This is a genomic window from Mesorhizobium sp. LHD-90 (assembly GCF_030929505.1).
In the GTDB taxonomy this organism is placed as follows: domain Bacteria; phylum Pseudomonadota; class Alphaproteobacteria; order Rhizobiales; family Rhizobiaceae; genus Kumtagia.
Window position 1 is genome coordinate 287,047 of sequence record NZ_JAVFVV010000006.1, and the last position, 56,533, is coordinate 343,579.

The 56,533-nt window shown below is 64.5% G+C and carries 54 protein-coding genes and 1 tRNA gene (2 of these 55 running past the window's edge); 30 read left to right on the forward strand and 25 right to left on the reverse strand.

Annotated features, from left to right (window positions below):
- On the reverse strand, positions 1-1,613 hold the 5' portion of the coding sequence (gene recG / locus RB623_RS10780; protein ID WP_308056792.1) for an ATP-dependent DNA helicase RecG. Its footprint begins 496 nt before the window's first position; the window shows 1,613 of its 2,109 coding nt (coding positions 1-1,613); it begins with the start codon at positions 1,611-1,613; its stop codon lies beyond the left edge, outside the window.
- Between the two features lie 305 nt (positions 1,614-1,918).
- Between recG and RB623_RS10785 the strand changes: the two genes are divergently transcribed.
- Positions 1,919-2,206, forward strand: a complete 288-nt coding sequence (locus RB623_RS10785; RefSeq protein WP_308056869.1) for a succinate dehydrogenase assembly factor 2 — start codon at positions 1,919-1,921, stop codon at positions 2,204-2,206.
- Between the two features lie 8 nt (positions 2,207-2,214).
- Entirely contained in the window at positions 2,215-5,709 is a 3,495-nt protein-coding gene (gene mfd / locus RB623_RS10790; RefSeq protein WP_308056793.1) for a transcription-repair coupling factor, read from the forward strand.
- A gap of 105 nt (positions 5,710-5,814) precedes the next feature.
- Here mfd and RB623_RS10795 read toward each other — a convergent pair whose 3' ends face one another.
- From RB623_RS10795 to RB623_RS10810, 4 genes are all read right to left on the reverse strand, one after another.
- Positions 5,815-6,654, reverse strand: a complete 840-nt coding sequence (locus tag RB623_RS10795) for a hypothetical protein (protein WP_308056794.1) — start codon at positions 6,652-6,654, stop codon at positions 5,815-5,817.
- Positions 6,655-7,033: 379 nt separating this feature from the next.
- Positions 7,034-8,569, reverse strand: a complete 1,536-nt coding sequence (locus tag RB623_RS10800) for a calcium-binding protein (protein ID WP_308056795.1) — start codon at positions 8,567-8,569, stop codon at positions 7,034-7,036.
- A 306-nt stretch (positions 8,570-8,875) separates the two neighbouring features.
- Positions 8,876-9,556: a DsbA family oxidoreductase gene (locus RB623_RS10805; protein WP_308056796.1), complete on the reverse strand. Its 681-nt coding sequence runs from the start codon at positions 9,554-9,556 to the stop codon at positions 8,876-8,878.
- Between the two features lie 328 nt (positions 9,557-9,884).
- The gene (locus RB623_RS10810; RefSeq protein WP_308056797.1) at positions 9,885-11,705 is read right to left on the reverse strand and encodes an extracellular solute-binding protein; all 1,821 of its coding nucleotides are present in this window, start codon (positions 11,703-11,705) and stop codon (positions 9,885-9,887) included.
- A gap of 230 nt (positions 11,706-11,935) precedes the next feature.
- Here RB623_RS10810 and RB623_RS10815 point away from each other — a divergent pair, with 230 nt between their 5' ends.
- The 7 genes from RB623_RS10815 to RB623_RS10845 all read left to right on the forward strand — a co-directional run bounded on the left by RB623_RS10815 (position 11,936) and on the right by RB623_RS10845 (position 17,056).
- Positions 11,936-12,562, forward strand: a complete 627-nt coding sequence (locus tag RB623_RS10815; protein ID WP_308056798.1) for an invasion associated locus B family protein — start codon at positions 11,936-11,938, stop codon at positions 12,560-12,562.
- Between the two features lie 238 nt (positions 12,563-12,800).
- A complete protein-coding gene (gene glyA, locus RB623_RS10820) occupies positions 12,801-14,114 on the forward strand; it encodes a serine hydroxymethyltransferase (RefSeq protein ID WP_308056799.1) in 1,314 nt (437 codons plus the stop codon).
- A gap of 71 nt (positions 14,115-14,185) precedes the next feature.
- Positions 14,186-14,425, forward strand: a complete 240-nt coding sequence (locus RB623_RS10825) for an AbrB/MazE/SpoVT family DNA-binding domain-containing protein (RefSeq protein ID WP_308056800.1) — start codon at positions 14,186-14,188, stop codon at positions 14,423-14,425.
- Complete coding sequence (locus RB623_RS10830) at positions 14,422-14,829, forward strand: type II toxin-antitoxin system VapC family toxin (RefSeq protein WP_308056801.1); 408 nt, start codon at positions 14,422-14,424, stop codon at positions 14,827-14,829. The genes RB623_RS10825 and RB623_RS10830 overlap by 4 nt, the downstream gene beginning before the upstream one ends.
- An 8-nt stretch (positions 14,830-14,837) precedes the next feature.
- Positions 14,838-15,302 carry a transcriptional regulator NrdR gene (gene nrdR / locus RB623_RS10835; RefSeq protein WP_308056802.1) on the forward strand — a complete coding sequence of 155 codons (465 nt, stop codon included), beginning with the start codon at positions 14,838-14,840 and terminating at the stop codon, positions 15,300-15,302.
- A gap of 3 nt (positions 15,303-15,305) precedes the next feature.
- Entirely contained in the window at positions 15,306-16,439 is a 1,134-nt protein-coding gene (ribD, locus tag RB623_RS10840; protein ID WP_308056803.1) for a bifunctional diaminohydroxyphosphoribosylaminopyrimidine deaminase/5-amino-6-(5-phosphoribosylamino)uracil reductase RibD, read from the forward strand.
- Positions 16,439-17,056: a riboflavin synthase gene (locus tag RB623_RS10845; RefSeq protein WP_308056804.1), complete on the forward strand. Its 618-nt coding sequence runs from the start codon at positions 16,439-16,441 to the stop codon at positions 17,054-17,056. Before ribD ends, RB623_RS10845 begins: the two co-directional genes overlap by 1 nt.
- Before the next feature lie 49 nt (positions 17,057-17,105).
- Here RB623_RS10845 and RB623_RS10850 read toward each other — a convergent pair whose 3' ends face one another.
- On the reverse strand, positions 17,106-18,068 hold the full coding sequence (locus RB623_RS10850) for a hypothetical protein (protein ID WP_308056805.1): 963 nt from the start codon (positions 18,066-18,068) through the stop codon (positions 17,106-17,108).
- Positions 18,069-18,265: 197 nt separating this feature from the next.
- Here RB623_RS10850 and ribH point away from each other — a divergent pair, with 197 nt between their 5' ends.
- From ribH to RB623_RS10885, 7 genes are all read left to right on the forward strand, one after another.
- Positions 18,266-18,754, forward strand: coding sequence for a 6,7-dimethyl-8-ribityllumazine synthase (gene ribH / locus RB623_RS10855; RefSeq protein WP_308056806.1), 489 nt, complete (start codon positions 18,266-18,268; stop codon positions 18,752-18,754).
- 3 nt (positions 18,755-18,757) lie between these two features.
- Positions 18,758-19,258: a transcription antitermination factor NusB gene (gene nusB / locus RB623_RS10860; RefSeq protein WP_308056807.1), complete on the forward strand. Its 501-nt coding sequence runs from the start codon at positions 18,758-18,760 to the stop codon at positions 19,256-19,258.
- Between the two features lie 129 nt (positions 19,259-19,387).
- Entirely contained in the window at positions 19,388-20,149 is a 762-nt protein-coding gene (locus tag RB623_RS10865) for a hypothetical protein (protein WP_308056808.1), read from the forward strand.
- A gap of 110 nt (positions 20,150-20,259) precedes the next feature.
- Positions 20,260-21,468 carry an MFS transporter gene (locus tag RB623_RS10870; RefSeq protein ID WP_308056809.1) on the forward strand — a complete coding sequence of 403 codons (1,209 nt, stop codon included), beginning with the start codon at positions 20,260-20,262 and terminating at the stop codon, positions 21,466-21,468.
- A 173-nt stretch (positions 21,469-21,641) separates the two neighbouring features.
- Positions 21,642-22,004, forward strand: a complete 363-nt coding sequence (locus RB623_RS10875) for a hypothetical protein (protein WP_374121664.1) — start codon at positions 21,642-21,644, stop codon at positions 22,002-22,004.
- 122 nt (positions 22,005-22,126) lie between these two features.
- On the forward strand, positions 22,127-22,627 hold the full coding sequence (locus tag RB623_RS10880) for a DUF2165 domain-containing protein (RefSeq protein ID WP_308056811.1): 501 nt from the start codon (positions 22,127-22,129) through the stop codon (positions 22,625-22,627).
- 231 nt (positions 22,628-22,858) lie between these two features.
- Positions 22,859-25,015: a sodium-translocating pyrophosphatase gene (locus RB623_RS10885; RefSeq protein ID WP_308056812.1), complete on the forward strand. Its 2,157-nt coding sequence runs from the start codon at positions 22,859-22,861 to the stop codon at positions 25,013-25,015.
- A 104-nt stretch (positions 25,016-25,119) separates the two neighbouring features.
- On the opposite strand, the gene RB623_RS10890 is transcribed toward RB623_RS10885, so the two are convergent.
- Positions 25,120-25,587 carry an outer membrane protein assembly factor BamE gene (locus RB623_RS10890; RefSeq protein WP_308056813.1) on the reverse strand — a complete coding sequence of 156 codons (468 nt, stop codon included), beginning with the start codon at positions 25,585-25,587 and terminating at the stop codon, positions 25,120-25,122.
- A 169-nt stretch (positions 25,588-25,756) separates the two neighbouring features.
- On the opposite strand from RB623_RS10890, the gene RB623_RS10895 reads away from it, so the two are divergent.
- The 6 genes from RB623_RS10895 (at position 25,757) to RB623_RS10920 (ending at position 30,339) form a co-directional block, all read left to right on the forward strand.
- Positions 25,757-26,323 (forward strand): ubiquinol-cytochrome C chaperone family protein, encoded by a 567-nt coding sequence (locus RB623_RS10895; RefSeq protein WP_308056814.1) that lies wholly within the window; start codon positions 25,757-25,759, stop codon positions 26,321-26,323.
- Positions 26,320-26,874 carry a DUF177 domain-containing protein gene (locus RB623_RS10900; protein WP_308056815.1) on the forward strand — a complete coding sequence of 185 codons (555 nt, stop codon included), beginning with the start codon at positions 26,320-26,322 and terminating at the stop codon, positions 26,872-26,874. The genes RB623_RS10895 and RB623_RS10900 overlap by 4 nt, the downstream gene beginning before the upstream one ends.
- A 107-nt stretch (positions 26,875-26,981) precedes the next feature.
- Entirely contained in the window at positions 26,982-28,046 is a 1,065-nt protein-coding gene (gene plsX, locus RB623_RS10905; RefSeq protein ID WP_308056816.1) for a phosphate acyltransferase PlsX, read from the forward strand.
- 8 nt (positions 28,047-28,054) lie between these two features.
- Positions 28,055-29,026: a beta-ketoacyl-ACP synthase III gene (locus RB623_RS10910; RefSeq protein ID WP_308056817.1), complete on the forward strand. Its 972-nt coding sequence runs from the start codon at positions 28,055-28,057 to the stop codon at positions 29,024-29,026.
- 213 nt (positions 29,027-29,239) lie between these two features.
- A complete protein-coding gene (locus tag RB623_RS10915) occupies positions 29,240-29,569 on the forward strand; it encodes an integration host factor subunit alpha (RefSeq protein ID WP_308056818.1) in 330 nt (109 codons plus the stop codon).
- A gap of 230 nt (positions 29,570-29,799) precedes the next feature.
- Complete coding sequence (locus RB623_RS10920) at positions 29,800-30,339, forward strand: MerR family transcriptional regulator (protein ID WP_308056819.1); 540 nt, start codon at positions 29,800-29,802, stop codon at positions 30,337-30,339.
- 150 nt (positions 30,340-30,489) lie between these two features.
- Here the strand turns inward: RB623_RS10920 and RB623_RS10925 are convergent, their stop codons facing one another.
- Positions 30,490-30,744 (reverse strand): DUF982 domain-containing protein, encoded by a 255-nt coding sequence (locus RB623_RS10925; RefSeq protein WP_308056820.1) that lies wholly within the window; start codon positions 30,742-30,744, stop codon positions 30,490-30,492.
- Between the two features lie 268 nt (positions 30,745-31,012).
- Positions 31,013-31,258: a DUF2188 domain-containing protein gene (locus RB623_RS10930; RefSeq protein ID WP_308056821.1), complete on the reverse strand. Its 246-nt coding sequence runs from the start codon at positions 31,256-31,258 to the stop codon at positions 31,013-31,015.
- Positions 31,259-31,497: 239 nt separating this feature from the next.
- On the opposite strand from RB623_RS10930, the gene RB623_RS10935 reads away from it, so the two are divergent.
- Together RB623_RS10935 and RB623_RS10940 are read left to right on the forward strand one after the other, a co-directional pair.
- A tRNA-Pro gene (locus RB623_RS10935) sits at positions 31,498-31,574 on the forward strand.
- Positions 31,575-31,959: 385 nt separating this feature from the next.
- Positions 31,960-32,184: a helix-turn-helix domain-containing protein gene (locus RB623_RS10940; RefSeq protein ID WP_308056823.1), complete on the forward strand. Its 225-nt coding sequence runs from the start codon at positions 31,960-31,962 to the stop codon at positions 32,182-32,184.
- 110 nt (positions 32,185-32,294) lie between these two features.
- Here RB623_RS10940 and RB623_RS10945 read toward each other — a convergent pair whose 3' ends face one another.
- The gene (locus RB623_RS10945) at positions 32,295-33,578 is read right to left on the reverse strand and encodes a phage major capsid protein (protein WP_308056824.1); all 1,284 of its coding nucleotides are present in this window, start codon (positions 33,576-33,578) and stop codon (positions 32,295-32,297) included.
- Positions 33,579-33,826: 248 nt separating this feature from the next.
- Here RB623_RS10945 and RB623_RS10950 point away from each other — a divergent pair, with 248 nt between their 5' ends.
- Complete coding sequence (locus tag RB623_RS10950) at positions 33,827-34,066, forward strand: hypothetical protein (RefSeq protein ID WP_308056825.1); 240 nt, start codon at positions 33,827-33,829, stop codon at positions 34,064-34,066.
- Positions 34,067-34,389: 323 nt separating this feature from the next.
- Positions 34,390-34,620: a hypothetical protein gene (locus RB623_RS10955; protein ID WP_308056826.1), complete on the forward strand. Its 231-nt coding sequence runs from the start codon at positions 34,390-34,392 to the stop codon at positions 34,618-34,620.
- Here the strand turns inward: RB623_RS10955 and RB623_RS10960 are convergent.
- The 7 genes from RB623_RS10960 to RB623_RS10990 form a co-directional block, all read right to left on the reverse strand.
- Entirely contained in the window at positions 34,607-35,158 is a 552-nt protein-coding gene (locus RB623_RS10960) for a hypothetical protein (RefSeq protein ID WP_308056827.1), read from the reverse strand. The genes RB623_RS10955 and RB623_RS10960 overlap by 14 nt on opposite strands.
- 184 nt (positions 35,159-35,342) lie before the next feature.
- Positions 35,343-37,478, reverse strand: a complete 2,136-nt coding sequence (locus RB623_RS10965; RefSeq protein WP_308056828.1) for an AAA family ATPase — start codon at positions 37,476-37,478, stop codon at positions 35,343-35,345.
- A gap of 62 nt (positions 37,479-37,540) precedes the next feature.
- Positions 37,541-38,179, reverse strand: coding sequence for a hypothetical protein (locus RB623_RS10970; protein ID WP_308056829.1), 639 nt, complete (start codon positions 38,177-38,179; stop codon positions 37,541-37,543).
- Between the two features lie 58 nt (positions 38,180-38,237).
- Positions 38,238-38,414, reverse strand: coding sequence for a hypothetical protein (locus RB623_RS10975; RefSeq protein WP_308056830.1), 177 nt, complete (start codon positions 38,412-38,414; stop codon positions 38,238-38,240).
- 131 nt (positions 38,415-38,545) lie between these two features.
- Positions 38,546-38,830, reverse strand: coding sequence for an AlpA family phage regulatory protein (locus tag RB623_RS10980; RefSeq protein WP_308056831.1), 285 nt, complete (start codon positions 38,828-38,830; stop codon positions 38,546-38,548).
- Positions 38,831-38,923: 93 nt separating this feature from the next.
- Complete coding sequence (locus RB623_RS10985; RefSeq protein ID WP_308056832.1) at positions 38,924-39,337, reverse strand: hypothetical protein; 414 nt, start codon at positions 39,335-39,337, stop codon at positions 38,924-38,926.
- Positions 39,334-40,686 carry a tyrosine-type recombinase/integrase gene (locus RB623_RS10990; RefSeq protein ID WP_308056833.1) on the reverse strand — a complete coding sequence of 451 codons (1,353 nt, stop codon included), beginning with the start codon at positions 40,684-40,686 and terminating at the stop codon, positions 39,334-39,336. Before RB623_RS10990 ends, RB623_RS10985 begins: the two co-directional genes overlap by 4 nt.
- 1,154 nt (positions 40,687-41,840) lie before the next feature.
- Here RB623_RS10990 and RB623_RS10995 point away from each other — a divergent pair.
- On the forward strand, positions 41,841-44,159 hold the full coding sequence (locus tag RB623_RS10995) for a calcium-binding protein (RefSeq protein ID WP_308056834.1): 2,319 nt from the start codon (positions 41,841-41,843) through the stop codon (positions 44,157-44,159).
- Positions 44,160-44,257: 98 nt separating this feature from the next.
- On the opposite strand, the gene RB623_RS11000 is transcribed toward RB623_RS10995, so the two are convergent.
- From RB623_RS11000 to RB623_RS11015, 4 genes are all read right to left on the reverse strand, one after another.
- Positions 44,258-45,553 (reverse strand): O-antigen ligase family protein, encoded by a 1,296-nt coding sequence (locus RB623_RS11000; RefSeq protein ID WP_308056835.1) that lies wholly within the window; start codon positions 45,551-45,553, stop codon positions 44,258-44,260.
- A complete protein-coding gene (locus RB623_RS11005; protein ID WP_308056836.1) occupies positions 45,550-47,085 on the reverse strand; it encodes an undecaprenyl-phosphate glucose phosphotransferase in 1,536 nt (511 codons plus the stop codon). Before RB623_RS11005 ends, RB623_RS11000 begins: the two co-directional genes overlap by 4 nt.
- 119 nt (positions 47,086-47,204) lie before the next feature.
- Complete coding sequence (locus RB623_RS11010; protein ID WP_308056838.1) at positions 47,205-48,335, reverse strand: glycosyltransferase family 4 protein; 1,131 nt, start codon at positions 48,333-48,335, stop codon at positions 47,205-47,207.
- A 21-nt stretch (positions 48,336-48,356) separates the two neighbouring features.
- Positions 48,357-48,917 carry a polysaccharide biosynthesis/export family protein gene (locus tag RB623_RS11015; protein ID WP_308056870.1) on the reverse strand — a complete coding sequence of 187 codons (561 nt, stop codon included), beginning with the start codon at positions 48,915-48,917 and terminating at the stop codon, positions 48,357-48,359.
- A gap of 231 nt (positions 48,918-49,148) precedes the next feature.
- On the opposite strand from RB623_RS11015, the gene RB623_RS11020 reads away from it, so the two are divergent.
- Positions 49,149-51,242, forward strand: a complete 2,094-nt coding sequence (locus RB623_RS11020) for a Wzz/FepE/Etk N-terminal domain-containing protein (RefSeq protein WP_308056840.1) — start codon at positions 49,149-49,151, stop codon at positions 51,240-51,242.
- Between the two features lie 12 nt (positions 51,243-51,254).
- Here RB623_RS11020 and RB623_RS11025 read toward each other — a convergent pair whose 3' ends face one another.
- Together RB623_RS11025 and RB623_RS11030 are read right to left on the reverse strand one after the other, a co-directional pair.
- A complete protein-coding gene (locus RB623_RS11025; protein ID WP_308056842.1) occupies positions 51,255-52,478 on the reverse strand; it encodes a GNAT family N-acetyltransferase in 1,224 nt (407 codons plus the stop codon).
- A 438-nt stretch (positions 52,479-52,916) separates the two neighbouring features.
- A complete protein-coding gene (locus tag RB623_RS11030) occupies positions 52,917-53,135 on the reverse strand; it encodes a DUF2842 domain-containing protein (protein ID WP_308056843.1) in 219 nt (72 codons plus the stop codon).
- A 158-nt stretch (positions 53,136-53,293) separates the two neighbouring features.
- Here RB623_RS11030 and RB623_RS11035 point away from each other — a divergent pair, with 158 nt between their 5' ends.
- On the forward strand, positions 53,294-54,391 hold the full coding sequence (locus tag RB623_RS11035) for a COX15/CtaA family protein (protein ID WP_308056844.1): 1,098 nt from the start codon (positions 53,294-53,296) through the stop codon (positions 54,389-54,391).
- A 10-nt stretch (positions 54,392-54,401) separates the two neighbouring features.
- Here the strand turns inward: RB623_RS11035 and RB623_RS11040 are convergent, their stop codons facing one another.
- Complete coding sequence (locus RB623_RS11040; protein ID WP_308056845.1) at positions 54,402-54,788, reverse strand: hypothetical protein; 387 nt, start codon at positions 54,786-54,788, stop codon at positions 54,402-54,404.
- Positions 54,789-54,844: 56 nt separating this feature from the next.
- On the opposite strand from RB623_RS11040, the gene RB623_RS11045 reads away from it, so the two are divergent.
- The gene (locus RB623_RS11045) at positions 54,845-56,362 is read left to right on the forward strand and encodes a winged helix-turn-helix domain-containing protein (RefSeq protein ID WP_308056846.1); all 1,518 of its coding nucleotides are present in this window, start codon (positions 54,845-54,847) and stop codon (positions 56,360-56,362) included.
- A gap of 16 nt (positions 56,363-56,378) precedes the next feature.
- Here the strand turns inward: RB623_RS11045 and RB623_RS11050 are convergent, their stop codons facing one another.
- Positions 56,379-56,533: the end of an aminoglycoside phosphotransferase family protein gene (locus tag RB623_RS11050; protein WP_308056847.1), read on the reverse strand. 685 nt of this gene lie beyond the right edge of the window; 155 of the gene's 840 nt are visible here — the last part of the coding sequence; its start codon lies off the right edge, out of view; its stop codon occupies positions 56,379-56,381.

Sequence of the window (56,533 nt, forward strand, 5' to 3'; positions counted from 1 at the left end):
GCGCGCATCGCCTCGTCCTTATCGCGGCCGGACATGCGACCGTGCACCAGCCCGACCGCGGCATCCAGTTGCTGTTGCAGCGCGGCGTGCCGTTCCTCCGCCGAAGTCAGTTCCACCTCCTCCGATTCCTCGACCAGAGGGCAGATCCAGTAAATCTTTTGGCCTTCGGCGACAGCGTCCCTGATGCGTCCGACCAGATCGTCGTAGCGCTCGAAGGGCAGGGTGACCGTGCGGATCGGCTGCCGGCCGGCCGGCTTCTCAGTCAGCCGCGACACGTCCATGTCGCCGAAGGCGGTCAGCACCAGCGTGCGCGGGATGGGCGTCGCCGTCATCACCAGCATGTCCGGCGCCTCGCCCTTGGCGGTGATGGCGAGCCGCTGGTGCACGCCGAAGCGATGCTGCTCGTCGACCACGGCGAAGGCCAGATCGCGGAAGCGTACGGCTTCCTGGAACAGCGCATGGGTGCCGATGACGATGTCGATCGATCCGTTTTCCAACCCTTCAAGGATTCCGGCGCGCTCCCGGCCCTTTTCGCGGCCGGTCAGCACGGCGACAGCGAGCCCCGCCTTTTCCGCCAACGGGCCGATGGTGGAAAAATGCTGGCGAGCAAGGATTTCGGTCGGCGCCATCAGCGCCGCCTGTCCGCCGGCCTCCACCGCGCGCGCCATGGCGAGCAACGCCACCACCGTCTTGCCCGAGCCGACATCGCCCTGCAGCAATCTCAGCATGCGATCGGGTTTTGCCATGTCGGCGTCGATCTCGCCGAGCGCCTGCTCCTGCGAGGCGGTCAGCCGGTAGGGCAGGGCCGCGCGTAGCGCGGCGATGCGGACGCCGTCGCCGACGAGCGGCCGGCCGGCATGCTTGCGGACGTTGGCGCGCACCAGCGCCAGCGACACCTGGCCGGCAAGAATCTCGTCATAGGCGAGCCGCCGCCATGCCGCGGCCTCCGGCGACACGTCGATCGGGTCGGCAGGATTGTGGATGTGGCGCAATGCGTCGGCGAAGCTGGGAAAGGTCTGGCGGCGCATCAGTTCGGCGTCCTGCCATTCCGGCTGGATCGGCAAGCGGCTAAGCGCCTGGCCTATGGCGCGGCGCAGCACCTTTGCGTGCAGGCCGGCGGTGAGCGGATAGACCGGCTCGACCAGCGGCAGGCTTTCCGTCTGGCCGGCCGGAGCGATGTGGTCGGGGTGCACCATGGAGGGGCGGCCGTTGAACCAGTCCATGCGGCCGCTCACCACCACGTCCCCGCCGACCGGCAGGCTGCGTTCCAGCCAGGCGGCGTTGGCGTGGAAGAAGGTCAGCGCGATCTCGCCGGTGTCGTCGAAGGCATAGACGCGGTAGGGCATGGAGCGGTTGCCGTGCGGCGGCGGCTGGTGCCGGTCGACCCGCAGTTCGAGCGTGACGATCGCGTCCTGCGCGGCTAGCGCCACGCCCGGCCGGTTGCGGCGGTCGATGATGCTGTTGGGCAGCGTGAACAGCAGGTCGCCGGCGCGCGCGTCGCGCGCTGTGACGTCGGCCGGCACCACCTTTTCGATGAGGGCCGCGACCTTCGGCCCGACGCCGTCGAGCGAGGTGATGGGCACGAACAGCGGATCGAGCAGGGAAGGGCGCATCTTACCCTCCCCCTTGTGGGGAGGGTCGATCCGCGAAGCGGATCGGGGTGGGGGTGTGAGCAGCGGGTTCCTGTCGACCCCCACCCCGGACCTGCGGTCCGACCCTCCCCACAAGGGGGAGGGTAAAGGCGCGGCGCGGCCGCAGCCAATCTCCCGCCTTGAGGGGGAGATGTCCGGCAGGACAGAGAGGGATGGGAAGAAGAGCGATGTTCACCGCCGCGATGCTAGCCATCACTGCTGACAGCGCAAGGCTGACACCACCCTCTATCCACGCTATATGCGCCGCGCGGCGAGAGAGGCCTTTCATGACCGGAACGACACGATCGAGCGAGGGCCTGGATGCGCGGCGGCGAAAGCTGCTGTTCCGCTCGTGGCATCGTGGCATGCGCGAAATGGACCTGATCCTCGGTTCCTTCGCCGATGCCCGCATCGATGCCTTGACCGAGGCGGAACTCGACCAATATGAGATGCTTCTCGACACTCCCGATACCGTGCTTCTGCCGTGGATTACCGGAGAGCAGCCGGTGCCGGACACGCGCCAAAAAGAAATCCTGAAAAAGATTGTCGCCTTCCGTCTGGCGATGACATTCTGACCTAAGCCATGCCCCTGATCGAAAAACTCGGCCTGCGCAAAGACCGCACCGGCGCCGTCGTCGTCGACGGCGTCGCCGAAGGATTTGAAGCCTTCGCCCTCGCGACCCTGTCGGCGGAAGCCGCGCCGGACGGTCCAGTCGTCTTCGTCGCGCGCGACGGCCAGCGCCTGCCGATGATCGCCGAGGCGCTTGCCTTTGCCGCGCCGGGCCTGCCGGTGCTGGAATTCCCGGCCTGGGACTGTTTGCCCTACGACCGCGTCTCGCCCGGCGCCGATGCGGTCGCCCGCCGCGTCGAGGCGCTGGCGGCAATGGCCGCGCTGGCGAAAAGCCCGCACCGCGCCGTGGTCCTGACGACGGCGAACGCACTGGTGCAGCGGCTGCCGCCGCGCGCCGTGATGGGGGCGCAGACGTTCCGCGCCAAGACCGGCAACCAGGTCGACATGAAGGCGCTGATCGAGCGGCTGGAGACTTCCGGCTTCGACCGGGTTGCGACGGTGCGCGAGGTCGGCGAATACGCCGTGCGCGGCGGCATCCTCGACCTGTTCGCGCCGGGTGCGGCGGAAGCGCTGCGCCTCGACTTCTTCGGCGACACGCTGGATTCGATCCGCGCCTTCGACGTCGCCACCCAGCGCACCACCGGCCAGCGGACCGGAATCGTACTGCAGGCGATGAGCGAGGTGGCGCTGACGCCCGACACCATCAGCCGCTTCCGCCGCAGCTATATCGAGGCGTTCGGCGCGCCCAACCGCGACGACGCGCTCTATGCGGCGGTCAGCGAGGGCCGCCGCTTCGCCGGCATGGAGCACTGGCTGCCGTTCTTCTACGACGGGCTGGAAACGCTGTTCGACTATCTGCCGGACGCGCCTTTCGTCTTCGACCATTTGGCGCGCGAGGCGATCGGTGAGCGCCATACGCTGATCGAAGACTACTACCAGGCCCGCCACCAACAGGTAGCCGGGGCGCTGAAGGACGCCGTTCCCTACCGGCCGGTGCCGCCCGCAAAAATGTATCTGTCGCCGGACGATATCGCCGCCGCGCTTCCCGACCGGCTGTCGGCGGAGTTCACGCCCTTCGCCGCGCCGGACGCCGGCGGCCGCCAGGTGCTGCATGCCGGCTCGCGGCAGGGGCGCGGCTTCGAGCTGGAGCGCGCCGATCCCAACGCCAACGTCTTCCAGGCGGCTGTCGATCACATCGCCGCGCTGCGCGCCGACCGGCGCAAGGTGGTCGTCGCCGGCTGGACGGAAGGCTCGCGCGACCGGCTGGCGCAGATTCTGGGCGAGCACGGCCTCGGCAACCTGACGCCGGTGGCGACGCTGGGCGACGTCGAAAAGCTTTCGGCCGGGCAGGCGGGCCTGACGGTCCTGCCGCTCGAATCCGGTTTCGAGACCGACGCTTTCGCCGTCATCGCCGAGCAGGACATCTTGGGCGATCGCCTTGTCCGGCGGACCAAACGCAAGCGCGCCGCCGACTTCATCGCCGAGGCTTCGTCGCTGTCGGCGGGTGACATCGTCGTGCACGCCCAGCACGGCATCGGCCGCTTCGTCGGCCTGAAGACCATCGAAGCACTTGGCGCGCCGCACGACTGCCTCGAGCTGCACTACGCCGGCGACGACCGGCTGTTCCTGCCGGTCGAGAACATCGAACTGCTGTCGCGCTACGGTTCGGACTCGGCGGAGGCGGCTCTCGACAAGCTCGGTGGCGGCTCGTGGCAGGCGCGCAAGGCAAAACTCAAGCGCCGGCTGCTCGAGATGGCCGGTCAGCTCATCCGGCTGGCCGCGGAGCGGCAGATGCGCGGCGCGCCGGTGTTCAACCCGCCGGACGGCGTCTATGGCGAGTTCGCCGCGCGATTCCCCTACGAAGAAACCGACGACCAGCAGAGCGCGATCGATTCGGTCATGGACGATCTTTCCGCCGGCAAGCCGATGGACCGACTGATCTGCGGCGACGTCGGTTTCGGCAAGACGGAAGTGGCGCTGCGCGCCGCCTTCCTCGCCGCGATGGAGGGTTTCCAGGTGGCGGTCGTGGTGCCGACGACGCTGCTGTCGCGCCAGCACTACAAGACCTTCAGCCAGCGCTTCTCCGGCCTGCCGCTGGTGGTGCGCCAGGCCTCGCGCATGGTGCCGGCGAAGGAACTTGCCGAGACGAAAAAGGGCATCGCCGACGGCAGCGTCGACATCGTCGTCGGCACCCACGCCTTGCTCGGCTCGTCGATCTCGTTCAAGCGGCTCGGCCTGTTGATCATCGACGAGGAGCAGCATTTCGGTGTCAAGCACAAGGAGCGGCTGAAGGAACTGAAGTCCGACGTGCACGTGCTGACGCTGTCGGCGACGCCCATCCCGCGCACGCTGCAACTGGCGCTGACGGGCGTGCGCGAACTGTCGCTGATCGCCACGCCGCCGGTCGACCGGTTGGCGGTGCGCACCTTCATCTCGCCCTTCGACCCGCTGGTGGTGCGCGAGACGCTGCTGCGCGAACGCTACCGCGGTGGCCAGTCCTTCTACGTCGTGCCACGCATCGCCGATCTTCCGGAGATCCAGGAGTTTTTGCACGCCTCCGTACCGGAGCTGAAAGTGGCGACCGCCCACGGCCAGATGCCGCCGGGCGAGCTCGACGACATCATGAACGCTTTCTACGACGGGCAGTACGACGTGCTGCTGTCGACTACGATCGTCGAATCCGGACTGGACATCCCGACCGCCAACACGCTGATCGTGCACCGTGCCGACATGTTCGGGCTCTCCCAGCTCTACCAGTTGCGCGGCCGCGTCGGCCGTTCCAAGACGCGCGCCTACGCGCTGTTCACGCTGCCCGCCAACCGCAAGCTCACCGACACCGCCGACCGCCGGCTAAAGGTGCTGCAATCGCTGGACACGCTCGGCGCGGGGTTCCAGCTCGCCAGTCACGACCTCGACATACGCGGCGCCGGCAATTTGCTCGGCGAGGAGCAGTCCGGCCACATCAAGGAGGTCGGCTTCGAGCTCTACCAGCAGATGCTGGAGGAGGCGGTGGCCGAAATCCGCGGAACCGGTGAGGTGTCGGACGGCGACTGGTCGCCGCAGATCGCCATCGGCACGGCCGTCATGATCCCGGAAAGCTACGTGCCCGACCTGCAGCTCCGGCTGGCGCTCTACCGCCGGCTGGCCGATCTCGACACGCCGGAGGAGATCGACGGCTTCGCCGCCGAGCTGATCGACCGTTTCGGGCCGCTGCCGCAGGAGGTCGAGCATCTTCTAAAAATCGTCTTCATCAAGGGGCTTTGCCGGAAAGCCAATGTCGAAAAACTGGACGCCGGCCCCAAGGGCGTGGTCATCCACTTCCGCAAACGCGAATTCTCCGACCCGGCCGGGCTGGTGCGTTATATCGGCGAGCAGGGCTCCTTGGCGAAGATCCGGCCTGACCAGAGCGTCGTCTTCATCCGCGACTGGCCGAACCCGGAAAAGCGGCTTGCGGGATCGGCGGTGGTGATGACGCAACTGGCGCGGCTGGCGACGAAGGCGGCTTGATACGACTATCCGGTCGCCGAGGCGCGCGGAACCGTTGGCGGTCCCAATGCGATCGCCCTTCTCCTGTGGGGAGTGGTCAGCGGTGGGGTTGTGATGCAGCGCGCGTCATGACGTGTCGGGGCGCGGACATTCCAGCGCGTACACTGCGAGCGCATGGGCGTGCGCCAGAATTTCGTCGACCTCGCGGACGTTGCGGGGATGGACGGCGGTCGGGTCGTAGCGCGACAGCCGTCCGCCGGGCGGCCGGCCGAGCCGCAGCGGCGAGATGCGGCGGAACCGGACTGCGCCGGCAGCTTGGATTTGCGCGCCTGTGGCGCGGGCTTCCCTGTCTCGCGCGCGTGCCGCGTCGTTACGCGCCTTCCAGCGGGCGAACCGTTGTGCCTGGCCCGGCAGGTCGTCGAGGGCGCGGCCAAGTGCTTCCAGCCGCTGGCCGAGACGCGTTGCATCGACCGGGTCGTCTGGCGATGGCGGTGGCGGCAGGGGGCGGCACGATGAGTTGTCATCGAGCGACCTGATGCGCGGAGCAGAATGTGCGGGCACATAGCGGCGATGGACGCGGAACGGATTTTTCAGCGGATCGAGCAGCGACAGGTTTTGCGCGCGCGGGCGCGCGGTGCGCAGGGCGGCGGCTCTTTTCGCTGCGGCGCGCTTGAGATCGTCGTGCGGCAGCGTGACGGCGATGCCGAGGCGGCGCAGCACGGCCTCGTTAGTTTCGGGTTTGGGTTTTCGCGGGCGAAAAGGCGGCAGGGTCACCACTATCCCGCGCGCCGCCGCGATGATCAAACGCCGCGCCGCGGATTCGGCCGGACGCAGCAGCCGCAGGATGGCGCGGTGGAGCTGGCGCGGCAGGGTCGGTCCACCATCGGCGAACCCGGCCATGGACACGAGCATCAACAGGATACGCTTCAACGCCTCCCGGTTCTTCTCAATCCCGCTCCCTTCCATCGCCGTCTCCTGCAACCATAGAGCGGCGAGATTATTGCTCACGATTGTCGCTATGTAAATAGTCCTAGGAAATTAATCCTTGAAACGGTGGCAGCCCGGGGCGAGCCTTGGGCTGAGTTGGGGGGCAGGTCGGGACTAGGCCAACTCGGCGTGAGGTCTGCACCGTTGCGGGACGATCAGGCGCGGCAGGGTAGTGTTTCGGTTTGAGAGTCCGGTTCCGACCCCATCTAGGACATTGCTGCTGATCGGCTGCCTCTAGCAGCCGGCATCGGTAGACAACGATTTCGACACCCACGGCCAGGAATGGCCAGAGGTAGTCGCTTGCTTGACTGGGGCATTGGCGTTGCCGGGCAGTGAGAGCCACACCGGCACGTTCCCGTCAGATAATGAAGAAGTCGCCGCTGGTTAGGTTCAAGCCTTGGGCAAGGACTGCAAAGCGCACCGCACCCGATCCTCCAACTCCGTCAGGATCATAAGCGAGCCCGCCGGTGGCAGGATTATAGATGATCCGATCCGAAGTGTCCTGCGCTGCGGCCGCAGCCCGAAATGCATCGGGAGAAAGCGCGCCGCTGGCACCCAACTGCGTGAAGATGGCATTCTCTAGCCAGATCGTGTCCACCTCCACAAGGAAGTCGGTGATCCGGTCATAGTTCGCAGAGCTGTCCGGCACGGTGTTGAAAACGAAGTTGTCCGCGCTCCATCCACCCGTCAAGATGTCGAGACCTCTGCCGCCATAAAGCGTGTCATTTCCACCTTGCCCATCAAGCCGGTTCACCCCGGCATTGCCAAAGATCGTCTGATCCCATTGGTTGCCGGTTAGGTCGATTGCGGCGGAGCCGTTCGCGCTGGTGGTCGTCAACATCTCGATGCGGCTGTCGGTAAACGTTGCCATTGACCAACTCGTGCTGGCACATACCCGGTCAAAGCCCTCACCGGCATACTCGCTGACGTATTCTCCCGCCTGATCGACGTAGAACACATCGTCACCCTCGCCGCCCGTATAGCTATCGTGTCCTCCCTTTCCGTTCAGGACATCGTTGCTGGCGCCGCCGTGTAGCGATTGGTCGAAGCGATTGCCGATCAGCGTCCTTTCTTTGCCAGGCCCTGCCAACAAGCTCATCAGCTCAATCTCAGCCTCGGGATCTAGTGTGTAGGACTCAGTGCGGATGGCGATAAACTGCAGAGTGTCGAAGCTGCCTTGGCCAGCCGCTTCGACAACCCGCGTGAAGGCACCGGACACTGTATACTGGTCGTTGCCAGCCAAGCCGATCAGAACATCACCAGGCGTCGTCCACTGATTGTTTCCAGAGGCATCGGTGATACGGTTCACGCCCGCATTGCCGATGATGGTTTGACCCAGCTCGTTGCCCTGAAGGTTGGTCTGAGCGGTTGCTGTTGAGTTCGTAGTCGTCAGTAACTCAATTTCCGCTCCGGCAGGAAGAGTGTAGCCGCTTCCGGTGGCCACTAGAACCCGATCGGCCGAACCCTCTCCGGCGTGCTCGATCACTAGGTCCGAGGGTCTGCGGACGAAGTAGAGGTCGTTTCCGTTGCCGCCTGAGAGCCAGTCGGTCGTCCCTTGCGAAGAGGTTGTCCCCCCGCCCCTGCCATCGAGGCGGTCGTTCCCGTTGCCACCAAAGATATAGTCAATCCCAGAAGTGCCGTTGACCGTGAGATCGGCAGGCGAGGTGTTGAAGATGAAGTCCGCGGCGCTGAGCGCGTACGCCTCCACCGTGATTTGCTCGACCTGCCCCATCCATTTGAAGGTCAGCACCGAATTGCCTCCGCCGATCACCAGGTATCCAGACAGCGCTGCGAAATCCGCGATATTGAACGCCGACAGGTCTATTTTGTCGGAGGAGGAGAAACTGGAGATCGTAGTGGGCGCGAAGCCGCGCGGGAATGAATAGGTGGTCATGTCGCTGCAGTCCTCCCACTGCTGTCGCGCGGCAGAGCTACCATGCTGACTGACACGTAACAAGTAAGGTCAGAGCCTTGGCAGCAACTCATAGGCGAACTCGGCCGGCAAGCAGACGGTCTTGCGACGGTCGGGCGAGGCTGCCTAAATCCTCGTGATGATGAGGTGCATCGGCCCTGACAAGTGTCCACTTCCCACCCCATCTCGGACATCCGCCCAACCCTTGCCGGCCGCCCTGTCCGCGTCCGTGCGGAAATTCGCAGCGAGAAATCGCCTTACAGCACGAAAAACTGCGCCATCGGCGCGTCATGACGCGGTTCCCAGCCCGCCGTTCGCCTTCTCCGCCGCCACCTGGCGGATCGCATCGGCGAGCGTCTCGGTGTCCTGCGCGCCCATCACCGCATAGCGGTTTTCGAGCAGGAAACAGGGAACGCCGGTGATGCCCATGCGCGAGGCGGTCGCGACTTCGGTTTCCACGGCCTCGCGGTCGGCGTCGGTGGCCAGCATGGCCTCGGTCACGGCGGCGTTCATGCCGGCGTCGCGCGCCGCGGACGCCAGCACTGCCGGGTCGCCGATGTTTTGCCCCTCCTCGAAATAGAGCGCGAACAGGCGCTTCACCACGGCGTTCTGAACGTTCGGCTCGCTGCCGGCTGCCCAGCGGATGACGCGGTGCGCATCGAGCGTGTTGGGCGAGATTTTTATCGCGTCGAAGGCGAAATCTATGCCTTCGGCCTCGCCAAGCGGCTCGATGCGGGCATGGATCTGGCGGATACGCTCCTCGCTGCCGAACTTCGCCATCATGTATTGCTTGCGGTCGCGGCCGCCCGGCGGAATGGTCGGATCGAGCTGGAACGGCCGCCAGTTGATCTTGACGTCTATGTCCGGCAGGCCTGCGATCGCGCTTTCGAGACGTTTCTGGCCGACATAACACCAGGGGCAGACGACATCCGAAACCACGTCGACGCTGACCGTCCGCCGTTCGCTCATTGCGGTATTCCTTTCAAGCTCGACATTTTTTGTCGTGCGTCCTTCGAGGCTCGCCCTCTCGGAATTGCGCCATTCACTTCGCTCGCGTGCGGGCTTTCGGGGCGAGCCACGGGTCTCGCCCGTCCTTCGGACCCTCAGGATGCGGGAGGCAGGCGCCGCCATTCTTCATCCTGATTTGTGAGCCCTCTGCAACGCCGACTGCCTTGTGCCGACCTCGAGAGGCCCGCGACCTCCCTCATCCTGAGGTGCGAGCCCCCTCTGACGGCGAATGTCCTGCGCCAACCTTTTGCGGGCGAGCCCCGAAGGACGCACTGGTGCAACCATAGCCTTAGTTAGGCTTCCGCCACCACACCGGCAACTGGTAGCCGTAGAGCGAGGTCTCGGCCGGATGATCCAGATAGGTCCAGTAGGCGAGATATTGCTTCGGGTTGTATTGCATCGGCACCATGTAGGCGCCGGAGATCAGCAGCCGGTCGAGCGCCCTGACCGTCGCGACGAAGTCGTCCTTGTCACGGGCGTTCAGCATCGCCTCGATCACCGCGTCGATGGCCGGGCTGGCCACGCCGGCGAGATTGAACGAGCCCTCGCGGTCGGCCGATTCCGACCCCCATCGGCCGATCTGCTCGATGCCGGGCGACAGCGAGCCGGTGAAACCGGTCGCGCCGATCAGCATGTCGAAGTTGAAGCGCTGCTTGCGCATCTGGATCTGGTCGGCCTCCAGCGCGCGGATCGACACGGCGATGCCGATTCTCGCCAGCGTGCGCTGATAGACGGCGGCGAGCCGCTGCTCGCTGTCGGAGGAAGTGAGGATCTCGAAGGCGAGTGGCTGCCCGTCCGGACCGGCCAGCGTGTTGCCGTCGAGCGAATATCCAGCCGTCTTGAGCAGGTCGAGCGCCGCCTTCAGTACTTTGCGGTCGCGGCCCGAACCGTCGGTTTCGGCCGGCCGCCAGGTCCCGTCCATCACCTCGGGGGTGACCGCGTCGGGGAAGGGGGCGAGCAATGCCCTTTCCTTGTCGCCGGCCGGCCGTCCGAGCGCGGAGAGTTCGGAATTCTGCCAGTAGCTCGCCAGCCGGTCGTAGCGGCCGTCGAACATGTTCTTGTTCACCCATTCGAAGTCGTAGAGCATGCCCAGCGCGCGGCGCACGCGGGGGTCGGAAAATTTTGGCAGGCGCGTGTTGAACAGGAAACCGGTGACCACCGGCGGCACGCCCGTCTCGAACTCGCCGACCGTGACGCGGCCGTCCTTCAGGGCGGGGAACTCGAAGTCGCGTTTCAGCTTGACCGGATCGGCGACCGGGTAGACCGAGCAGATGCCCTTCTTGAAGGCCTCGAACAGCGAATTGTCGTTGAGGAAATATTCGATGCCGACGGTGTCGTAATTGTCGAAGCCGCGCTTGGAGGGCAGGTCACGCGCCCAATAGTCGGGGTTGCGCTTGTAGGTGATGCGTTCGCCCGGCACGACCTTGTCGATCAGGTACGGCCCGCTGCCGGTGACGGGCTTCAGCGTGGTCTGGTCGAACGTGTCCTTGCTGAAGGCATGTTTCGGCACGATCGGCGTCATCGCGATAATCAGCGGGAATTCACGGTCGGCGTTTTCGTTGAAGGTGAAGCGGACCGACAGCGGACCGGTTTTTTCCAGCTTCGCGACGGCCTTCATGCGGTCGCTGTAGGGCGGGCGGCCCTTTTCGGTGAAGATGTCGTAGGTGAACAGCACGTCCTCGGGCGTGACCGGCTGGCCGTCGGACCATCTTGCGTTGGGGTTGAGGTTGAAGGTCGCGACCTTGCGGTCGGGCGTGATGTCGACCGATTCCGCCAGCAGGCCGTAGAGCGAGAACGGTTCGCCGGCATTGCGCTGCATCAGCGGCTCGAACACCAGGTTGCCGTAGAGCACGTCGATCACGCCGCGCGCCGTGGTGCGCAGGCTCTTGATGATGAACGGGTTGAGGTTGTCGAAGCTGCCGACCACGCAATAGGTGACACCGCCGCCCTTGGGCGCGTCGGGGTTTGCATAGGGAAAATGCGAAAAATTTTCCGGCAGCGCCGGCTCGCCCTGCATGGCGATGGCGTGCTTCGGCTCGGCCGAGCCGGCAGCCGGCAGCAGCATGGAGGCAAGGCTTGCGGCGATCAGCGCAAGGATTGTTCTGTGCATATGCGAAGTCCCGGAGGGATCGATTGATTCGCAATTCACACTATCACGATGTCGACAGTGTGGGGGTATCGGCGCGACCGCAGACTTTACCGTGCGATGGGCTGGATTTACGGCGGCGACCGATGTAACACCCGTGCCCGAGTCATGCTGTTGCCGCATTTTGGCAACAGGTAGCGGCAATACACGGCGACAACTGCCGTTTCCCGGATCGTTGAGAGGAAAAGGACAAGATGACGAGCTTGAAGACCGATCGCTTCCGTCTGTCGGTGCTGTCAGCCGGCGTCGTCGGCGTACTCGCCGCAGGGCTCGCGCCCGCGGCGGCGCAGCAGGGCCAGGCGCCGCAGGGCTGGTTCAAGGCCTGCGCCAAGCAGGAAGAAGTCGACATCTGCAACGTGCAGAACATCGTGACCGCCGGCAACGGTCAGTTGGTCACCGGCCTGAGCCTGATCGAGCTCAAGGGCAAGGTCAACCGCAAGGTCTTCCAGGTGACGGTTCCCACCGGCCGCCTCGTACCTCCCGGCGTCGGCCTGCAGGTCAATGGCGGCAAGGCGCAGAAGCTCGACTACGTGATCTGCTTCCAGGATCGCTGCGTGGCCGAGGTGCAGTTGACGGACGCGCTGGTCAATTCGTTCAAGAAGGGCAACGAGCTGACGCTGACCTCCATCAACTTCCAGAACCAGCCGAACCCGGTGAAGGTTTCGCTGCAGGGTTTCACCGGCGCCTATGACGGTCCGCCGATGCAGCAGTCGGACGTCGCCGACCGCCAGAAGAAGCTGCAGGACTTCGTTTCCAAGAACAACGAGGACTTCGCCAAGAAGCTCAAGGAAGAGCAGGACAAGGCCAAGACCGCCAACTGATCTGGCCGCGGATGCGGCGGGCAGGACGGGTTCCTCCCGGTCCGCCGCGGTCGCCTCGACATCGTTTCGCACGACCCATGACCCGCCGCATCCCGGCGGGTCTTTTCGTCGCGGCCATCGCTACGAAAGCACGGCAGGATTTGGCGCAAAGAGTGTAGCGGCGGCCGTTCGTCTATAGTATCTGCCGGCACGTCCTGATCGTCCACGCGCTCGAAGCGCCCATCGAGGATTTGCCGCCATGGCCGTCGCCTCCGCCGTTTCAAATCATCTCGAGACCTTCTTCTCGGCTTCGCTCGCGGATGCCGATCCGGAGATCTTCGGTTCGATCCGTTCCGAACTCGGCCGGCAACGGCACGAGATCGAGCTGATCGCTTCCGAAAACATCGTGTCGCGCGCAGTGCTGGAGGCGCAAGGCTCGATCATGACCAACAAATACGCCGAGGGGTATCCGGGCAAGCGCTACTATGGCGGCTGCCAGTTCGTCGACATTGCCGAGCAACTGGCGATCGACCGGGCCAAGAAGCTTTTCGGCTGCAACTTCGCCAACGTCCAGCCGAACTCCGGCAGCCAGATGAACCAGGCGGTGTTTTTGGCGCTGCTGCAGCCGGGCGACACGTTCATGGGCCTCGACCTCAATTCCGGCGGGCACCTGACCCACGGCTCGCCGGTCAACATGAGCGGAAAGTGGTTCAAGGTCGTCTCCTACGGCGTGCGTCCGGACGACCACCTGCTCGACATGGACGAGATCGAGAGAAAGGCGCATGAGGCCAGGCCAAAGCTGATCCTGGCCGGCGGCACCGCCTATTCGCGCGTCTGGGACTGGAAGCGGTTCCGCGAGATCGCCGACGCGGTCGGCGCCTATCTGATGGTCGACATGGCGCATATCGCCGGCCTCGTCGCCGGCGGCGCGCACCCGTCGCCGCTGCCGCACGCCCATGTCGTGACCACGACGACGCACAAGTCGCTGCGCGGCCCGCGCGGCGGCATGATCCTCACCAACGACGAGGAGATCGCCAAGAAGATGAATTCGGCGGTGTTCCCAGGCCTGCAGGGCGGGCCGCTGATGCATGTCATCGCCGCCAAGGCGGTGGCCTTCGGCGAGGCGCTGAAACCGGATTTCAAGGCCTATGCCCACAACATCGTCGCCAACGCCAAGGCGCTCGCCGACAGCCTGAAGTCGTCGGGCCTCGACATCGTCTCGGGCGGCACGGACAATCATCTCATGCTCGTCGATCTGCGGCCGAAGAACGCCACGGGAAAACGCGCCGAGGCCGCGCTCGGCCGCGCCAACATCACCTGCAACAAGAACGGCATCCCGTTCGACCCGGAAAAGCCCTTCGTCACCTCCGGCGTGCGGCTCGGCACCCCGGCCGGCACCACCCGCGGCTTCGGTCCGGCCGAGTTCCGCGAGATCGGCAATCTGATCACCGAGGTGCTGGACGGGCTGAAGGCCGCGAATTCCGACGAGGGCAACGCCGGCGTCGAGGCGGCGGTGAAGCAGAAGGTGGTGGCGCTAACGGAGCGTTTTCCGCTCTATCCGTATCTGGGGTGAGGATTGCGGCCCTTGATTCGAAGCGGGCCTGGTATTACTTTTTTGCCAAGAGGTAATACCGGAGCGTTCCGATGAGCACCACAGTCACCAGCAAGGGTCAGGTCACCATTCCTAAGGCCGTCCGCGACCGGCTTGGCATCGGGCCGGGCAGCAAGGTCGACTTCAAGGTTGCCGCGAACGGCGATATCGTCTTGAAGCGTGACGCCGACGAGCAGAATTCCAAGCCGAACCGTTTCACAAAATTTATCGGCTATGCTGGGCCGGGTCCAAGTACCGACGAGATCATGGCCATGTGGCGTGGTGACGATTGACGCTCGTCGACACCAATGTGCTGCTCGATCTGCTGACTATGGACCCGGTTTGGGTCGAATGGTCGGTTTCAGCACTTGGCCAAGCCGAGGCGGATGGCCCTCTGGTCATCAACGATGTCGTTTACGCCGAGCTCTCATCGCGGTTTGAGCGTATGGAATCGGTGGACGCATTCATCAGCGAGAGTCGATTGGAGCTTTTGCCAATGCCGCGCGCCACCTTGTTCCTTGCCGGAAAGGCATTTGCGCGCTACCGAACATTGGGCGGGACCCGTTCGGGTGTGCTACCGGATTTCTTCATCGGTGCTCATGCTGTTGTTCTTGGCACTCCGATCCTGACCCGCGACCCGCGCCGTTACCGCACCTACTTCCCGACCGTGTCCTTGATCTCGCCTCCAACTGCCTGAGCCTGCTGATGCGCTGCCCCTATTGCCAATCCGAAGACACGCAGGTGAAGGATTCGCGGCCCGCCGAGGATGGCGCGGCGATCCGTCGCCGGCGCGTCTGCCCGGATTGCGGCGGCCGCTTCACCACCTTCGAGCGGGTGCAGTTGCGCGACCTCGTCGTCGTCAAGAAATCCGGCCGGAAAGTGCCGTTCAGCCGCGACAAGCTGCTGCGCTCGGTCGAAATCGCGCTGCGCAAGCGCAATGTCGAACCCGATCGCATCGACCGCGCGGTCACCGGCATCGTGCGCCAGCTCGAAAGCAGCGGCGAAACCGAAATACCGTCCGGCGAGATCGGCCGCCTGGTGATGGAGGCGCTCAAGGCGCTCGATGACGTGGCCTATGTCCGCTTCGCCTCGGTCTACCGCAATTTCCGCGAGGCCAAGGATTTTCACGACGTGCTGGGCGAACTCAAGGCCGACGAGGACGCCGGCTGACCGATGTCGGGTAACGTCAAGGCAGCTTCCGTGGTGACGGACGTCGACCGCCGTTTCATGGCGGCGGCGATCCGGCTGTCGCTCTGGCATGAGGGCCTGACCGGCGAGAATCCGTCGGTCGGCGCGCTTGTGGTGCGGCCGCCAGCGGAAGGTTTTGTCATTGTCGGCCGTGGCGTCACCGCGCTGGGCGGTCGGCCGCATGCCGAGCTGCAGGCGCTGCATGAGGCCGGCGAGGCGGCGCGCGGCGCCACGGTCTATGCGACGCTGGAACCCTGCTCGCATATCGGCAAGGCGCCGCCGTGCGCCGACGCGCTGGTCGCTGCGGGAGTCGCCCGCGTGGTCATCGCGACGCTCGATCCGGACAGGCGCGTTGCGGGCAGGGGCGTTTCCATCCTGGAGCGGGCGGGCATCGAGGTTGCGACCGGATGCCTGGAAGACGAGGCGCGCCGGGCGATGGCGGGCTTTCTGTCGCTGAAGGGCAGGGGGCGTCCGTTCCTGACGCTGAAACTGGCCGTTTCCGCCGACGGCATGATCGGCCGCAAGGGCGTCGGCCAGGTCTCGATTACCGGCGCGATCGCGCGGCGCGCGGTGCAGATGATGCGTGTCGAGCACGAGGCGATCATGGTCGGCGCCGGCACCGTCGCCGAGGACGATCCGCTGCTCACCGTTCGCCTCGAAGGGCTGGAGAAACGCTCGCCGACGCGGGTGATCGTCGATCCGTTCGCGCGCACGCCGACCGGCGCGAAACTGTTCAGGCAGGCGCGGGACTATCCGGTGCTGGTGCTTGCCAGCGGGAAGGCGCAGCGGTCCAAAGTCGAGGCGCTGCGCGAAAGCGGCGCGGTTGTCCAGACCGTCGCGTCCGACTATCGCGGCCGTTTCGACCCACGCGAGATCTTGCGCGTGCTGGGCGTCGTCGGCGTGAAGAGCGTGTTGCTGGAGGGCGGCGCGGAGACGGCGAGTCGGTTTCTGGATTCGGGTCTGGTCGATCGGATCGCGCTGTTCGTCGGCGCCTCCACGGTTGGAGACGACGGCATTCCGTCGCCACTGACGGAGGCGACGGTTCCTCCCGGTTTTTCCGTCGCCGCAACCGGCCGTTACGGCGAGGATCGCCTGATCGAATACGAAAGGACCGATTGATGTTCACGGGCATCGTCACCGACGTCGGCACGATCGAAGCGGCGAAGCCGCTGGACAAGGGAATGCGGCTGCGTGTCGCCACCAGCTACGATCCGGCCACCATCGCCATAGGCGCGTCGATTTCCACTGGCGGCGTCTGTCTCACCGTCGTCGAGCTTCCAGACCAGGGCTCGAACCAGCGCTGGTTCGAGGTCGAAGCTTGGGAGGAGGCGCTGCGGCTGACGACTGCCTCCGCCTGGACGGAAGGCACCAGGGTCAATCTGGAACGGGCGCTGAAGATCGGCGACGAACTCGGCGGGCACATCGTCTCCGGACATGTCGACGGCATGGCCGAAATCGTTGCGCGCGAGGAAGAAGGCGAGGCGGTCCGCTTCACGCTGGAGGCGCCGGCGGACCTTGCGAAATTCATCGCGCCGAAGGGTTCCGTCGCACTGGACGGGACATCGCTGACGGTGAACAAGGTCGAGGGTCGGCGCTTCGACGTGCTTCTGATCCAGCATTCGCTGACCGTCACCACCTGGGGTGAGCGCAAGACAGGCGACAGCGTCAACCTCGAGGTCGACACGATGGCCCGCTACGCCGCGCGCCTGGCGGAGGCGGCGCAGGAGGGGCTGTGAGGCTCCATATCCAGCTCGCATTTCTCACACCGGATGTCGCCCGCACCGGCTAGCGCTTTCGCGGAAGTTTGCGGATTGGCTCGGCGCGTTCCCCGCTTCGGCCACCGGCCTCTCCGGCGTTGTCCTCCGGCGGTTCGCCGTCTGAAGGGGGCGTGCCGCCTTCCTCCGGCTCGTCCGCTTCGTCCTCGTCGGCCAGCCTTTCCTCCGGGGTCCGGCTGTCGCTCTTCAGTTCGTTGCGGGGCTCCGTATCCCTGCCCAGGCCGGTGATGGCCTCGTCCGACAGCAGGCTCAGTTCCCATAACGTCATGTAGATTTCGCGGAAGGGTGTTTCGGTATCTTCCGGATCATCTTCCACGAACGCCACGAATTTGTATTTGAACCATGATGTCATGTTCGGCGGACGACGCCAGAAGGTCCGGTTCTTGACCAGGAACATGAAATAGTGGGATCCGATCTGTTTGGGACTGTTGGCCAGGTTCTCGATCTTATCGATCACCGAAAGGCCGATGTTCGAAATCCTGTTGCCATAGGGAATGGTCGCGGTCGCGCCTCTGAGGGACGACTCCGCCGTATCCGCGAATTCCGACACGATGACCTTCGCGATCGGCTCCGACTGGTCGTAGGCGCGCACGACCAGCTCGGCGGAGCAGGGCAACAGGTTGAGGTAGTCGATTTTGAACACCTCCAGCCCGATCGGGTAGGTATCCGTCAGGTTGATGTTCAGGTCGACATTCGGGGCGGCAAAACCCACCGCCTCGCCGTTCCTGATCCCGGCCCCCACGAATTGCGGATCCTCGTCGGCGAAGGGTAGCTCGTATTGGGCCATCACCCGGAAGGCACTGAGGACGACGGTGAACTTGGTCCATCGCGCCACGCCGCTCGAGATCGGCAGGGTCACGGTCTGGTTCCAGTCAATGATATCGGGGCGGACCTGGTCAAAAATGCCGGTCAGCATTTCGCTCTGGACGCGCTTGGCCCAGCGATCGAACGCCGGCGTGTCGATGTAACCCATCACGCACCCCCCGCGATAACGCATCGGATGCCGTGCTGCGACCGTGTCCGGCGATGTTGGTATGCCGGGCACCATGCACGGCAACTGCCCCATGATGCTACGCTCATTGGGCGAACGGAGCAATTGGTTCGCCAGTTACCAAACAGCTTGCGCGGCTGACGGCTTCGGCCTAAGTGACCGGCGACCCGGAGACCGACATGGCTGGCATTTCCCAACACGGCAAGGCTTTCATCCAACCGGAGAAGGCCCACGTCCTGATCATCGAGGCGCGCTACCACGACGCGCTCGCCGATGCTCTGCTCGAAGGCGCCAAGGGAGCGCTCGACGAGGCGGGAGCGACCTACGATGTCGTGACGGTTCCGGGCGCGCTCGAGATTCCGGCGGTCGTGTCCTTCGCGCTCGACGGTGCCGACGAGGGCGGCACCGCCTATGACGGCTTCGTGGCGCTCGGGGTGGTCATGCGCGGCGACACCTATCATTTCGACGTGGTCGCCAACGAATCCTCGCGGGGCCTGATGGATCTGTCGATCCAGGAATCACTCGCCATCGGCAACGGCATCCTGACCACCGAGAACGAGGAACAGGCCTGGGTGCGCGCCAAGCGCAACGAGGGCGACAAGGGTGGTTTCGCCGCGCGCGCGGCGCTGACCATGATTGCCTTGCGCGAGCGGCTGGGAGCGCGCTGAGCCGTGACCAATCCGGCAGAACGCGACGTCCCCCAGCCCCGCCAGGCGAACAAGCGCGGCGCGGCGCGGCTCGCCGCCGTGCAGGCGCTCTACCAGATGGACGTGGCTGGCGCCGGCCTGCTGGAGATCGCCGCCGAATACGAGGCGTTCCGGCTGGGCAAGGAAGTCGACGGCGCCACCTATCGCGAGGCCGACGCCCAATGGTTCCGGGCGATCCTGTCTGGCGTGGTCGAAAACCAGAAGACCGTCGATCCGATCATCCGCCAAGCGCTGACCGAGGACTGGCCGCTGTCCAGGCTCGATTCGACACTGCGCGCCATCCTGCGCGCCGGCGTCTTCGAGTTGATGGAACGCAAGGACGTGCCGGTCGCCGTCATCGTTTCGGAATATGTCGACATCGCCAAGGCCTTCTATGTGGAAGAGGAACCGAAGCTGGTGAACGCGGTGCTCGACCGGGTGGCGCGGCGGGTCCGCGGCGAAGGCCGGGGCCGGGATGCGCCGTGATCGGCGCACGGACGCAGAACAGGTTCGAGGGTTTACAGCTCGTATACTATGTTTCGATCCGGCTATTCGCTTTTAACGACATGATACATGGCCAAAACTAGACTGCCCTCACGGTTCTAGAGGGCGGCTATGGCCAGGAAACCTGATGCGGATCTGATCAACCGCAGGCTGCGCATGAATGGCGCCGGCGGAGCGCCGCCGCGTATTCCCGCGCCCAATGACGGCGAGGACGAGCCGGGCTTCCCCTTCGAGTTCGCCATGATGGTCGGCGCGCTGATGCTCACCGTTGGCATAGGCTCCTACATCTGGTTCACCGGCGGCGAATTTTTGCCGTCCAAGGCGAACGACAACCTCGTTTCGGTCGCCGACCCTGCCTGCCGGCCCCTATGGGTTCCCGCGGCGAAGAACACACCCGGCATCGTCTGCTACCTGACGCAACTGCCCGAGAGGCTGTGCGACCCGAAGGAGCGGGCCCATCTCTCGGCGGTGATGCGGCAGTATCGGCTCGACCGGAACGCTTTCGAGACCAACATGCTGATCGGCGGCGTGAAGGCGGCCGCCGTCATGAAGACCCAGATGTCGACGGACGGGATCGCGGCAATGGCGTCCACCATCGGTTCGGCCGACGGCAAGCCGCCGAGCGCCGAACAGCAGGCCAAGATCGATGACCACTTCGCGACCGTCAAGAAGATGCAGGATGTCACGAAGGACTCGGTTTCCGACGCTGCGTTGACGCTCAAGCACATCCCCGACCAGGACCTGGTCGGGAAGATCCGCAATCTCGCTTTGGCCGGCTACGTCGTGAAAGGCGATTTCGGCTGGTTTCGCGACACACTGGTGGACGATGCCTTCCGCGACCTCGGTCCGGTAGGGTCTCCCTGCAAGGGATAGGGTCGGATCGGCCCGGCGCGTCCGGCTGTGCCATTCCTGTATGGTCTGTGCCACGATGCGCGACACCAACGCGCACAGGTAGTTTGGCCGGCCATGAACGGAATGCATCCATGAACGAAACGGCTGCGGCGGAGGCCCGCCGGACCGCGATCATCCTCGCGGCGGCGCAGGCGATCGTCGGATCGGCCGCGCCGATCGCCATATCGCTCGGCGGGCTGGTCGGCTTCTACCTGCTCGGCTCCGACAAGTCGCTCGCCACCGCGCCAATCACCGGCTTCAATGTCGGCGTCGCGCTGGGCGCCTTGCCGGCGGCCGCCATCATCAAAAGCTTCGGCAACAAGAACGGCTTTCAGCTTGGCACGGCGGTCACGGCGCTCGGCGGCCTTACGGCTACCTTCGCGCTGTTCCAGAGCGACTTCTGGCTGTTCGCCTTCGGCTTGATGGTCATCGGGCTCGGCGGGGCCTTCGTGCAGCAGTTCCGCTTCGCGGCGGCCGACAACGCCCCGCCGGAGTTCAAGGCGCGCGCCATCTCCTTCGTGCTGGCCGGCGGCATCGTCACGGCAATCCTCGGCCCGCAGATCGTGATCTTCACCCGCGAACTGCTGGCGCCGGTGATGTTCGCCGGATCCTTTGCATCGATCCTCGCCCTTGCGGCGGCCGGGGCGATCATCCTGTCCTTCCTGCGCGCCGGCAAGCATGCCGGAGCAGCCGCTCACGCCGACGAGGCTCCGCCCCGCTCGCTCGGCGAGATCGCCAGCCAGCCGCGTTTCATCGTCGGGCTGGGCTGCGCCGTCGGCTCTTACGCGCTGATGAGTTTCGTCATGACCGGCGCGCCGCTGGCGATGGTCGGCTGTGGCTTCTCGCCGGACGAGGCGACACTCGGCATTTCCTGGCATGTGATGGCGATGTTCGGACCGAGTTTTTTCACCGGCCGCCTCATCCACCGCTTTGGCGTCGAGCGCGTCGTGGCGTTCGGGCTGATCCTGCTGATCGCCTGCGGCGTCGTGGCGTTGTCGGGCATCGCGCTCTGGCAGTTCTGGTCGGCGCTGATCCTGCTCGGGCTCGGCTGGAATTTCGGCTTCATCGGCGCCACCGCCATGGTTTCCGCCACCTACCGGCCCTCGGAGAAGGGCAAGGTTCAGGGCATGCACGATTTCATCCTGTTCAGCTCGGTCGCCTTCGCCTCGCTGATGTCGGGCGCGGTCTACAATTCCTGGGGCTGGGAGATGCTGAACTGGATCATCTTCCCGGTCACGATTGCCTGCCTGGTCGCGCTGCTGGTGTTGCGGATGCAGCGCGAGCAGGTGTGGGTACGTTGACGCGGTTCGGGCTTGGGTTTGCGCGTCGCTCATGTTCTTCACCGGCTGCACCCATTTCGACCACGCCGGCATCATCCGCATGGCGCGACGCCCGTTCGGCTCGGTCGACGAGATGAACGAGGCGCTGATCGAGCGCTGAAACGCCAAGGTCGGGCCGAAGGACAGTCTACCATTTGGGCGATTTCGGCTTCCTGAAGAACCAGCGGCGGCATGACGAGGTGCTCGACCGGCTGAACGGCGAGATACATCTCGTTCATGGCAACCACGACCACACGCTTACCCGCAAGCAGAAGCGCTGGGCGTCGTCGGAGAAGTATATCGAGCTGGAAACCGCGCAGGGACGCCTCGTTCTCTTCCATTATCCGATCGAGGAATGGAACGGCCTATTTCGCGGCGCTATGCATCTGCATGTCCACACGCACCGCCCCGAGAAGGTCGGAGCGGTTGCAATCCGAAATCGCGTCAACGTCACGGTCGAGGCGTGGGACTATGCCCCGGTACATATCGATGAGATCGCGGCGGTGTGGGAGGGCTGAATCGGCCGTGCCACTCGCGTTGAGCTAGGGTGTACTAAGAACCTGTCCGCTTCCGCCGGTTGCACGTATCGCGGGACTCGGCGATTGATGGCACGGTTCAGCTCTTGCGGAGGAGCCTCGCCGTGACCGTCCGTCTTTCGAAGATCGTCATGCTGCTCTGCCTGGCGGCATTTTGCTTCCTCGTCGCCTTTGGCAACGTCACCGACTACGGCTCGAATTTCGCCTTCGTCCAGCACGTGCTGTCCATGGATACGACCTTTCCCGGCAACGCGCTGATGTATCGGTCGATCACCAGCCCGGCGCTGTGGACGGCCGGCTACTGGCTGATCATCTTCGGCGAGGCGCTGACCTGCCTGCTGTTTCTCGTCGCCGCGCTTAGCCTCTGGCGGGCGCGTCATGGCAGCGGCAAAACCTTCGACAAGGCCAAGAAATTCGCTGTGATCGCAACGACGACCGGGTTCCTGGTCTGGTATTTCGGTTTCATGGTGATCGGCGGCGAATGGTTCGCCATGTGGCAGTCGAGCACCTGGAACGGCCAGGACGCCGCCTTCAAATTCTACATCACCATGCTGGCGGTGCTGATCTATGTCATGCAGCCCGACGGCGACCTCGAGCAGGTCTGATCCGGCCCCCCTTCAATTCAATCGATCTAACCGGATGCGCCGTTTCCCGGATGTCACGGCGGCGCATCTTTCGGGTGAAAAGCGGGCGAAAACCGAACAAAACCTTGACGATAGGGGCTGACTTTCGCATACACGCCAGCGATCGGCCGGATTCCGAATACGGAACCTCCGCTCACATCTCAACGGTCCGGGGAGGGGTTTTCCGGGCCATCCATCAGGGAAAAATCGGCAATGACAATGCTTTACGTCGTCATCGCCTGCGGCCTGCTTTCCATCCTCTACGCCTTCTGGGCGACGCAGTCGGTGCTTGCATCCGACCAGGGGAACGCACGCATGCAGGAAATCGCAGGCGCCATCCGGGAAGGGGCGCAGGCTTATCTCACACGCCAATACACGACGATCGCCATCGTCGGCGTGGTGGTCTTCCTGCTCGCCTGGTGGCTGCTTTCGGGCACGGCGGCGATCGGTTTTCTGATCGGGGCGGTCCTGTCGGGCGTCGCCGGTTTCATCGGCATGCATGTTTCGGTGCGCGCCAATGTCCGCACCGCGCAGGCCGCTTCCAACAGCCTGGCCGCCGGCCTCGACATCGCCTTCAAGTCGGGCGCCATCACCGGCATGCTGGTCGCCGGTCTCGCGCTGCTCGGCGTCTCGGTCTACTACTGGATCCTCATCGGCCCGATGGGCTACGCACCCGCCGACCGCACCGTCATCGACTCGCTGGTCGCGCTCGGCTTCGGCGCCTCGCTGATCTCCATTTTCGCCCGCCTCGGCGGCGGGATCTTCACCAAGGGCGCCGACGTCGGCGGCGATCTGGTCGGCAAGGTTGAAGCCGGCATCCCGGAGGATGACCCGCGCAACCCGGCGACCATCGCCGACAATGTCGGCGACAATGTTGGCGACTGCGCAGGCATGGCGGCAGACCTATTCGAGACCTATGCGGTGACGGTGGTCGCCACCATGGTGCTCGCCGCCATTTTCTTTGGCGCCGCCGCCAATCTCGGCGAAGTCATGCTCTATCCGCTCGCCATCTGCGGCGCCTGCATCATCACCTCGATCGTCGGCACCTTCTTCGTGAAACTCGGCGCCAACGGCTCGATCATGGGCGCGCTCTACAAGGGCCTGATCGTCACCGGCATCCTGTCCGTCGTCGGGCTGGGCGCGGCGACCTCGCTCACCATCGGCTGGGGCGACATCGGCACGGTTGGCGGCATGGCGATCACCGGCACCAACCTGTTCATCTGCGGCCTGATCGGCCTTCTGGTCACCGCGCTGATCGTGGTGATCACCGAATATTATACCGGCACCGGCAAGCGCCCGGTGGTCTCGATCGCCCAGGCGTCGGTCACCGGCCACGGCACCAACGTCATCCAGGGCCTCGCGGTCTCGCTGGAATCGACGGCGTTGCCGGCCATCATCATCGTCGGCGGCATCATCGCCACCTTCCAGCTTGCCGGCCTTTTCGGCACGGCGATCGCAGTGACCACCATGCTCGGCCTGGCCGGCATGATCGTGGCGCTGGACGCCTTCGGCCCGGTCACCGACAATGCCGGCGGCATCGCCGAGATGTCCGGCCTGCCCAAGGAAGTGCGCCAGTCGACCGACGCGCTCGACGCGGTCGGCAACACGACGAAGGCCGTCACCAAGGGCTATGCGATCGGCTCCGCCGGCCTCGGCGCGCTGGTGCTGTTCGCTGCCTATAGCTACGATCTGCAGTTCTTCGCCGCCAAGGCGAACGAGGCGGGCTCGACGCTCTATCCTTACTTCAAGGATATCGGCACGGTTTCCTTCGACCTGTCGAATCCCTATGTCGTCGCCGGCCTGATCTTCGGCGGCCTGATTCCGTACCTGTTCGGCGGTATCGCCATGACGGCCGTCGGCCGCGCGGCGGGTTCGATCGTTGAGGAAGTGCGCCGTCAGTTCCGCGAGGATCCGGGCATCATGAAGGGCACTTCCAAGCCCAACTATGCCAGGGCGGTGGACCTTCTGACCAAGGCGGCGATCAAGGAGATGATCATCCCGTCGCTGCTGCCGGTGCTGGCGCCGCTCGTCGTCTATTTCGGCGTGCTGCTGATTTCCGGTTCCAAGGCGTCTGCCTTCGCGGCGCTCGGCGCCTCGCTGCTCGGCGTCATCGTCAACGGCCTGTTCGTGGCGATCTCGATGACCTCGGGCGGCGGCGCCTGGGACAACGCGAAGAAGTCGTTTGAGGACGGCTTCATCGACAAGGACGGCCAAAAACACCTGAAGGGTTCCGAGGCGCACAAGGCGTCGGTGACGGGCGACACGGTCGGCGATCCCTACAAGGATACCGCCGGCCCGGCCGTCAATCCGGCCATCAAGATCACCAACATCGTCGCGCTGCTGCTTCTGGCCGTGCTCGCACACGGCTGATCGCGGCCACCGAATGAGAAAGGCCCGCGGGAGCGATCCCGCGGGCCTTTTTCTTGGTTCGAGCTTGCCGACCGTTGCTCTAAGCCGGCGACATGAGGACCGGTTTACTGTCCGGGCTGGCTCTGGCCCGGCAGCGTGCTCGGCATGCCGGTGGCGCCGGCCAGAATCTGGGCGATGAAATTCTGGTCCTTGCCGGCGGTCGGCGTCGTCCGCCCGATGAAGTCGAAGACCTTGCCGTCCTGCATGCCGTAGTTGGCGATGTTGGTGACACGGCCGTCGTCGCCGAAATACACGGCGAGAACCCGCTGCTCGATCAATTTCGGCTTGGCGAAGGCGGCGGCACGGTAGCGCTTCTGCGAGATGTAATAGAACACTTCATTGTCGAAGGTGGCGGTCGTGGACGGCGTTCCCAGCGCCAGCAGCACCTGTTCGCGGCTAGAGCCGACGGGAACGGAATCGATCTGCTGCTGGTCGATCACGTAGCCCTGGGTCAGGGTCTCGCCGGGCGACATGCTGCCGAGCGTTGACTGTGTGCAGGCTGACAGGGCCGCGATCGCGCCAACGATCCCCATGTGACGCAGGGTCCGTCCCCTCTTGAATTCCATCCGCCTCAACGACAACTCCATCCTGCCTTCAGCGTCCCCGGCTGCGCTTGCGTGGCACCGCAAATCCGGTAAACCAGCTTGGGCGACGATGCAACAACACCGGCCCGCCGAAGCCGCGTGCCGGGGAGTAGCTGAAATGTTCCAACGTCTGTTCGGTCGCGAACGGGCCCGCAACCGCCAGATTGTCGAGGCCCTGTATATTGAGATCGTGGCGGCGGCGCGGCGCGAGTCGCTTTTTTCCGAGTGGGACGTGCCGGACACGCCGCTCGGCCGATTCGAGATGATCGCCCTGCACATGTTCCTGGTCCAGCACCGGCTGCGCGGCGAAACCGGCGTGGCGCGCGAGATCGCGCAGGACCTAATCGACGGTTTCTTCACCGAGGTCGAGCATTCGCTGCGCGAACTCGGCATCGGCGACATGGGCGTGCCGAAGCGCATGAAGAAGCTTGCCCGCATGTATTATGGCCGCACCATGACCTACGAAGCCGCGCTCGATTCGGACGATCGCGACGGCCTTGCCGCGGCGCTGACCCGCAATGTGCGGCCCGATCTGGCCGATTGGCCCCAGGCCGTGAACCTTGCCGACTACGCCTTCGCCGCCCGCGGCCTGTTGCGCGAACAGGCCGTCGATACGATATGTTCGGGATCGGTCGTGTTTCCGCAGCCCGACGCCGGAGACCCGTTGAAGTCCTCGGAACCATGAGCCATCCCGTCGAAAAGAGCCCGATCAGCTTCGAGGTCAGCGTGGCGCGCCTTCCGAAAAAGGGCATGCCGGTGACCATCGAGGCGACCGAGAAGCAGCGCAAGGCGCTGGCGGACGTCCACGGGCTGGTCTCGGTGGAGCGGCTGCGCGCGGATCTGCTGGTCTCCGCCTGGAAGCGCAACGGCATCCAGGTGAAGGGGCGTGTGCAGGCCGACATCGTGCAGTCCTGCGTTGTTACCCTCGATCCGCTCCAAGCCACGGTCGACGAGGAAGTCTCCGCCGTCTTCCTGCCGGAGGATTCGAGGCTCGGACGCGAATCGTTCGATCTCGGCGGCGAGATCATGATCGACGTCGACGGCCCCGACAGCCCCGAGACGTTTTCCGGCGACCGCCTCGACGTCGGAGCGCTTGCGGAGGAGTTTTTCGGCCTCGGCATCGATCCTTATCCACGCAAGCACGCTACGGAACCTGCGCCGCTGCAACCGGCCGAGGCGCCCGAACCGGAGGGCGAATTGCAGAAGAAGCTCAGGCAGCTCTTCCCGAAATCCTGAATTGACGGATCGCCGCACCCGAATTCCATTGTGCGGCGGCATAAAAACGCTATTTTCCGACGGCACCCGGCAGGGGGTGGTTTGCACGAAAGCGAGACGAACAGCGCGTGATCAGGATTTCTATCGATGCCATGGGCGGCGACCACGGGCCATCGGTGGTTATTCCAGCGCTGGCGAAGGTCGCCAAGCGGCGGCCCGACGTCAATTTTCTGGTCTACGGCCGCACCGATGCCGTGCGCCCGGAACTCGACAAGTTCCCGGCGCTGGCTGCGGTGACGCAGTTCGTACACTGCGATGTCGCCGTGCGCATGGACGACAAGCCGAGCCAGGCGCTTCGCCATGGCCGGTGGAAATCGTCGATGTGGCGGGCGATCGAGGCGGTGAAGAGCGGCGATTCGGATGGCTGCGTTTCGGCCGGCAACACCGGTGCGCTGATGGCCATGTCGAAATTCTGCCTTCGCACCATGGCCAATATCGAGCGGCCTGCAATCGCTGCGATCTGGCCGACGCTGCGCGGCGAGAGCGTTGTGCTCGACGTCGGCGCTACCATCGGCGCTGATTCGCACCAGTTGATCGACTTCGGTATTCTGGGCGCGGCGATGGCGCGCGCCGTCTTCGGCATAGAGCGCCCGAGCGTCGGCCTGCTCAATGTCGGCGTCGAGGAGATCAAGGGCCAGGAAGAGGTCAAGGAAGCGGGGCGCCTGCTGCGCGACGCGAACCTGTCGTCGATGCAGTATCATGGCTTCGTCGAGGGCGACGATATCGGCAAGGGCACGGTAGACGTCGTTGTCACCGAGGGCTTTTCCGGCAACATCGCGCTGAAGACGGCGGAGGGAACCGCGCGCCAGATCGCCGGTTATCTTCGCGCCGCGATGGGGCGGACGCTGATGGCCAAGATCGGCTATTTCTTCGCCAAGGGCGCTTTCGACCGGCTGCGCGAGAAGATGGACGTCCGCAAGGCCAATGGCGGCGTGTTCCTCGGGCTCAACGGCATCGTCGTGAAGAGCCACGGCGGAGCAGACGACGAAGGGTTCGCTTCGGCGATCGAGTTGGCATATGACATGGTCCGCAACCGGCTGCTCGACCGGATCGAGGCGGATCTCGATCTCTTCCATGCACGGCACCCGCAGTCGGTCGCGCGCCCCGCCGCCCCGGAAGAGACCAGACAGTAGGACGACATATGATCAGATCCGTCGTGCGCGGGGTTGGCTCGGCCCTCCCGCGTCGCATCATGAAGAACAGCGAATTCGAGGCGGCGCTCGACACGTCCGACGAATGGATCGTGCAGCGCACCGGTATCCGCCAGCGTCACATCGCCGCCGCCGACGAGACGACCGCGTCGCTCGGCGAAGCGGCGGCGCGCGCCGCGCTCGCCGATGGCGGTCTGACCCCGGCGGATATCGACCTGATCGTGCTTGCCACCTCGACGCCGAACAATACCTTTCCGGCGACGGCGGTGGAGATCCAGCAGCGGCTCGGCATGCGCCACGGCTTCGCCTTCGATCTCCAGGCGGTGTGCAGCGGTTTCGTCTTCGCGGTTGCGACCGCCGACGGCCATATCCGCAATGGCCTGGCGAAACGCGCGCTCGTCATCGGGTCGGAGACCTTTTCACGCATCCTCGACTGGAGCGACCGCACCACCTGCGTGCTGTTCGGCGACGGCGCCGGCGCGATGGTGCTGGAGGCGCATGAAGGCGAGGGCAGCGTTGCCGACCGCGGCGTGCTGGCCGCCAGCCTGCGCTCCGACGGCACGCACAAGGAGAAGCTCTATGTCGACGGCGGCCCGTCGACGACGAAAACCGTAGGCCATCTGCGCATGGAAGGCCGCGAGGTGTTCAAGCATGCCGCCGGGATGATCACCGACGTGGTCGAGGGCACGTTCGCGCAGGCGGGAATCAGCGCCGAGGACCTGACATGGTTCGTTCCGCACCAGGCCAACAAGCGCATCATCGATGCTTCGGCCAAAAAGCTCGGGATCGCGGACGAGAAGGTGGTGGTGACGGTCGATCTTCACGGCAACACCTCCGCCGCCTCGGTACCGCTGGCGCTGGACGTGGCGGTGAAGGACGGGCGCATCCGCAAGGGCGACCTGGTGATGTTGGAGGCGATGGGCGGCGGTTTCACCTGGGGCGCGGTGCTGATCCGCTGGTAGTTTTCTTTTCAGTGGAACGATGTCGCGGCGCCCCGCGCAGCGCAGCGCCGTTGCCTCTGGTGCATGAATCGCGGTCGGTCGCTGTTTTCCCATCAATGTTTGAACCGATTTGAATTCATTTACGCGAACCGGCCGGTTCGGTTCTTGACCTCATCTAGGCAATTTCCTAACGTCCTGCGGCTCCGAGGATGGCGGATAGAGGACGGGAAAGTCATGGCGGGAAAGACACTTACGCGCGCCGATCTGTCCGAGGCCGTCTACCGCAAGGTAGGGCTTTCCCGCACCGAGTCCGCCGAACTGGTGGAGGCGGTGCTCGACGAAATCTGCGAGGCGATCGTGCGCGGCGAGACGGTGAAGCTGTCTTCCTTCGCCACTTTCCACGTGCGCGGCAAGAACGAGCGCATCGGCCGCAATCCGAAGACCGGCGAGGAGGTTCCGATCCTGCCCCGGCGCGTGATGACCTTCAAGGCCTCGAATGTCCTGAAGAGCCGCATCCTGCGAGCGCATCAAACGAAGTCCAAGGTCAAGCAGACAGCCCCTTAGAATTCGTCTCGCAACCCGCGAGAGCGGGAGCGCAAACGGGAATTTCCGCGCTTCCAATGGCTGGAAGGCGTATCATTTCGCTCTAACGGTTGACGACCGGCGCATCGCGTCGCGCGCCTCTTGAAATCACGTCCACAAAGGACTGAAATGAATCGCGAATCGGTTCGGCCAGCCGGATGCCGCCGACGCGCTCCGGTCATCCGTCCTGACGGCAGACCGGAAGGTGACCCATGGACAAGAGCCCCGACGCATTCCGCACCATCTCGGAGGTGGCCGAGGATCTCGACCTGCCACAGCATGTGTTGCGCTTCTGGGAGACCCGCTTCAACCAGATCAAGCCGATGAAGCGGGGCGGCGGACGCCGCTACTACCGGCCGCAGGATGTCGACCTGATCAAGGGCATCAGGCACATGCTTTACGAGCAGGGTTACACGATCAAGGGCGTGCAGAAGCTCTTGCGAGAGAACGGCAATCATTTCCTGGTCGCGGTCGGCAACGGCGACGTGGCGGCGATCGAGGCGATTGCCCAGCGCAAGCAGGCCGCCGCCATCCCGCTGACGCCCGCCGCCCAGCCGCGCGGCGACGACGAGGTGCTTGTCGGCGAAGCGAAGGCAAAGCCGAGCCGGCGTTTTTTCGGGCTCGGCAAGGCCGAGGGGGAGGGACCTGTATCGCCGGACTCGGGAAAGCTTTCGCGCGACAACCGCGCGCTGCTTCAGGAGGCGCTGTTCGACCTGCTCGAATGCAAGCGGCTCCTCGACCAGGTGCGATGAGCCTGTCTCGAAACGCGTGAGGCAGTGCAAATGCAGCCCGGAGATCGCGAGTTCCGGGCCTGCGCTACTGCGTGCCGGGGCGATGCCGTTGCGGGCCCTGCCTCACGCTGACCCCGCATCTCGGCACACTTCGGCCGGCAATCGGCTCCGTCACGAGTTTCGCGGAGAGGCAGCATCCGTCTCGGCCAAAATGCCTGCTTCCTCGGCCGCTTCGCGAAACCGCGCCTCGGCGTCGACGCTCGAACGGTGGCCGTCGATGACCTTGAGACAGGTTTCGAAGGCATCGCGGTGACGCGGTCCGCGTCTCTCGGGCCATCGCTGGGACAGCAGGTCGCGTGCCTGCCTGGCATCCTCGGCCACCACGATTCGGCCGTCGATGCGCACCGCGACCGGACGTGCGAACATTAAAGCATATCGCGTCTTATCTGCTCCATTCTGCCGGCGACGGTTTGGGCCAAGGTCGAGGGCTTCGTCACAGGCCGGGCTGGTGGCCCGGCCAAGACGAAGCCCGATGGATTTGGCCCAAACCGGCCCGGCCCTTCGGGTTTCCGTTTGGCGGGCGCCCACGTCGTCAGGCCACTCGGCCGATGAACCACATCGACCTTCGCGACCTTCCTCGTGGATCGCCTCGCCAAACGAGAAACAGAATGAAGCAGATAAGGCGCGACATGCTTTAGGCCTTGTCCTCGACGTCCGTGCTCGGGCGGTCGCCGCCCGGCGCCACCTCCTCGTGCCACTGGCCGTCGGCGTCCTGGAACTCGATGCCCTCGGTCCTGCCGCCCACCTGCTGTTCCGAAGCGGCGATCCGTGCGGCTGCAAGCGCGTCCGCATGGGTGGGAAATGTCTCCGAGAACACGTCGCCGACCTTGTAGGCCCAACCGCCGTCATGTTCGACCACGCGATAGATCACTTGGTTCATGAACGCTGCTCCTTTGCTCGCGTCAGAACGGCGGAAGCCTATGCCCGGTTCCGGATGACGGCAAGCGGCAAGGTGTGCGTCGCTCCATCCGGGGGACAGCACCGAACGTCCGTGGGAGCTTCCTTGGGACTTCAGGTCCCACGGACTGGCCGGATTGGCCCGCCTTGTTCCGTTCCCGCGGCGTTTGCGATTTTCGCCCTTGCGCTGGAACCCGTGAGACTATAGGGCTTTGCGCGGTCCGGAGTGTAGCGCAGCCCGGTAGCGCACTTGACTGGGGGTCAAGGGGTCGTCGGTTCGAATCCGGCCACTCCGACCAACAAAAACAAGGGGTTAGCGGCTCCCCACCGCTCCCGAAAATCCCGAAAATCAGAAATTGGGTTCAAATTGGGTCCGCCGCTGGCCTAACCTATATTTTCGGCTGCTTCGATCCGTGCGATAAATCGCACCATGCCCGCCCCTCCGCCCGACGCCGCCCGCGACGCGAAAATCCTTCGCGCTAGCTTGGCGGGTGTCTCGCCCGGAGAACTCGCCGCCAGATTCAACTGCTCGACGGGCGGCATTCGCGCCGCGATCAAGCGGGCGACCGAAGCCGCAGGAGCTACCGCAGGCGAGGCGAAACCCACCACAAACGGTGAGTTTGGCGGGCGGGCGAACTTGATGTCCGCCAGCGGACAACTCGAAGCCAGCACGGAGGCCCGCCCATGACGAACCGCCGCGATCCGAGCCCCGGGCAGCAACTGGAAAGCATGATCGCCGGGTTGGAGTCCTTCGGGCTGCACCGCGCTCGCATCGCCCGCGAGTCCGGGTTGGACAAATCAACGATCACGCGGTTGGCCCGGGGCGAAACCCGCAAGCCCAGCCACGAGGTTTTCAGCAAAGTCGCCAATTTGCATGCCAAGGTGGTGCTGCCGATGCCGCGCCCCTGAAAAAGTGCCGCCACCCCCTCCGGCAGAAGGGGATGGCGGCGAGAAGACCGTCCCGCTCGTCCAAAAGTTAAACGGTCTCCTATCGGCACCCGGCGCCGAACTCTAAAACCTCACGCCCGCCAATTCTCGACGAACGAAACGCCGCCGCTGCGCCTCATGCCGTAGTCGATGTCGGACAAAATCCGCACGCCGATTGTCGCGCTCTGCCAGAGGCTGCGCGTCGGCGCCGCGATGTCGGCGAGCGCGGGCGGCGCGACTGCGTCGCCGACCAACGGCGAGGGCGTCGTCGACTCGTGCACGAGCGCTTCCTCGCTCACGTCGAAGGCGGGCGAGTCGGACTCGCCCGTGTAGAAGCTGTCGATGTCGATGCCGACAATCCGTCCGGCAGGAAGGGAACCGGAAGCGACGAAGTTCGAAAGCACGGCGGGCGCGACGACCGCGATGGCTTGGAGGTCGGCAGGCGAGGTCGCATAGACGATGTTGCTCGCCGGGCTGATGGCGGCGGCGAGGTCGCCGAGCGTCGCGGCGAGCCGGGACTGCAAATCGGTGTCGGTCGCTGCCGGGATAGCGACGACGCCATTGAGCAATCCGGCAGGCCGCAGCGCGGACGCGGGCTGGGCGTCGAACAGGAAGCCGTCGAGTTCGACCTGCAAGTCCTCCGCCAGCCCGGCGCGGATTACCGCCTCGACGTTGTACGGGCTATGGCGGGCCAACTCGCGGGTGAACAGCGACATCGCGCCTGCCTTATGCGGCGTCGCGGCGACGCCAGCGGAGAAGTTCAACGCCTTCACCGGAACGACGCCGCCCTCGCCGACGAAAGCGCCCGTGGCCGACGCCGTGTTCGTCCGAACGGGCAAGCGAACCGCGCCCGCTTCGTCGAAGGAGAGGCGGAGCCCGGCGCGGGCGGAGAGCGCGGCGAAGGCGGATTGCGGCGCGAAGGAGGCAATCGGGCCGAGACCGAGGTCGGTAAGCTCCGCAGCCCAGCCGTTGACCGTCGTCTGCGCCGGGTTGGTGACGGCGCGGCTTTGCCAGAATTGGCCGGGAGAGCGCGCGGCGAGCTTGATGTCGTCGCGCCCGGGGAACGCCCACTCGGCGACGCTTTCGAGGTCGCCCGTCTTCCTCGCAGCCGCGAAGAACTGGCAGACCAAGCCGCGCATGATCGTGGAAGCGATTGGCGGCTCCGGGCGGCGGCGGCGCTGGTCGACGACGAGCCGATGCAGGCCAACGGTCGCGGTTTTGACGCTGGCGACGGCGGTGCCCAGCGCGTCGAGGCGGGAGAAGCTCCGCTCGGCGAGGTCGTTGGCGTTGGCCTCCAGCAACCCACGATGGTTTTCAAATGCCTTGCGGAATGCGATGCCGAGTGTTTCGGGACTTACGGTAATTACACCGGCCATTGCGCCACCTCTGCTGTTCGGGCGGCGGGCGGGGCTCGGGAGGATGCCCCTACGGATCGCCGGACGATCTCGAAATTCCACGGATGCCGTTGTGGTAACACATTACCGCAAGCCCGCAAAGGCCCGCCGGCGCACGCGGGCTTCAGGAGGCCGGGATATACCGGCGAAGCCCCTTGCGCGCGCCAGCGGGCTTCCTGGTGGCACTGCCGGGGCGATAGGATGGAACGGCAGGGAAGAAGGAGGCGAGCATGGGCCGAAAGCCGCTTTTTGACGCCCCGATGAGCCCCACCCAGAGGGCGAAGCGCTCCCGGGCGAAACAGCGGGCGGAGCGGCTTGCCGCCACCGAGCAATGGTGGCGCGAACACTCGCCCTTCGGTCAACTCGTCGATATCCGCGACATGCTGCCGAAGGGTGCCGTCACTTTGGACGAGTTGCTGCTGCGCCAACAGCGAGAAGGGCGGGGACACGGGCGGTTGGAGGCGGGATAGCCCCGATCATCCGGGCCGTTTCCGGCGCGAAAACGGGCCGAAAATCGTAGCAGCCGAAATTCTCCCGCACGGAAATTGACACTTACTTAGGGCGGCCGGTCCCGCGGCCAAAAGGCATAGTTTTCTACCTACCCCCCCCTATCCGGTATCGGATACCCCCGACCCCCCTGTTTTCGCGCCTTTGCGGGCATCTTCCTGCGCTGGCCTGCCTCCAGGCGGAATGTTTTTCCTTCGGCCATTTCGCGCCGATGCACCTCCAGGGTGCGGCTCCCTTCGGCTGAACAACAGCGAGGGCGTCGAACCTATCCCGAAACCGGGATTGGTTGGTCCGCTTCCGCCGCCTCGGCGCGGGCGTCTGCGGGCGAGATGTGCAGCGCCTGATCGGCGAGGTCGATGAGGTCGAGCCGCACGCGAGTCGCGTCGAAGCGGCCTTGCGAGATGAAAGCCAGCCGAGCGCCACGGCCTCGCTCATGCCCAGCGGCGCCTTGTCCGCAGGAACCATTTTCATCGATATTTCCTTTCCTTTTTTCTGTCTCACTCTCAAAACGGAATAGCATCGCCTTTGGACCAGAAATTAGGATCGATGCGCGCCGGCTGGACCGTAGCGCCGGGCCATGTTTCCTTGACCTTGACGATCTCGGGCCATGCCTCGACCAGGCGGGCGATCTCCGACGCCGCGTAGACCTGGACGGCGCGACCGTCGTGATGCACGACGCCGGCCTCGTCCTTGTCGCGCACGATCGCGATCACGGTGCCGTCCGACATCTGCGCCTCTATCACGCACGGACGAAGCTCGGGTGCGCCGAGCCGGTCGGCCTCGGCATCGAGCACGGACCAGGCGGTGATCATTCGGCCAATCTGCTCGATCGCCGGCCGGGGATCCGGCGACTTCAAGGCCTCGTTCGTTTTTCGGAATTGCCGGAAGAACTTTTCGGCCAATTGCTCGGAGACGAGCAGCGGCAGCCGGCCAATGCCCCACTTGCGCTCCATTGCCCTAGCCAATGCGTCGAGCCTGTCGAGCTCGAACGTCTGTCGGGCCACGAGGTCGGCGTAGGGGACTGACTGGATTTTTACGGCGTCGAAACGGGTCATCGTTGGCTTCCTTCCTTTCCCTACCAACAGAGGCGCGGCCCGGCCCAAATGGGGCCGTGCCTCTACTACGTAGTAGTAGGGGGTGCTGTGCTTCGCCGAGGTCTCTTAATAAAATCAATGACATAGGGGGGTGGGTGGCGAGGCTGCTTTTTCGCTGCTGTGCGACTATTGCAAGTTGCATTTTTCAATCCTTACGTGCGTCGTTTTCGACGATGGAAAGGCGTGTCGTGCGACGGCTCCAGTTCACGAATTCCTCGACGGCGATCGTCCCCCTGGCGAGCAGTTCGTGCATGGCCTTCTCCATCTGGGGCCTGGTCACGCCCTCGCGCCCGACCTTCTGGGCGAAGAAATAGGACGGCGCGTAAAGTCGGGCCGATACGGGATTATTCGTGACGTAAACCTTGTCCCCGATCGCCTTGCGCAGCAGCGTCATGAACACGCGCTCGGCCCGGTCGGCTGCGCCGAACTGCGGCCCGAAACCGCCTGGCGGCTTCTCGCAGCGGAAGCGGCCGTTGTCCCAGATGAGTTCGACGGGATCCGGACGACGGCCGAAATTGTTCTTCATGAACTGCCATAGCCGCCGTCCGTCGTCCGTCGTGCCCGGTGTCGACTCCTCGTCGGGAAGGCGAAGATATGACATGAAGCGTCCGGTGTTCACCCACGCGACGGTACCGCTGTTGCCTGTGCCGCTGTTCATCCCGCTCAGGCTCGGGTGGCCGATCAAGGTGATGTCCATCTCGTATTCCAGCGCCAGCCTGTCGAAGGCGCTGACGGCATCGACCGCAACGTCCGTTGAATTCTGATTGGCGCGGATGAGGCGCATGCGGTTGTCGAAAATGCAGGAGACGGGCTTCAGGTCGTCGAGCACTTTTCGCACCTGGTCGAAGAGCGGCGTCGCCATCATCGCGCCCGTGCGGCGGCCCTCGGCCAGAAGCCAGGCCGGATCCTTCGACAGGTCGACGATATAGAGGCGGCCGGCGAGCGAGCGTTCGTCGATGCCCTCGGCCTCGCATATCGAGCGGATGCGCATGCGCAGCGGATCCACGCGCTCTTCCGCCGAAAAGAAGACGGTAACGCCATCGACGATCGGCGCGCCGAGAAATGAAGATCCCGCCGCTTGTGCGACAATCTTCTGGACGGCGAGCGTCGTCTTGCCGAGGCCGCCGTTGCCGTTGAAGCTGTGAACATAGCCGCGTGCCCACATTTCGCGGGCGTCGATGTACTGGACGGGTCTGATCGGCAGGCCGGCGGCAGCGCCGACATCGATGCAGGACAGCGGCGGCAGGGCTGGCCTGTTGGCGTCGTCGCCAGTGCCCTCGCCGTCTTCCTGCGCTGCTGCATCGGCCACCTTGTGGTCCCACTGCTTCATGGCCTGCCGAAACTTGTAGCCGAAGAGATCCTCGCCACGGCCCTCCTCGTCGAGGGTCTTCGCGGGATCCTTGGTCGTGATCGTCTTCCTGAATTCCTGCCATGCCTCCTTCATCCGCGCCGTGCTCTCGGCCGCAGTCGGCATGATCGGGTTTTCGCGATGCCAGCTAACGACGACGGCCCAGACGAAGCGCGTCATCGCGTCCTCGCGGCCGTCATGCGCCTTGCCCCATTCGCGGCGTTCCCGCTCCGCGCCGAGATCGACAACAGACGCGGAGGGGGTGTAGGGGAAGGCATCCTTCAAGGCGTCGACGGCATAGATGTCAGGGCCTGGATCCTTCAAATTCAGGATCCCCGTCATCTCTGCGATGCGCCCCTCCTTGTGGGGCCAGGCGATGCTGCCGGCCAGGCGCATGACGCGCGATGGCTCGCAGACCTTGGGATCACCGTCCAGGTGCTGGCAGATCGAGGAAAGAAGGGCGCGGATGTCGTCCGGCGCGGCGATCGGCTCGGCGAGACGCCAGAAGAGTTGCAGGCGCGTGTGCGGATGGCGGCCCGAGAAGATCGCGAAAGTAGGCATCGCCGTGGCACGGCATCTTGCCGCGGCAGCATCGACGGAAGCCGCTTCGTCGAAGTCGGCCCAGGCGGCGTAGGCCGCATGAAAATCCTTCTCGCCGGCTCGCCTGTGCTTGTGCGCGGCCGGCTTCCTCAGCGCCATGCCGACATAGACCGACGTGCCGGTACCGGCATTGGCGGCCGCCGCGAAATTTACCGCGTCGTCGAAATGGTCGATGGGGAACAGTCGGGCGCTGGAGATTGAGCCGGACGGCGCGGTGTAAGCGATCTCGACCAGGCCGTCGCGGTGCGCGTCGGCCACATGGCCGAAGAGATGATCGAGGTGCCTGCGCATTGCCTGGCGATCCGGGGCGAGTTTTTCAGCTTCGGCCGGCATTTCCATTTATCTCCAAAGGGAAAAAAGAAGCCGCCGGCCGTGACCGGCGGCAACGGGCGGCATCAGCCGAAATCAGCGTCGTCGAGATCGACGGGCGCGGCCGCCTTCGCCGGGACCGGCGCAGGTGCCTTCGGCGAAGGCCTCGGCGCGGCCGAAGCCCCGGACATGGTGGCCCGCGCTTTCGGCACGGCCGCCCACTTCTCCAGCGCTTCGGGCCGGATCTTCCAGCCAACGACTTTGAATTCGGGAATGGCGCGGGAACCGCGTTTCGTCTTTTCCCGGATCCAGCGGACGAGTTGCACCGCCGGGATATGGCCCTGTGCGTACTCAGCGGCCGCGACGGCCTGATCATAGACCTCCTCCAGCGCCCCCAGCACGCCGGTTGCCGTCGTGGAGATCTCGTGCGGCCCCAGGCCGTCCGGAAGCATCACGACCAGCGACACGCCACTCTTGTAATCCTCCCCGGGGCGATCCGGCATTGGGTCACCCAGCGCGACCAGGCGCTTGTCCGGCTGGTCATTGTCGAATTTCATCCAGCCGACGCGCACGGTCGCCGGATCGAACAGGGCGAGCAGCGTCTCGACGATCTCGGTGCCGCGTTCGCTTCCGTCGTAGGTCGAGCGGGAGACGATCCCGTCCTTCCCGTCCAGTTTGATGTAGGGAAGGTACTCCCCACTGCTGATGTTAAGACCGAATCCCATTGTACTTTTCCTCTCTTCACTTGATCGGCGCGACCAGGCCCGCGCCGTGGCCTTTCCGTCACGGAAACTTCGATTTTCCGATCCAGGCCGGCAGCCTGCCGCGCATCGGCGCACTGGAGGGCGTCAAGCCGAAGTGCAGGCGCAGGCTCGGGACGACTGGACGCTGGACTCGCCCTTCGGCGAGCGCCTGCGCGGCGTCGGCGATGGCCGGGTCGGTGGTAGGCATGGTTTGCATTGGCCTCTCCAAACGAGAGGGGACCGCACACGCTATTGCCAATCGCGGAAGTTTCGCTTACGGAAAAGCATCCAACGCCTTCGCAAGCTTAACAAATCCGGGACGCCGTGTAGCGCGCGGCGATCCCGGGTTTACTGCCGGGCGATTGCGTCGTCGACCTTGCGCGGTCGTCCGACCTGCCTTGCGACCGGCGCATTGAGGCGAGCGGCTGCGGCTTTTTCCGCTGCGTTATGACGGTCGGCCTGCCATGCCCTGATTTGCGCGAGGGAATAGCCGCGCCGGCTGACTGAAAGTTCGAGCGGCGGCGGAAAGCGGCCTGCCTTCATTTCCCGCCAGCGCGTGGTAGCGGACAGTCCGGTCAAGGAATCCAGTTCGCTTTTGGACAAAATGCGTGCGTCATCGACCATGGCATCCATGTTCGGCTCTCCCGGATTTGGCGGCGGTTTGTGATTGCCGGGAGAGCATGGCGCGACCTGCAACGCGCCGCAAATGGAATTAAATATGCGTAATTAATTCCTGCGCTCAGCCAGAATTCGGACGACGGTCGCCCTGATCCCGCGAATTTCCTTTTCCGTCACGCCAGCCCGCCGCAGGATGTCGAGCGCGTCAGCCATTAGAACCGCGCGCATCTTTTTGTCGTCATTTCCTTTGCGCTTGGCGTCGGCGAGCCAAGCTTGATGATGGTCCAGAAGTTCAACGATGCTCCTCGCCTGATCTGACACACCCGTCATCGGCCGGCCGCGCCGCCTCGGCTGTGTGGCGAGCAGCGCGGCGAGCAGGGCGTCGAGCAGCGCCGCGTCGACAGTTACCTGTTGCTTGCGGCGGATCAGCACGACCGGCTCGTCCACCCACTGCCCGTTCGCACCGAGCGCGCGAAGGCGGTCGACAAGGCCCGCCAGTTCATCATCGGGATCGGCGGTCATGCCGAAGCTTTTTGGCGGCGGAAGGCGACGACCTCGCCGGTCGCCTGCTCGCCGGACAGCAGCCGCTCGACATGGCGCGCCCATGCGTCCAACGCGACGCGCTTTTCGGGCAACCTGTCATAGGCGTTGTAGTGCTCGCTTTCGACATCCTCGTCGGCATGGCCGAGGACCGCGATTCGGTCCTCGCGCGGGACGCCGAGCCGCGCCATGCCGGTCGTGCATGTTCGCCGGAACGAATGCGGCGTCGGTCGGCGGGCTTGCAGGCGCTTGACGACCTCGCCGTCCTCGCCGTTCGGGTCGAGGTCGCCAATGACGCGCCGCATGGCCTGCGAAAGGGAGTGCCGGGCGATCTGCTTGCGGTTGTAGTAGCGGCTCTCAAAGACGTATTCGAGCGGGCTGTTGCGCCCGAAATCCCGCGCCTGTTCCTGCTGTTGCGCCTCGATGGCGGCGAGGATGATATCCGCCGCTTGCCGCGACAGCGGCGTTACATGCCGCCGCCGCGCCTTCATGCGCTCTTCGGGCAATTCGATCAGCGCTTGGCCGGGCTTGTCGATATAGCGCAATTCGGCGGTCGCCAGCCCGGCAATCTCGGCGGGCCGCTGGCCGGTCAGCGCCAGAGTTTGAAGGGCGGCGCGGACGCCAGTGACGAGATCGGCCTTTTCGATGGCGCGCCAGAGCACCACGAATTCGGCGTCGTCCAGAACCCGGATGCCCTTTTTCTTGCGGAGCTTCCTTTCGTTGGTCGGCTTTTTGATCCCAGCCATCGGGTCGCGGTCGATCAGCGCTTGCGCGACCGCCCATGCGAAAAAGCGGAGGAATGTCGAGCGGAGCCGATTGGCGGAAATCGGCGCGACCTGTGCCTTTTCCAGCAAGCGCTGCGCGACATCGGCCTTGCTGATATCGGCCAGCGCGCGGTCGCCCCAAAGCGGGCGGGCCTCGCGTTTCAGGAATCCGGCATCCTGTTCCCACGATGCCTTTTCCTTGGCGAGGTCGACGAGGAACAGGTCGCACGCCTTGTCGAAGGTCAGGACGACCTCGGCCTCCTTGCGGCGGCGCTCCTCCTTGACGGCCTCGCGCTCGCCCACCGGATCGCCGCCGCTGACAATCCGGCCACGCGCCTTTTCGGCCTCCTTGCGCATCTGCGCCATGGTGATGATCGGGTGTTCGCCAAGGGGCAGGCGGCCAAGTTTGGTGCTGCCGAGGGCGCGGCCACGGAAACAGCCGACAATCCGGTCCCGGTAAACGCGGGCCTGAAAACCCCGGATTTTGTCGTCGTGGTAGTCGATACAGCCCTTATCGGGTCGGGCGACCCGCTTGGCGAATGTTTCGTCTAGGTGGGCAACTGGCATGGTTTGGGTCCGTTCTCGACCCACGGCCCCTTGATTACAGGGCGGATGGGTCCGTTTCGTCGTTCGGTCCACCGGCCCGACCCTGGAGCCCTTGTTGCCTTGTCAAATGCGCACGGCCAAAAATCGGGCTGAAACAGGGGTCAAGGGGCCTAGGGCCGTTTTCCGGTTTTGGGTTCAAATTGGGTCCAGATTTTTGCAATAATCTGAACCCAAATGCGAAACCCTGAAACGACGATAGGCCGCAAACCCTTGCATTGCAAGGGTTTTGAAAGCTGGAGCCCTTGTTAGAAATCGCCTGAAAAGCGGTTCGGCGGCCCTGGGGGTCAAGGGGTCGTGGGTTCGAATCCCGCCACTCCGACCAATAAAAACAAGGGGTTAGCCGCCTCTCCTCAAACTGGCTACAAAATTCATAGCCACCCAACCATATCCGCATATGTCGAGATGTTGATTGTCGCCGATCTCGAATCGAAGGGCTTCCTTCCCAAGGGCGCAGCCGAATAGCACCCTAGGCACCTAGCCCGCGCCGAACTGTCGCCTGCGCAGGAAGCGGCGCATATTTTGCGCAGGCAAGCGATATGGCTGAAAACAAAATCTGGTGAAACAAATTGTTCCACCAACCTCTCAGACGGCCGCGGCTGGCATTGTCTTTATCCCGGAAAATGGTGGAGGCGACGGCGCGCGACTGGTGCAGTCACATTCGCCCAAAGAATTGACCTAGCGCAATGGTCTGGTGGCGGTGCCATACATTCGTAGTCTGCCTACGGGGCCGAAGAGGGCGGAACAAGCGGAGCGTAATGAGTACCAACGCCAAGGACCGCCCTCTTTGATGATCGAGACGCGGGCGATACTGCTTGCCGCGGGCCGAACAACGCCACTGAACAGAACCGCCTCGCCAAGGAGGCGACGGCTTTCATCGAAGACAAAGCTCGTGCTGAGCACCTCGCCGAGCAATTGGCCGTGGCAATCGCTGAGCTGGAAGGAATGGGAGAGTGCCGAATACTTGACAGTTTCGAAGATCACATCAAGAATTATAAGCAAAACCTACTTGAAAGACGTTCATCGGGAGCTTTCAATAACGACCGGATTTCAGTTCCCTCCGGATAAAAGACGGGGGTCGCAACAGGAGCGCAGCGGGCGGAAAAGGGGGGGCGGGCATGGCTGTTGTGGTCGGTAGCTTCGTCGAGGCGGATACGCTTCTCGACAGCGAGAGCTTAGATTTGCTGATCAACGGTGTTGTGGATGTCACAGCGGTGACAACAGCCGCTGGCACCTTCGTTTATGCCGTCGGCCCGGATGACAATGGCTTGAGCTGCTTTACACTCGGCGCCAATGGCACGTTGACGAACATCCAGAACATCCAGAACAGTGCCACTATTTCGCTGCTCGAGGCGTCGCTGGTCACCACTGCCACGATTGGCGGGCGGGCATACGTCTACGTGATGGGTGGCGCCGGCGAGTCGCTCTCCACCTTCGAGGTCGGAACATCCGGACAGCTCACATTCCTCGGCCGTGTTAACGACTCTGGGCTGGCCGGGCCGTCCCTCGACGGCGGGAACGAGATGAACACGTTCACGGCGGGCGGGAAGACATATCTCTATGTGCGCGGCGGCGACCTTTTTACTGACGAAGGGGGCCTCCCCGTTGTAAAAGGCCTCGTCAATATCATTGAGCTTGGTTCCGACGGCCTCCCGGCAAGCACATTTACGGCCCCGTTGGGCGACAACCTCGCCGACGATGCGGTGGCCGTTACCGTCGGCGCGCGCACATTCCTGGTCGAATGCGTTCCGCGTGCGACGTTTTTCGGCATCCCCAGCGCCATTGGCTGTTATGAAGTTCTGGCCGACGGTTCGCTCCAACTCACCGACGCATTGGTCAACTCGTCCTCCGCTCCCGTCGATCTTGCCGCAGCGGTCGTGGGGGGTACGAACTACGTGGTGGCTGCAACTATCTTTGGCACGGCACCCACCGGCCTTACGGTCTTCAAGGTTGATGGAAACGGCGCGCTCTTGGTGGTCTCCGACTATGGCGGAACAACCGAAGATCCCTATCTAGGCGCAGTGGAAGTTGTACCCTTCACGCTGGGCGGCGAAACATTCGTTGCCGCGATTGCCGCACTCACTACGAACGTCACCCGCGTGGATGTGCTCCGGCTCGACGCAACGGGCTTGCTGACGCTGGTGTCGCAGCACGCGATTCCCTCGACGTTCTCTGCGGGTGAAGCGAACCTTCGCATCGTCGACGGCTCCCTCGTACTCGTATCCGCCGACGCAGAGAACAGTGCGCTTCATACCTTTGTTCTCGGCGCCGGCGCGGACATACTGACCGGTGGCAATGGCGACGACAATCTGGTGGGCTTCGCCGGAGACGATGTGCTCAACGGTAGCGCGGGCGCCGACATCTTCGACGGGGGCCAGGGCAGTGACTGGGCGAGCTATCAGTCGGCTCCCTCGTCGGTCGCAGTGGCACTCGACGGCTTCTTGCCGCCAGGAGGGACTTTGGGCGATGCTGTCGGCGATATCTTTCTGGACATCGAGAACCTGCGCGGCTCGCAATTCGGAGACTGGCTGCGGGGCAACGCTGGCAACAACGTGCTGGACGGCAACGCAGGCGCCGACACCATCCAGGGCGGCGGTGGCAACGACACCTATTACGTCGACAATGCCGGCGACACAATTGTGGAACTCTCCGGCGGCGGCGACGACAGGGTCTCGGCGCAGCGGGACTTCGCGCTCGGCGCCGGCCAGGAAGTCGAACTGATAACGACCACCAACTACGGTGCGGTGCGCAATATCGACCTGAAAGGCAACGAATTCGCCCAGACCATCGTTGGCAACAACGGCAACAACTGGCTGCATGACGGCGGCGTCGGCGGCGCCGATACGCTTCGGGGCCGCGAGGGCAATGACTACTACACGGTCTACAATGCGGCTGCCGTCATCATCGAAGGCAAGGGCCAAGGCGCCTTCGACCGGGTGGCGGCCGGCGTGAACTATACGGTCGGCGCAGGCATCGAGGTCGAGTCGCTTCGCACGACCAGCCAGCATGCGAACTATAGCATGAACCTCACCGGCAACGAGTTCGGCCAGCAAATCATCGGCAATGACGGCAACAACCGGCTAGACGGCAAGGACGGCCGCGATACCATCCAGACCGGCCTTGGCAACGACACGATCGTTTTCTCAACGGCGCTTCGGCCGGGAAATGTAGACCAGATCACCGATTTCATCGTCACCGACGATCAAATAGCGCTGGACAGCGCGATCTTCACCGCACTTAGCGTCGGGGCGCTCGATGCCTCCGCTTTCAAGGATAACATCCTGGCGCCGATAGATGCCGACGACCGCATCATCTACAACTCCAACACTGGCTCGCTGTTCTACGACGCAGACGGGCTTGGCGGAGCAGCGGCGGTGAAGTTCGCAACGCTGGCGACGGGACTGGCTCTGACCGCTGGCGACTTCGTGGTGATCTAGCAGGCTCACGCCCTCCTGGCCTGCCGCTCGGCCGCGCGGCGGCCGTTAAGTTAGATGCGGTGGCCGGCCGCTATGGCACACATTGGACGTCCACTTCGTCAGGCCGCTTGCCCGGGCAACCAGCCCGATCTGCGCGGCCTTTCTTGGTCGCGGCCGGCAAGCGCGCGCTGGTGCCTGGCCTCCAGCGCCATCGCGCCCCAGATCAGGCCGACGAGCAGGTAGAAATGCCGCCAGTGGTCGGTGTCGATCACGGTACCCAGCCCGATATGCCCGAGCAGCGTGACATAGGCGCACAGGAGATAGGGCTGCCACGGCCGGTCGCGGAACAGGATGCGGAACCCGCCTGCCACCGTCCACACGATCATCGTCACATAGGCGGCGAAGCCCAGCCAGCCATAGTCCAGCAGCGCCTTCAGCCAGATGTCGTGGGTGTCCTCGCCATAGAGCAGGCCGAACACCAGCGGGCCGATGCCGAGCGGATGTTCCATCGCCATCTGGAAGCCGATCGTGTAGCGCGCGAAACGCCCGAGGCGCGCCGAATCGTAATCCTGGAGCAATTGGGCGCGGGTGGTGAACAGGTCGGCGACGCTCGGGATCTGCAGGATGACGAGCACGCCGAGGACAAGCAGCGCCAGCACGGCGATCGCCATGATGACGATGCGCAGCCGGAACAGGCCGCTGTTGGTCTGCAAGAACAGCCCGAACACCAGGAGGATCGACGAGACAGCGAACAGCCCCCAGGCGCCGCGCGAGAAGGAAAAGAAGATGCCGGCGACGATGACGAGCAGCGGCAGGGCGTAGAGCGGCATGTTCTTCACGCGTCCGGTCATGAGCCGGTGCAGCAGCCAGACGCCTGGCAGCGTCAGGAACGGGCCGAACACATTGGGATCCTGGAACGCACCCGCGGCGCGTTCGTAGCGGGTGAACATGTCGGCGCCGGGGAAGGCGTGGAAATAGCCCAGGACGCCAAGCGTCGAGGTGGCGACCGCGGCGATCACGTAGGATACGAAGATCACCCGGTAGAGACCGGGTTGCGCCTCCGTCACCGCAGCGAAGAACACCGCGGTGAAGGCGAGGAAAAGCGACACGGCGATGTAGAGCGGGGTGGAAGCGAGATCCTCCATCTGCGTCATGGAGATCATGCCGCCGATGTTGAAGACGACCAGCAGCGCGAGCAGCGGCGCCACGGAGCGCGAGATGCCCAGGCCAAACAGCGCCCAGACGGCGATCAGCCCCGCCATGTAGATTTCGTAAGGAGCCGGCTCGCGGATGACGAAGCCGGACAAGAGGATGCCCAGCGCCACGGCGCCGGTCGAGATCAGCGAGACGAGTTTCGCGTTGACCGCCTCGCGGGGCAGTGCGCCGGCGGCAGCGCTTTCGACTGCCGCGATCAATAGGCGTTTTCCGTGTTGAGCAGCCGCATCGGCGTCAGCACCAGAATCTTCAGGTCGAACCAGAGCGACCAGTTCTCGATGTAGAACAGGTCGTACTCGGTGCGCATCTTGATCTTCTCGTCGGTGTCCATCTCGCCGCGCCAGCCGTTGATCTGCGCCCAGCCGGTCACGCCGGGTTTTACGCGATGGCGGGCGAAATAGCCGTCCACGACCTCGGTGTAGAGAAGATTGTGCGACTGCGCGGCGACCGCGTGCGGACGCGGGCCGACCAGCGAGAGCGAGCCGAACAGCGCGTTGAAGAACTGCGGCAGTTCGTCGATCGAGGTTTTCCTGATGAACCGGCCGACGCGGGTGACGCGCGGATCGTTTTTCGTAACCGTCTTCTTGGCCGTGGGGTCAGACTGGTCCGCATACATCGAGCGGAACTTGAAAACCTCGATCTCCTCATTGTTGAAGCCGTGGCGCTTCTGCTTGAAGATCACCGGCCCCTTGCTATCGAGCTTGATGGCGATCGCGGTAGCCAGCATGATCGGCGAGAACAGGACGATGCCGACGATCGAAAAGACGATGTCGAAGGCGCGCTTGGCGACCCAATCCCAGTCGTTGATCGGCTTGTCGAAGATGTCGAGCAGCGGCACCGAGCCGATGTAGGAATAGGAGCGCGGTCGGAACTGCAACTGGTTGTTGTGGGCCGACAGGCGTATGTCGACCGGCAACACCCAGAGTTTCTTCAAGAGCGACAGCACGCGGGCTTCTGCCGTCAGCGGCAGCGAGACAATCAGCATGTCGATGCGGGCGATGCGGGCGAACTCGATCAGTTCTGAGATGTTGCCGAGTTTCGGATAGCCCGCGACGATCGGCGGCGAGCGCTTGTCGTCGCGGTCGTCGAAGATGCCGCAGATGCGGATGTCGTTGTAGGGCTGCTGTTCAATCGAGCGGATCAGGCCTTCCGCCGCCTTGCCACCACCGACGATCACCGCGCGGCGCTCCATGCGGCCGTTGCGGGCCCAGCGGCGGATCACCCGTGCCATGACGAGCCGCACAGTGACGATCATGCCCAGCCCGATGATGAACCACAGGCCGAACACCGCGCGCGAATAGTCCTCTGAAATCTTCAGCATGAAGCCGGCGATCGCGACTACCGCGAAGGCGCCGGCCCACACCAGCGCCATGCGGCCGACATAGCGGGTCGGTAACAGCAGGGCGGACACCTGGTAGCAATCGAACAGTTCCAGGCCGATCACGGTGACCAGCGAAACGCCGGCGATGACCAGCGGATAATGCCAGTAGAGGTGCGTCGAGAAGCCGACGTAGTAGGCGAAGATGAGCATGCCGGAGAGAAGCAGAAGCGCGAATTCGGCGAGCCTCAGCACGCCGGCGACCATCACCGGCGACATGGTATCGCGCCGGTACTGCGCCGCCACCTGCTGCGCGATCTTTCCGAGCTTCGCCTTTTCCGGCTTCTTCTCGCTGCCGTCGAGCTTGCGCACGGCGTCCATCGAGAAGCGCTCGCCGGGGTCCATTTTTGCCATTGCCGCAATGTCCGCGAGGAATAGCCCGACCCTAGCGGCGCCGGACTAACAATCCCTTGAAGTTGCATCGATAGTTTGAGCAACTGCCGGTGTAAAGGCAATGACGATCTTGGTCGAGATCAGCGAGCGAGCGTCTCGCGATAGGCCTGCTCGATCTGCGCGGCCATGACATCGGCGCCGAAACGGGACCGAAGCTCTTCTTGCGAGGGCATCAGCGCCGCATAGGAGGCCGGGTCGGTCAGCGCCCGCACCATGTTTCCGGCGAGCTGGCCGGAATCCGGCGCGACCAGCGCCGGCGAATCGACGCCGAATATTTCGGGAATGCCGCCGACTGCCGTTGCCACCATCGGCATGCCGGCGGCGAGCGCCTCGAGCACGATGTAGGGCATGGCCTCGGCGCGCGATGGCACCACGATCGTACGGGCCAGCGCGAAGGCCTGCCGCGCCGGCATCGGCTCGCGGAAGCGCACGCGCTCCGCCAGTCCCAGCATCGAAACCTGTTCGCGGTATTTCGGGAGGTCGTCTCCGGCGCCCACCATTTCGGCGGTCACCGTCCGGCCGGTGCGAATCTCCACCTGCGCCAGCGCGTCGATGAACAGGTCCGGCCCCTTCAGGTCGCGCATCATGCCGATATAGAGAAAATCGGCCGCGCCTTCGACCGCCGGCACCGGCGCGAACTCCTCGGCCCGCAGCCCGTTATAGACGAGCTTGTTGGGGATCGGCGGCTCGCCGACCTTCTTGCGGTAGGCGTGCCGCTCGTAGTCGGAGACGAACAGCAGATGGTCGGTGAAACGCCCCATCAGCCGCTCCAGCAGGAAGAAAATCTTGCCCGTCGTGGTGTGCTCGTCATAGTGGAGGCTGCCGCCATGCGGCGAATAGAGGCGGGCTACGCGAAACCTGAAAACCCGCAGCAGTGAGCCGAACAGCCGGGCATAGACGCCACCCTTGGCGCCATGCCCGTGTATAATGTCCGGCTGCAATCCCTTGATTATCCTGAATGTCCTCCAGGCCGCGGCGATGTCGCCGGGGCCGATGTGGCGCTGCATCGGCGTGCGGTGGACGCCGAGCGCGAGGTGATCCTTCATCGCCTCGAAGAGCCGCTCCTCGAATTCCCCGCCGGTGCTGGAATCGCAGACGATGCCGACCTGATGCCCGGCGGCTACCTGCGCCTCCGTCAGGTCGCGGACATGGCGGAAGATTCCACCGACCGGGGACCGGAAGCAGTGCACGATGCGAAGGGAGGAAGCCACCAGCGCCGCCGCTTCGCGCGATCAGAACAGGCGTTCGCGCACGTAGACCGTGTCGCCGGGCATCAGTGGATCCGAGGTGATGACACGTCCGGTCATGACTTTTCCATTGATGTCGCGGGTGATGTCGACGGTGCCCTGGTTGGCGCGCGGGGTGAAGCCGCCGGCCGTGGCGACCGCCTTCTGTGCGGTCAGCCCCGGAACGTAGGAATACTGCCCGGCGGCGCCGACCTCGCCCATGACGAAGATCGGCCGGTACTGGTCGACTTCGACCGAGACGTCGGGATCGCGCAGGAAACCTTCGCGCAACTTGGCGGCGATCGCGCCTTCCAGTTCCTGCACGGAGCGGCCGCGCGCCGCCACCGCGCCGACCAGCGGGAAGGCGATGTAGCCGGAAGCGTCGACGCTATAGGTATTGGTCAGGCTGTCCTGCTCGAAGACGGTGATGCGCACGCGGTCGCCGGCGCCAAGGCGATAGGGCTGGTTCAGCGCGGCGTGGAAGGCCGAGGGGGTAGGGCGGTAGCCCGAGCAGCCACCGGCAATCAGGGCCAGGGCCAGCAAGGGAATGATGGATGTCTTCTTGATGGCCACGGACTACCCTCGACAAACGCCTCGACCGCGGGGCGCATTCGGACGCCACCGTTATCGAATGGTTAGGGTTAACACCGCGTAAAGGGGGGGGCGGGATCTGCGCCGTCGGACGCCCGGATGGACGGGGCTGGCGGGCTCTGCTTATCTGGCTGCGGCGAACATCTTAACGCCTGAGTTACCATAATTCTTTACGGTCTCGGCGGACGCAGAGTCGGAGTTGGGCGTATGTCGGCCATGAATTCGAGCGCCAGGGACGTCGATGTCGACCTTGGGAGGCTGTTCGCCAGCCTCGCGAGGGACTGGAAGCGTATCCTTCTGGTGGCGGTCGTGGTTTCCGGCCTGGCCTTCGTGCTTGCCTCGCTGGCGACGCCGGCCTACCGCGCCGAAACCCAGCTCTTTATCGAGATGCGTGAATCGGTGTTCACACGGCCGCAGACCGACGCCGCCGGCGCCAATCCGCTGCTCGACCAGGAGGGCGTGAGCAGCCAGGTCGAGATCATCACGTCGACCAACCTGCTGAAGCAGGTCGCCAAGAAATTCGATCTTGCCAGCCTGCCGGAGTTCAATAGGGCGGGAGGAGGGTCGTTCCTGGGGCAACTGCTGGTTCTGGCGGGGCTGAAGAGCGACGTCGACCAGTTACCGGCAGAGGAAAGGGTGCTGGAGACGTTCCGCAGCAAGCTCAACGTCTACCGGGTCGAGAATACGCGCGTCATCGCCATCGCCTTTTCCTCCGAGGATCCAGAACTCGCGGCGGAGGTGCCGACCGCCATCGCCGAGGCCTACCTGCAGTTCAGCCGCGATGCCAAGCAGCAGTCGAACACGGCCGCGACCGAATGGCTCGAGCCGGAGATCCAGGCGCTGACCGCCAAGGTCAAGGAAGCCGAGGGGCGGGTCGCCGCTTATCGTTCGCAGTCCGACCTGCTCGTCGGACAGAACAACTCGGTGCTGGCGACGCAGCAGCTTTCGGAGCTTTCGACGGAACTCTCGCGCACGCGCGCGAACCGGGCCGCCGCCGAGGCCAATGCGGAAAGTGTCCGGCTGGCGCTGCGCAACGGCTCGCTCGATGCCTTTCCTGACGTCGTCTCGTCAAACCTGATCCAGCGGCTGCGCGAGCGGCAGGTGCAGTTGCGTGCCGACATCGCCGACCTGTCGACGACGCTGCTCGACAACCATCCGCGCATACGCGCGCTCCGCTCGCAACTGGCCGACCTCGACAGCCAGGTCTCGGGCGAGGCGCAGAAGATTCTTCAGAGCCTGGCGAACGCCGCCGAGTCCGCAAGGCTGCGCGAGGCTCAGCTTGTCGCCGAACTCAACCGGTTGAAGGCTGAGTCGTCGCGTGTCGGTGAGAAGGAAGTGGAACTGCGCGCGCTGGAGCGCGAGGCCGCCGCGCAGCGCGAATTGCTCGAATCCTACCTGGCTCGGTATCGCGAGGCCGCGTCGCGGCGCGACGGCGACTACCTGCCGGCGGATGCCCGCATCATCTCGCCCGCCACCGTCCCCGTCGAGCCCTATTTCCCCAAGATCGTGCCGATCGTCGGCGCGGCCTTCGCTGGCTCGCTGCTGCTGATGGGCATTGCGACCCTGCTGCGCGAACTGTTTTCCGGACGCGCCATGCGGCCGGCGGAGGGCGCCCAGGTGATGCCGGTCGAGCAGATCAGGATGCCCGATCCGTCGCCGGCCGATACGCCGGGGGCCGGGGGGGAGGGATTGTCCGGCCCTGTTCCGCTTCACGGCGAGGTTTCTCCCCATGAGGCCGCCGAGATGCTGATCGCGGGTGGCGCCTCGCGTGCGCTGTTCGTCTCGCCCGAGGGCGACGAGGCCGCCGCCGCCGCCGTCATGGTGGCGCGCGACGTGGCCGACGCCGGGCTGCGCGTGCTGCTTGTCGACCTGACCGCCATGGGTGCGGCCTCGGCGCCAATGCTCGACGACGACAGTCTTCCCGGCATCACCGACCTTCTGACCGGCGAGGCGAAATTCGTCGACGCCATCCATTCCGACCAATATTCCGACTGCCACGTGATTCCGGTCGGCAGGGCTGACCAGCGCAAGGCCATGCAGGCCGTCGACCGGTTGCCGGCGATCATGGACACGCTGACCGCCGCCTACGACGTGGTGATTGTCGAATGCGGCCCGGCCAGCGCGGAAAGCATCCGCCGGCTGGTGTCGGAAGGCACGGAGGTGCTGGTCAGCGTGATCGAGCCGGCCGAAAGTGTTCTGGCCGCCCGCGACGACCTGGCTGCCAAGGGTTATGAAGGACTGACGCTGGTGACGCCCGCCGACTATGCAAACCCGCCGGAGCCGGATCGTTCGGCGGCATAAGGTCTAACAGAGTCAATCGTCTGAAGAGGTCTGCTCGGGCGGTTTCTTGCCGATGGTTTGCCGCCGCAAGCTCTTGGTGAGCCGCCAGACCGTCGGGTTGTGTTTTATGCCTGCCTTGAGCGACGCGAACAGCCGCATCGAGCCGGCGAACAGCCGGCCTTTCGCCGTCAGCGGTGCCAGGACGTCGAAATGGCGGGTTTCGACGTCGCACCACAGCCGCTTGTAGAGTTCATCGCCGACGCTGAAATCGTAAACACCGAGGCCCTGTTCGCAGGCTTCCTTGATGTTCTCGAAGAACAGGAATTCGCCGGGGCTGGCGATCATCATGTCGTCCTCGGCGATCGAGCCGAACTCGCAGATCAGCCGCCGGCCGCAGAGGCTCGATCCGGTGACGGCGCGCAGTTTTCCGCCGACCACCAGCCCATGCAGCACGAAGGGTCTGGGGGATAGAGGCAGGGCGTCGCAGAAGAGTTTTCTAAAGAATGCCTGCACTTGCGGCTCGGCAAAGACGTTGCCGATCCCCGCCTTGCGGAAGCGCGCGGTCTTCATGCCGAAGAAGGCGTCCAGCAATCGGTGCACGTCCTCGACCGACTGCGCCTCGATGCGGCGAAACCCACCGGCCGCCTCGTATTTGCGGGCCTGGGTTCGGTGTTTCTTGCGTTTTCGCTTGCCGCTCGGGCCGGACACAACCTGCGCGAAGCCGCCGGCCAGGTCGACAGCCAGCGCCAGGTTGGGACTGCCGATGTGGGGCAGGGCGAGCAAAGGATTCGGCACACCGTCGAGATCGGGCAACAGGCGCTCAAGCATCAGCACGTCGACGTCCGGCCGGGCGCGGCCGATGGCGGAGGCCAGTTTCCGAACGTTTTGCGGGGATAGTCTCGGCAGCCAGTCCGGCGCGGCGAGCGCAAAATTTCCATTGGCATGGGTGCCGCTCATGAAGCGGGCGACGCGGAACGGGCCGCGGCGGACCACCTCCAGCGCCAGTGCGAAGACCGGTCTTCCTTCCTCGCGGATCACGGCGAACAGGCTGTCGGGGGCGGCCGCCGCCAGCCAGGCGTCGACCCAGGCGGCGGATTGCGCCGGCGCACAAATACCCTCGGAATCAAGCGCTTGATAGAAGGGGATAATGTCTCGAGAGATGCCGGAGACAAAAGTGTCGGCACCCTCGGCGGCGCTGGACGGCGCGGGGCGGGCGGCGTCTGGCGGGACTTTCGCCGCCATGACGGCATCAGCCATCCTTCGATCCCTCGCGCGTCAGCATGGCAGATTGGCTCCGCACCCAGGTTTTCCGTAGCGGCGAAAGCCTAGAACCAAAAGATGAATGAATGCTCGACGGCTTATCCCCCTGGGCCGTGTGCGGCCTACGCTCGTGAAGGGCACGCCGGCCGCCACCAAGATTTGCGCGTGAAGCGGGGAATATGACGAAATATCAAGTGGTTAGGTGGAAACATCGAATAGAGATCGCCAATGAGCTTCGCGGAACCCTGCAAAAAACCGGGTTTGGCGATGGCGTTTTGCCGTTTTGCGCTGGCAGGCACGGCAAATTGGCTTCGCGACGTCGACGGTTCTGAGGCCGCCTTTGGAAGAACGCGGCCAGCCAGTCCGGTGCGCCTCGACCTTCGGCTGGAGATCAGGGCAACGAGCCGAGACCAGGAGAGGAAATCGTCCGGGCGGTCAGCGGCCTTCGGGTTTCGACGGCAGCATCATCCACTTGATGATGCCCATGGCAGGCAGGATCCACACCAGCCCGCCGATCAGGAAGAAGGCGAAATGCGCCAGCGGGCCGGACTGTGCGAGCTGCGCCACCGCCACGATCGTCGCGACGACGGCGTAGACGACGACGAGGGCGACCAGCAGGATCGCTCCGATGAGTTTTTTCAGGCGGATCGGCATTTAGGCTCCTTGTCCGATCCGATAGTCTGGTGGGAGCTGGGAAGCAACAGGAGGCTGGCAAACCAGAGCGCGACGGCGTGTCGCGCGGGGCCGGCTTGCAAGGGGCGGTGGGCTGGTCCACCAATCGCGCCAAAAGGATCGACGCGGATTTTTCGCCGATGGCCGCCATAACCAACGCCAGTTCCCCGTTTGCCGAACGCGACCGGCTCTTGAAAAACCGCGCGCTGGTGCGTGGCTGGCTCTATGTGGCGCTGGTCGTCATCTTTGCCGTGATCGTGGTCGGCGGCGCGACGCGGCTGACTGATTCCGGCCTGTCGATCACCGAATGGAAGCCGATCCATGGCATCGTCCCGCCGCTCAACGAGGCCGAGTGGCAGGAGGAATTCCTGAAATACCAGCAGATTCCGCAATACAAGGAACTGAATCCGGACATGGATCTGGCCGGCTTCAAGGCGATTTTCTGGTGGGAATGGGCGCACAGGCTGCTGGCGCGCTGGGCCGGCGTGATCTTCTTCGCGCTGCCATTTGCCTTCTTCTGGGCGACGCGCCGGCTGGAGCGCGGGCTGGCGCCTAAGCTTGCCGGCATTTTTGCGCTTGGTGGCGTGCAGGGCGTGATCGGCTGGCTGATGGTCGCCTCGGGCCTGACCGATCGCACCAGCGTGCACCCGGCCTGGCTGGCGGTGCATCTGACGGTGGCCTCGCTGATCTTTACCGCCACCATGCTGGTGGCGCGCGGACTTGCTCCGCATTCGGCCGCGCCCGCCGACCGGCCGACGCAGCGTTTCGCCGGCATCCTAATCCTGCTGATTTTGTTCCAGATCTTTCTCGGCGGGCTTGTCGCCGGGCTCGATGCGGGGCTGAGCTACAACACCTGGCCGCTGATGGACGGCAGGGTCATTCCCGGCGACATGTTGGTCATCGAGCCGGCCTGGCGCAACCTGTTCGAGAACCCGAAGACGGTGCAGTTCATCCACCGGCTTGGCGCCTATGTCGTGCTGGCGGCAGCACTTTGGCACATGATTGCAGCGCGCCGCGCCGAGCCCGGCACCACCCATGCGCGCCGCGCGCTGTTGCTGTTCCATCTCGTGCTCTTGCAGGCGATCGTAGGTGTGGCGACGCTGCTGACGCAGGTCAATCTGCATGCGGCGCTGACGCATCAGGCGCTGGCGCTGGTGGTGCTCGGCTTCGCCGCTGCTCATTGGCGCGGGACGAAAGGGGCGTATCCGTTGCCGACGGAGATCGTGGCAGCGCGCTGACAACGTCCGGTCAGCGGGGCCCACCGAATCTGAGGCTTGGCGTGCCGCCGTCGGTGCCCTGACGATAGATGATGAGGCCGAGCGTTCGTTCATCGGTCGGCGCCACAATCTCGATACTGCCCGCTACTGCGCCTTTTGACTCAGCGTCTGCGGTCCGCCAGTCCAAAGACTCCGCCGCCGCGATAGTGCCGTCCTGTTCGACTGCGGCATTGGCCAACGGAGGGGCCTCTGCGGCGGCCCAAGTTGCCAGACACGCTGCCGCGCACAGGTATGACTTCGCCTGAATTCTTGTCGATCCTGTATCATTCCACATGGAAGGCATGTCGCTCTCCTTGCTGGCTGAGGTTTGATTGGCAGCCGCAAAGCAGAGAATCGACGGTTTGTTGGTTCCGGTCATAAAGACTTCTCCGAAAACTTCCGAAATCGGATAAAATCGGCGCCGGAGGGGCGGCCATGGCTGATCGGCAGTTCGCGTTCGGAACTTTTGTGCTCGACGGTGCAGCCGGAATCTTGCGCGACCGTGGCGTTCAGATCGACATCGGAAGCAGGGGACTGGCTCTGCTCGAAGCGCTGCTGGAGGCCAGCGGCCAACCGGTGGCCAAGTCTGTGTTGATGGACGCGGCCTGGCCCAAGACCGCCGTTGAGGAGAGCAACCTAACCGTCCAGGTGGCAGCTCTTCGGAAATGCCTGGGGCAAACGCCCGACGGCGGAGAGTGGATCGTCACAGTGCCGCGCGTCGGCTACCGGTTCGCCCGCCGGCGAACTGCTGCGCCGGAAACCGCCTCGGCGTCGGACTTGCCGCCTGACACAAAAACGTCGATTGCCGTCCTGCCATTCGACAATATGAGCAGCGATCCCGAGCAGGAATACTTCGCCGTGGGTCTTTCGGAGGACCTGATTACCGACCTCTCGAAGGTCCCGGGTTTTACGGTGATCGCACGCAATTCGTCATTCGCCTACAAGGGCAAGCAGGTCGACGTCCGCACTGTGGCGGCCGAACTCGGCGTGCGCTACGTCATCGAAGGAAGTGTGCGGCGTGCAGCCGGAACGGTTCGCATCAACGCCCAAATCGTTGACGCGACCGACCACAGCCACGTCTGGGCCGATCGTTTCGATCGCGATCTTGCGGACATTTTCGGGTTGCAGGACGAAATCGTCGGCAAGATCATCCATGCGATCGTCGGCACCATACCGTCCATTCACCTTGTCGCAAGCCAACGCGCGAAGAGTCTGGACGCCTACGACCTGTTCGTACGGGGCCGGGTTCTCGTCTCGCAATGGTCCGAAAGCAACAGGGCGGGGCGCGAACTGTTGCAGGGGTCGATTGCGATTGAGCCCGATTTTGCCGAGGCGCACGCCTGGCTTGCCTACAGTCACCATTTCGCATGGCTGCTCCGAGGTGAGTCGCCAAATCTTCACCGCCCGTTGGCCCGCCAGGCGTCGCAGCGCGCCGTCGCGCTTGATCGCGGCAATGCGGCCAGCCACTGGAGCCGAGGTCTTGTCCTTGCCTACGACGCGCTCCTGTACGAAGGCGTCGCAGAATGTGAGACCGCCTTGGCGATCAATCCAAACCATGCGGATGCCTGGATCGCGCTTGCCGATCTGAGGGTACTGGAAGGCCGGGCCGGCGAGGGCGTCGAATGCGCCAGGAATGCCTTTCGCCTGAATCCGTATCCCCCGCCCGCCTATCGGTGGTACTTCGGCTTCGCCCTCTATGCTGCAGGCAGATACGAGGATGTCGTCGAAACGCTCCAGCATGAGGAAATGCAGGGGAAGGGGTCGCAGCGCATCCTGGCGGCCAGCCTTGCGCAACTCGGACGCCTGGATGAAGCCGAGGCGGAGGCCCGTCGGTTCCTCGCGGCATATCCAACTTTCACCGTAGCGGGATGGGACAGCATCCATCCGTTTCGGCGTGCCGACGACCGGAGGCATTTTGTAGACGGCTACCTTAAAGCCGGATTGCCGGGCTGACTGCCACTGACGGCCTTCACAACATCCTCGCAATCCTCCTGATCGACCGTGCCACTGCAAGCTCGCGCTCCTCGTCGATCGCATTGTCGTCGCTGGCGTGCCAGGCGGCGGAAAGGCAGCCATAGGCGAAGGCATGGTCGAGGATTCTTCGCTCGTCCTGCCGGAGTGTTT

Excerpts from the sequence above, each read along its gene's own strand:
- RB623_RS10815 (WP_308056798.1), top strand. The coding sequence starts at position 11,936 with ATGACGAGCTTGAAGACCGATCGCTTCCGTCTGTCGGTGCTGTCAGCC.
- RB623_RS11020 (WP_308056840.1), top strand. The coding sequence starts at position 49,149 with ATGTCGGCCATGAATTCGAGCGCCAGGGACGTCGATGTCGACCTTGGG.
- RB623_RS11030 (WP_308056843.1), bottom strand. The coding sequence starts at position 53,135 with ATGCCGATCCGCCTGAAAAAACTCATCGGAGCGATCCTGCTGGTCGCC.
- RB623_RS11040 (WP_308056845.1), bottom strand. The coding sequence starts at position 54,788 with ATGACCGGAACCAACAAACCGTCGATTCTCTGCTTTGCGGCTGCCAAT.
- RB623_RS10805 (WP_308056796.1), bottom strand. The coding sequence starts at position 9,556 with ATGAGCGAACGGCGGACGGTCAGCGTCGACGTGGTTTCGGATGTCGTC.
- mfd (WP_308056793.1), top strand. The coding sequence starts at position 2,215 with ATGCCCCTGATCGAAAAACTCGGCCTGCGCAAAGACCGCACCGGCGCC.
- RB623_RS10985 (WP_308056832.1), bottom strand. The coding sequence starts at position 39,337 with ATGACCGCCGATCCCGATGATGAACTGGCGGGCCTTGTCGACCGCCTT.
- RB623_RS10800 (WP_308056795.1), bottom strand. The coding sequence starts at position 8,569 with ATGACCACCTATTCATTCCCGCGCGGCTTCGCGCCCACTACGATCTCC.
- RB623_RS10995 (WP_308056834.1), top strand. The coding sequence starts at position 41,841 with ATGGCTGTTGTGGTCGGTAGCTTCGTCGAGGCGGATACGCTTCTCGAC.
- RB623_RS10915 (WP_308056818.1), top strand. The coding sequence starts at position 29,240 with ATGGCGGGAAAGACACTTACGCGCGCCGATCTGTCCGAGGCCGTCTAC.
- RB623_RS10870 (WP_308056809.1), top strand. The coding sequence starts at position 20,260 with ATGAACGAAACGGCTGCGGCGGAGGCCCGCCGGACCGCGATCATCCTC.
- RB623_RS10890 (WP_308056813.1), bottom strand. The coding sequence starts at position 25,587 with ATGGGGATCGTTGGCGCGATCGCGGCCCTGTCAGCCTGCACACAGTCA.
- ribD (WP_308056803.1), top strand. The coding sequence starts at position 15,306 with ATGTCGGGTAACGTCAAGGCAGCTTCCGTGGTGACGGACGTCGACCGC.
- RB623_RS11045 (WP_308056846.1), top strand. The coding sequence starts at position 54,845 with ATGGCTGATCGGCAGTTCGCGTTCGGAACTTTTGTGCTCGACGGTGCA.
- RB623_RS10910 (WP_308056817.1), top strand. The coding sequence starts at position 28,055 with ATGATCAGATCCGTCGTGCGCGGGGTTGGCTCGGCCCTCCCGCGTCGC.
- RB623_RS10920 (WP_308056819.1), top strand. The coding sequence starts at position 29,800 with ATGGACAAGAGCCCCGACGCATTCCGCACCATCTCGGAGGTGGCCGAG.
- RB623_RS10885 (WP_308056812.1), top strand. The coding sequence starts at position 22,859 with ATGACAATGCTTTACGTCGTCATCGCCTGCGGCCTGCTTTCCATCCTC.
- RB623_RS10785 (WP_308056869.1), top strand. The coding sequence starts at position 1,919 with ATGACCGGAACGACACGATCGAGCGAGGGCCTGGATGCGCGGCGGCGA.
- RB623_RS10825 (WP_308056800.1), top strand. The coding sequence starts at position 14,186 with ATGAGCACCACAGTCACCAGCAAGGGTCAGGTCACCATTCCTAAGGCC.
- RB623_RS11035 (WP_308056844.1), top strand. The coding sequence starts at position 53,294 with ATGGCCGCCATAACCAACGCCAGTTCCCCGTTTGCCGAACGCGACCGG.
- RB623_RS11005 (WP_308056836.1), bottom strand. The coding sequence starts at position 47,085 with ATGGCAAAAATGGACCCCGGCGAGCGCTTCTCGATGGACGCCGTGCGC.
- RB623_RS10925 (WP_308056820.1), bottom strand. The coding sequence starts at position 30,744 with ATGTTCGCACGTCCGGTCGCGGTGCGCATCGACGGCCGAATCGTGGTG.
- RB623_RS10950 (WP_308056825.1), top strand. The coding sequence starts at position 33,827 with ATGGGCCGAAAGCCGCTTTTTGACGCCCCGATGAGCCCCACCCAGAGG.
- RB623_RS10865 (WP_308056808.1), top strand. The coding sequence starts at position 19,388 with ATGGCCAGGAAACCTGATGCGGATCTGATCAACCGCAGGCTGCGCATG.
- RB623_RS10975 (WP_308056830.1), bottom strand. The coding sequence starts at position 38,414 with ATGCAAACCATGCCTACCACCGACCCGGCCATCGCCGACGCCGCGCAG.
- RB623_RS10900 (WP_308056815.1), top strand. The coding sequence starts at position 26,320 with ATGAGCCATCCCGTCGAAAAGAGCCCGATCAGCTTCGAGGTCAGCGTG.
- RB623_RS10970 (WP_308056829.1), bottom strand. The coding sequence starts at position 38,179 with ATGGGATTCGGTCTTAACATCAGCAGTGGGGAGTACCTTCCCTACATC.
- RB623_RS10980 (WP_308056831.1), bottom strand. The coding sequence starts at position 38,830 with ATGGATGCCATGGTCGATGACGCACGCATTTTGTCCAAAAGCGAACTG.
- RB623_RS10965 (WP_308056828.1), bottom strand. The coding sequence starts at position 37,478 with ATGCCGGCCGAAGCTGAAAAACTCGCCCCGGATCGCCAGGCAATGCGC.
- nrdR (WP_308056802.1), top strand. The coding sequence starts at position 14,838 with ATGCGCTGCCCCTATTGCCAATCCGAAGACACGCAGGTGAAGGATTCG.
- RB623_RS10850 (WP_308056805.1), bottom strand. The coding sequence starts at position 18,068 with ATGGGTTACATCGACACGCCGGCGTTCGATCGCTGGGCCAAGCGCGTC.
- glyA (WP_308056799.1), top strand. The coding sequence starts at position 12,801 with ATGGCCGTCGCCTCCGCCGTTTCAAATCATCTCGAGACCTTCTTCTCG.
- ribH (WP_308056806.1), top strand. The coding sequence starts at position 18,266 with ATGGCTGGCATTTCCCAACACGGCAAGGCTTTCATCCAACCGGAGAAG.
- RB623_RS11025 (WP_308056842.1), bottom strand. The coding sequence starts at position 52,478 with ATGGCTGATGCCGTCATGGCGGCGAAAGTCCCGCCAGACGCCGCCCGC.
- RB623_RS10795 (WP_308056794.1), bottom strand. The coding sequence starts at position 6,654 with ATGGAAGGGAGCGGGATTGAGAAGAACCGGGAGGCGTTGAAGCGTATC.
- RB623_RS10895 (WP_308056814.1), top strand. The coding sequence starts at position 25,757 with ATGTTCCAACGTCTGTTCGGTCGCGAACGGGCCCGCAACCGCCAGATT.
- RB623_RS10945 (WP_308056824.1), bottom strand. The coding sequence starts at position 33,578 with ATGGCCGGTGTAATTACCGTAAGTCCCGAAACACTCGGCATCGCATTC.
- RB623_RS10845 (WP_308056804.1), top strand. The coding sequence starts at position 16,439 with ATGTTCACGGGCATCGTCACCGACGTCGGCACGATCGAAGCGGCGAAG.
- RB623_RS10960 (WP_308056827.1), bottom strand. The coding sequence starts at position 35,158 with ATGACCCGTTTCGACGCCGTAAAAATCCAGTCAGTCCCCTACGCCGAC.
- RB623_RS10990 (WP_308056833.1), bottom strand. The coding sequence starts at position 40,686 with ATGCCAGTTGCCCACCTAGACGAAACATTCGCCAAGCGGGTCGCCCGA.
- RB623_RS10930 (WP_308056821.1), bottom strand. The coding sequence starts at position 31,258 with ATGAACCAAGTGATCTATCGCGTGGTCGAACATGACGGCGGTTGGGCC.
- RB623_RS10940 (WP_308056823.1), top strand. The coding sequence starts at position 31,960 with ATGACGAACCGCCGCGATCCGAGCCCCGGGCAGCAACTGGAAAGCATG.
- RB623_RS10810 (WP_308056797.1), bottom strand. The coding sequence starts at position 11,705 with ATGCACAGAACAATCCTTGCGCTGATCGCCGCAAGCCTTGCCTCCATG.